Genomic DNA, 54,992 nt, shown 5'->3' on the forward strand with positions numbered 1-54,992 from the left:
GCACCGGAGGTGATCATGCCGGAAAGGGCCAGACCCGTGCCCCACCCCGGTTCCAATGGCTCATCGCCGCCGCCTCTGACCATGCTCCACTAAAATCTTGCCCGGACCAGTTGATGGGGGCTGGTCACCGTAAGGATTTGCTGCGGCCGCCGGGCTGTTCTTGCGGCGCCCGCGGGGTGTTGGACGCGAGAATGGGGTTATGGGGTCTCCCACACCTCAGCCCCCGCCCGACTGGCGGGCGGCGGTGGCGAGCTGGTCGGCCCGCTCGTTCATCGGGTCGCCGGCATGGCCGCGCACCCAGAGCCATTCCACCTTGTGCGGCTTCGCGGCGGCCAGCAGGCGCTGCCACAGCTCGTAATTCGCCACCGGGTCCTTCGCCGCGTTGCGCCAGTTGTTGCGCACCCAGCCATGGATCCAGCGGCTGATGCCGTTGCGCACATACTCGCTGTCGGTGTGCAGCTTCACGGTGCAGGGGCGCTTCAGCGCCTCCAGCGCCATGCAGGCGGCGGTCAGCTCCATGCGGTTGTTGGTGGTGGCGGCGTCGTAGCCGGAAAGCTCCTTCTCCACGCTCCCGAAGCGCAGGATGGCCGCCCAGCCGCCCGGGCCGGGGTTCGGCTTGCAGCCGCCATCGGTCCAGATCTCCACCACGCGCTCCGCCGCCTCGGCCGGGGCGTCCTGGAAGGGGTCAGAGGCCATAGGCGCCAACATCGCGCGCGGCGGCGTGGAAGCGCAGGCGGCGGAGATATTCCAGCGGGTCCTTGCGCGTCACCAGCGCGCCGGGGGGGGTGTGCGTCCAGTCGTACAGGCGCGTCAGCAGGAAGCGGATGGCGGCGCCGCGGCAGAGCACGGGCAGCGCCTCCAGCTCGGCGGCGCTCAGCGGCCGCATCGCCTGGTAGGCGCCGAGCAGGGCGCGGGCCTTGGTGACGTTGAAGGCGAGGTCCGGCTCGAAGCACCAGGCGTTCAGGCACACCGCCAGGTCATAGGCCAGGTAGTCGGTGCAGGCGAAGTAGAAGTCGATGAGGCCGGAGACGCGGGGGGTGCCGCGCTCCTCCTCCAGGAAGAACACGTTGTCGGGGAACAGGTCGGCATGGATGTGCCCGCGCGGCAGGCCGCGCGGCCAGTCGCGCAGGATGCCCTCCAGATGCCCCTCCAGCTCGGCCACCAGGCCGGGCTGCACCGCGTCGCCGCCGGCACGGCAGCGCTCCAGCAGCGGTGCCCAGGCGCGTGGGCCGAGGCCATTCGGCCGCTCGGCGCGGAAGCCCTCGCCGGCGCCGTGCAGCGCGGCCAGCGCGGCGCCGAGCGGCGCGCAATGCTCCTGCCGCACCCGGCGCGGCCAGACGCCGGGCAGGAAGGTGCAGATGGCCGCCGGCCGCCCGGCCAGCTCGCGCAGCGCGATGCCGTCCCGCCCCGCCACGGGCAGCGGGCAGGAGACGCCCTGCGCCGCCAGGTGGCGCATCAGCCCGAGGAACCAGGGCAGCTCGGCCGGGTCCACGCGCTTCTCGTAGAGGGTGAGCACGAAGTCGCCGCCCTCGCTGGTCTTCAGCGCGTAGTTGCTGTTCTCCACCCCCTCGGCGATGCCGCGGAAGGCGAGCAGCTCGCCCAAATCGTAATCGGCGAGGAACGCGCGCAGCGCCTCGTCCGAGACCTCGGTATAGACCGCCATCGGCGCCCCGCTCTGATGAAACCCCCGCCGGCACCCCCGCCGCGCGCCACGGGCACGGCCCGCACAGGGCGCAATGCCGCGCCCCGGCCTCCGCGGCAATCCCCCGCCGCCTGTTCCGCCCCGTGTTCTGCTGCCGGGGGCCGCGATCGGGCGGCGCGCTACTTCGCCAGCGCCGCCGGCAGCTTGAACACCACGCTCTCCTCCGCCACCACCACCTCCTCGACGGTGAGGGTGAAGCGCTCGCGCAGCCGCTCCAGCACCTCCTGCACCAGCACGTCCGGCGCGCTGGCGCCGGCGGTGATGCCGAGGGTGGCGACGCCATCGGCCAGGGCCGGGTCCAGCTCCCGCCCGCGCTGCACCATGATGGCGCGCGGGCAGCCGGCGCGCTCCGCCACCTCGCGCAGCCGCACGCTGTTGGAGGAGTTGGGGGCACCCACCACCACCACCATTCCGGACCGCGCCGCGATCGCCTTGACCGCGGCCTGGCGGTTGGTGGTGGCGTAGCAGATATCCTCCTTGGCCGGCCCCACGAGATGCGGGAAGCGCCGCGCCAGCGTGGCCACGATCTCCGCCGTGTCGTCCACCGAGAGGGTGGTCTGGGTGGTGAAGGCGAGCGGCCCCTCGGGCGGCCGCACCGTCTCGGCCTCGGCCACCGTCTCCACCAGCGTGACGGTGCCGGGCTCGAGCTGGCCCATGGTGCCGACCACCTCCGGGTGGCCCGCATGGCCGATCAGCAGGATGTGCCGGCCGGCGGCGGCGTGGCGCTCCGCCTCGCGGTGCACCTTGGAGACGAGCGGGCAGGTGGCGTCGAGATAGACCATGTTGCGCCGCCGCGCCTCGGCGGGCACGGATTTCGGCACGCCATGGGCGCTGAACACCACCGGCGCGTCGGCCGGCACCTCGTCCAGCTCCTCGACGAAGATGGCGCCCTGCGCCTCCAGGCTCTGCACGACGAACTTGTTGTGCACGATCTCGTGCCGGACATAGACCGGCGCGCCGAAGCGGCGCAGGGATTCCTCGACGATCTTGATCGCGCGGTCCACACCGGCGCAGAAGCCGCGCGGGCCGGCGAGCAGGACATGCAGGGCGGGCTTGACGGTCATGCTGGCCTGTCCGATGGGGGCGTTGGCGTTCACGGGCGGTCGCTTCACAGGGTGGTGCCGGGCCAGGGGGCCGTGGCATCCGGACGCGGCACTAAGAGGAAGAGTGGCAGCATGGTCAAGGCGCGGAACCTCCGAAGCGGCAAGATGGCGGCGATGGGCGGCGTGCTCCTGCTGCTGGCCGGGTGCGGCGGCGGCAGCGCCCTGCCGCAGATGACGGCGCCCTGCCCGCGCGTGGCCATCCTGGCCGATGCCGCGGACCTGACGCGCTTCCGCGCCGGGGGCGGGCGGGACCTGACGGCCATGGAGCTGAATGCCTCCGTCGCCGGCTTCCAGGCGCGCTGCGACTACGCGCCCGGAGGGGCTGGGCTGGATGTGACGCTGACGCCGGCCTTCACGGCCGAGCGCGGCCCGGCGGCCACGGGCCGCGCCGCCGAGATCCCCTATATGGTGGCGGTGGCGGAGGGAGAGAACCGCATCCTCGCGCGGCAGGCCTATGCCATGCGGGTGGAGTTCCCGGCCAATGTCTCGCGCATCCAGAGCCGGGGGGAGGAAGTGACCGTCCGCATCCCCGGCAGCCCGCAGGCGGCGGCGCGCAAGCAGGTCTGGCTCGGCTTCGTGCTCAGCCCCGAGGAGCTGGCGCTGAACCGGGCGCGCGGCCCGCGCTGAGGCCGGGGGGAGGATTTCGCCGCGCCCGGCGCTCTCGCCCCTTGCGCCGGGGCGGCCGCTCGGGCAGATGGATCGGCACCCGCAGATCCCACGCGGGAGAGAATGGCAGCTTGCCATCGCCGAAGGCGCAACCGGCCCCCGGAAACGCTCAGGCAGAAGGGCCGCGTGGGGAAGGGACCTCTGGAAAGCCCGCCGCCTGGAGACAGGCTTCGGCACCGACGGAGTAAGGCGCGCCAACGCCCGCGCTGAATCTCTCAGGTCATCGGACAGAGGGGGGCCACGAACCCTGACCCGCCGCCTTCGCGCGGCGCTGGAGGCTGCGTGGCCGAGTCCCTGGTTGAGACCCCCCTGCTGGAGACGCCCCTGGCGTCGCTGCACCGCGAACTGGGCGGCAAGATGGTGCCCTTCGCCGGCTACCTCATGCCGGTGCAGTACCCGGCCGGCATCCTGGCCGAGCACCTGGCCACCCGCGCCGGCGCCGCGCTGTTCGACGTCTCCCACATGGGCCAGGCCGAGCTGGTGGGCGAGGGCGCGGCCGCCGCGCTGGAGCGCCTGACGCCGGCCGACATCCAGATCCTGAAGCCGGGCCGGCAGAAATACGGGCTGCTGACCACCGAATCGGGCGGCATCCTGGACGACTTCATGGTGGCCAATCTGGGCGAGGGCCGCCTCTTCCTGGTGGTGAACGCCAGCCGCAAGCAGGTGGACCTGCCCGCCATCGAGGCGGTGCTGCCCGCGGGCGTGCGCCTCAACCGGCTGGAGGACCGCGCGCTGCTGGCCTTCCAGGGCCCGCAGGCGGTGCCGCTGCTGGCGACGCTGGCGCCCGGCGTGGCGGCGCTGCCCTTCATGGGCGTGGCGCGGCTGGAGATCGCCGGCATCCCCGTGCTGGTCAGCCGCAGCGGCTACACGGGCGAGGACGGCGTCGAGATCAGCGTGCCGGCGGAGCGGGCTGAGGCGCTGGCGAAGGCCCTGCTGGCGCTGCCGGGCGCCGTGCCGGCCGGGCTGGGGGCGCGGGATTCGCTGCGCCTGGAAGCCGGCCTCTGCCTCTACGGCAACGACATCGACGAGACGACCAGCCCGGTCGAGGCCGCGCTGGTCTGGACCATCGGCAAGCGCCGCCGCATGGCCTGGGACTTCCCCGGCGCCGGGCGGGTGCGGGAGGAGCTGGACAACGGCCCCCGCCGCCTGCGTATCGGCCTGCTGCCGGAGGGCCGCCAGCCGGCCCGCGCCCACACCGCCATCGCCCTGGCGGGCGAGACGGTGGGCGAGGTGACCAGCGGCACCTTCGGCCCCTCGCTGAACGGCCCCTGCGCCATGGGCTATGTCGCCCGCCCGCACGCCGCCGATGGCACGGCGCTCGAGCTGATGGTGCGCGGCAAGGCGCTGCCCGCCCGCGTCGCCGCCACCCCCTTCGTCCCCCACCGTTACGCCCGATAAGGACCTGCCCCGATGGCCGAGCTGAAATTCTCCAAGGATCACGAGTGGGTGCGGCTGGAGGGTGGCGTGGCCACCATCGGCATCACCGACCACGCGCAGACGGCGCTGGGCGACGTGGTGTTCGTCGACCTGCCCGAGGTGGGGCGCGAGGTGGCGGCGGGCGATGCCATCGCCGTGGTGGAGAGCGTGAAGGCGGCCTCCGACGTCTATGCCCCGATCGCGGGCAAGATCGTCGAGGTCAACGCCGCCCTGCCGGACGATCCCTCCCTGGTGAACTCCGCCCCCACCGAGGGCGGCTGGTTCTTCAAGATCGAGCCGGCCGATACGGCGGAGATCGACGCGCTGATGGATGCCGGGGCCTACCAGTCCTTCGTGGACAGCCAGGCATGACCGGGGCAGGCATGACCGGGGTTCTGGACGAGCTGGCGGCGCTGGAGGACCATGGCGCCTTCGCCGCCCGCCATATCGGCCCCGGCGAGGCGGAGATCGCCGCCATGCTGGAGGCGGTGGGGGTGGAGAACCTGGAGGCGCTGGCCGAGCGCACCGTCCCCGCCGCCATCCGCGGCCAGGATTTTTCCCATCTGCCTCCTCCGGTGTCGGAGGCGGAGGCCATCGCCGAGCTGCGCGGCCTCTCGGAGCTGAACCAGCCGCGCCGTTCGCTGATCGGCCTGGGCTACCATGGCACCCATGTGCCGCCGGTCATCCTGCGCAACGTGCTGGAGAATCCGGGCTGGTACACGGCCTACACGCCCTACCAGGCCGAGATCGCCCAAGGGCGGCTGGAGGCGCTGGTCAACTTCCAGACCATGGTCTGCGACCTGACCGGCCTGCCGGTGGCCAATGCCAGCCTGCTGGACGAGGCCACCGCCGCCGCCGAGGCGATGGCGGTCGCGCTGGCCGCCACCAAGGGCCGCTCCCACACCCTGCTGGTGGCGGCCGATGTCCACCCGCAGACGCTCGCCGTCATCCAGACCCGCGCCGAGCCGCTGGGGCTGACGGTGGCCGTGGTGCCGGTGGCGGAGGTCGCGGCGGCCTGTGAGGCGCAGAAGCCGTTTGCCCTGGTGCTGCAATATCCGGGCAGCACCGGCGCGGTGCGCGACATCGCGCCCGAGATCGCCGCCGCGCAGAAGGCGGGCGGGCTGGCCATCGTGAGCGCCGACCCGCTCTCGCTGGTGCTGCTGACGCCGCCGGGCGAGATGGGCGCCGACGTGGTCATCGGCTCCAGCCAGCGCTTCGGCGTGCCGATGGGCTATGGCGGCCCGCACGCCGCCTTCATGGCGGTGAAGGATGCCTACAAGCGGCTGATGCCGGGCCGCCTCGTCGGCGTCTCGGTCGATGCCGCCGGGCGCCCGGCCATGCGCCTGGCGCTGCAGACGCGCGAGCAGCATATCCGCCGCGAGAAGGCCACCTCCAACATCTGCACCGCGCAGGTGCTGCTGGCGGTGATGGCCGGCATGTATGCGGTGTGGCACGGGCCGGAGGGGCTGCGCCGCATCGCCCGCCGCGTCTCGCTCCAGGCGCGGCTGCTGGCCGATGCCGCCACGCGCGCCGGCTTCACGCTGCGGCACGACGCCTTCTTCGACACCATCGCCATCGAGGCCGGCGCCCGCGCCGACGCGCTGATGGCCGAGGCCCTCTCCAGCGGCTTCAACCTGCGCCGCATCGACGCCACGGGCGTCGGCATCGCGCTGGACGAGACGGTGAGCCGCGCCGAGCTGGAGACGCTGGTCGCCATCCTGGTGCAGGTGGGCGGCAAGGCGGTGGCGCTGGCCGGGCTTTCGCCACAGGGCGTCATTCCCGCCGCGCTGGCACGCGGCTCGGACTTCCTGACCGCGAACGTGTTCAACAGCCACCACGCGGAGCACGCCATGCTCCGCTACCTGAAGGCGCTGGAGGACAAGGACGTCGCGCTGAACCGCAGCATGATCCCGCTCGGTTCCTGCACGATGAAGCTGAACGCCACGGCGGAGATGATCCCGGTCACCTTCCCCGGCTTCGGCAATTTGCATCCCTTCGCGCCGGTCGATCAGGCGGCGGGCTACATCGCGCTGATCCGGCGGCTGGAGGGGTGGCTCGCCACCATCACCGGCTTCGCGGCGGTGTCGTTGCAGCCCAATGCCGGCAGCCAGGGCGAGTATGCCGGGCTGCTCGCCATCCGCGCCTACCACAAGGCACGCGGCGAGGGGCAGCGGGACATCTGCCTCATCCCCTCCTCGGCGCATGGCACCAACCCCGCCTCGGCGGTGATGGCGGGGATGCGCGTGGTGGTGGTTGGCTGCGACCGCGACGGCAACGTCGATCTCGCGGACCTCGAAGCCAAGATCGCGCAGCACGCGGAGAAGCTGTCCGCGCTGATGGTCACCTATCCCTCGACGCATGGCGTGTTCGAGGAGGAAATCATCCGCATCTGCGAGGCGGTGCACGCGGCTGGCGGGCAGGTCTACATGGACGGCGCCAACATGAACGCGCAGGTGGGCCTGACCGCCCCCGGCCGGATCGGCGCCGATGTCTGCCACCTGAACCTGCACAAGACCTTCTGCATCCCGCATGGCGGCGGGGGCCCGGGCGTCGGCCCGATCGGCGTGGCGGCGCATCTGGCGCCGCACCTGCCGAACCACCCGCTGCTGGCCGAGGCCGGCCCCGCCACGGGCTATGGCCCCGTCTCGGCCGCGCCCTTCGGCAGCGCCTCCATCCTGCCCATCAGCTACGCCTATATCCGCATGATGGGGCCGGAGGCGCTGACGCGGGCGACGCAGGTCGCCATCCTCAACGCCAACTACATCGCGCGGCGGCTGGAGGGGCACTTCCCCGTGCTCTACAAGGGCGCGCGCGGCATGGTGGCGCATGAGTGCATCCTGGACTGCCGCGGCTTCCAGCAGGGCGGCGGCGTGCTGGTCGAGGACATCGCCAAGCGCCTGCAGGACTATGGCTTCCACGCGCCGACCATGTCCTGGCCGGTGGCCGGCACGCTGATGGTGGAGCCCACCGAGAGCGAGACCAAGGCCGAGCTGGACCGGTTCTGCGACGCGATGATCGCCATCCGTGGCGAGATCCGCGCGGTGGAGCAGGGCCGCATGGACCGCGCCGACAACCCGCTGAAGAATGCGCCCCACACCGCCGGCGAGATCGCCGCCACGGAGTGGACGCACCCCTACAGCCGGCAGGAGGCGGCCTTCCCGCTGCCCTACGTGGCCGCCCACAAGTACTGGCCCCCCGTGAAGCGGGTGGACAACGTCTATGGCGACCGCAACCTGGTCTGCACCTGCGCGCCGCTGGAGGACTACGCCCAGGCGGCGGAGTGACGCGTCCGGGGGAAGCGCGGCTTCCCCCGGCCCTCCTTCGGCCGCTGCCGGGGGCCGGGCGGCCCCTGGCGCCCTCCCGGCCGGAAATCCTTGTTGATCCGGAACGGTCGCTGTGCCTTCATTTGGCCTTCTGGGCATGAAGGAGGCGGACATGACCCTCGAACGGATGATCCTGCTGGTCGTCGGTGTCGTGGTGCTGGGGAGCGTGCTCCTGGCAGTCTATCACGACATCCGGTGGCTCTGGCTGACCGGCTTGATGGGCGCCCATCTGGTGCAGGCCTCCTTCACCGGCCTCTGCCCGGTCGTCGCCCTGCTCAAGAGGAGCGGCCTGCCCTCGAAGCCCGGCTTCGCCTGACGGCACGCCGCGGCCGTCCGGCCCTGGTCCCGCCTGTTCCCCGGGGCGTGGAGGGGAGGCGGAAGGGCCGGCGGGCGGGCATCACCCGCCGCCCTCCTCCAGGGCCAGGACGGCGAAGCTGGCCAGCCAGTGCTCGCCCATGTAGTCGCCCGCCACATGCGGCAGGCCGGCCGCCAGATGGGCTTCCGCGGCCCGCTTCTGCCCCAGGCCGCGCCAGCACCAGGCGCGGCTGAGATTCAGACCGTCCAGATGCGCGATCTTGCCGTCGCTGCGGTCGCTGACCGTGGCGGAGGTGAAGAGCGCCGCCGGCTCGCGCTGCGCCAGGCGCGGCAGGAAGGCGCGGCACCAGGGGGCGAACTCCTCCGGCGGCAGCAGGCGGCGCATCGCCTCCGCCTCGATCAGCGTGCCGGAGAGGAAATCGTCCCCCGAAGGCTCGCCCCAGGCGGGGGCGTCGCGGTCGGCGCCGTACCAGCGGCGGGCGGTGTCGCGCAGCAGGGCCAGGAAGCCGGCATCCGCGTAATCGGCGGCGAGGCGCAGGGCGAAGGCGGTGTTGAAATGCGTCCCCACCCGCACCGGATAGGTCGCCTTGGGCAGGAAGTCGCGGAAGCGCTGCTCGATGACAGCGCCCAGCGGCGCCACGGCGGCCTCCCAGGGCGTGCCGCGCAGGGTGGCGCAGAGCTTCAGCGCCCAGGCCCAGCCATAGGGCCGCTCGAAGCCGCGCGAGAGCGGCCGGGCGAGGTAGGCGCATTCGCCGCCGATCTTCTCCGGGGTGAGATTGCGGGCGAAGAGGGCGCGGATGTCCTCCGCCGGCTCCATCGAGGGGAAGCGTGCCAGCAGATGCGCCAGCATCCAGTAGCCATGCACGCAGGAATGCCAGTCGAAGCTGCCAAAGAACACCGGGTAGAGCTGGCGCGGCGTGCCGGCATCCTCCGGCCCCGCCAGGGCGTGGGCGATCTTGTTCGGGTATTCCCGTTCCACATGGCCGAGCGCGATGCGCGCGAAGCGGCTGGCGAGGTCTTCGGTGAGCTGCATGGCCGGAGAGTGCCGCCCCGCCGGCCCGTTGTCACGCCGCCTGCTTCGCCGCCTCGCCCAGGCGCTGGCGCAGGAAGACCAGCACCGCCGCCTCCTCCGGCTTGAGGGCGGAGATGTCCTCGCGCAGCTCGGCATCCACCTCGCGCTTCACCTGCACCAGCAGGCCGCCCTGGAGGTAGCCGTCCAGCACCTCGGGGTGGATGTAGCACTGGCGGCAGATGGTGGGGGTGTTGCCGAGCCGCGCGGCGGCACGCTCCACCGCCGCGCGGATGTTGCGCTTGGCGGCCGCCTGGCTGTCGAAGGCCGCGAACTCGGAGAGCGCCATGGCGGCCAGCACCGTGCCGGCCCAGGTGCGGAAATCCTTGGCGGTGATGTCCTCGCCCGTGGCCTCGCGGAGATATTCGTTCACGTCGGCCGAATCGATGCCCTGCAGCTCGCCCGCTTCGTCGCGGTACTGGAAGAGGTCCTGGCCGGGCAGGTCCTGGCAGGCGCGCACCACGCGCGCCACGCGCCGGTCGCGCAGCGAGAGCTTCCATTCCTTGCCGCTCTTGCCGCGGAAGGCGAAGCGCATCGCATCCCCGCGCACATCCACATGCTGGTCGCGCAGGGTGGTCAGGCCGTAGCTGCCATTGGCCTGCGCGTAATCCTCGTTGCCGACGCGGATGAGGGTGGTGTCCAGCAGGTGGACCACGGTGGCCAGCACCTTCTCCCGCCCCAGGCCGCGTGCCGCCATGTCCTGCTCCACCCGCGCCCGCAGGGCCGGCAGGATGCGGGCGAAATGCAGGATGTGGCGGTACTTCGTCGCGTCCCGCGCGGCGCGCCACTCGGGGTGGTAGCGGTACTGCTTGCGGCCCTTGGCGTCCCGCCCCGTGGCCTGGATGTGGCCATTGGCGTGCGGGCAGAGCCACACCTCCGTCCAGGCCGGCGGCACGGCCAGGGCGCGCAGCCGGGCGATCACCGCCTTGTCCTTCACCGGGGCGCCCCGGGCGTCGCGGAAGCTCCAGCCCTTGCCGCTGCGGCGGCGCGTCAGGCCCGGCGTCTCGTCCGAGACGTAGCGCAGGCCGGCGATGCGCGGCATGTCGGGCGAGGGGGAGGGGACCTTCGGGCGGGGGCCGCCGGAGCGGGGTGTCTCGACCTCGGCCTGGGTCTGCGTCAGCATGGTTAAGCTTCGCCTTCTGCACGGGCGGAGCCAGAACAACGCGCGGCACCGGCCTCCGGTTCCGCCAGGAGCTTGCCGCCATGACCGAGACCGCCTTGCGCATCCTGCCGCCCGGGACCGACCGCCGCGCCGACTGGGACCGTCTCTACCAGGGCTACGCCGCCTTCTACCGCGTGGCGCAGACGCCGGAGATGCGCGACCGCGTCTGGTCCTGGCTGCAGGACCCGGCGCATGAGGTGAAGGGCTTCCTGGCCCTGGACGCCGACGGGAAGGCGGTGGGCCTGACGCATTACCGCCCCTTCGCCCGCCCGCTTTCGGCCAGCACGGGCGGCTTCCTGGACGATTTGTTCGTCGATCCCTCGGCGCGCGGCCAGCGCGTGGCCGATGCGCTGATCGGCGCGGTGGCCGATGTCGGCCGCGCCCGGGGCTGGAGCGTGATCCGCTGGATCACGGCCGAGGACAACTACCGTGGCCGCGCCGTCTATGACCGGGTGGCGCAGCTCACGCCGTGGAAGACCTACGACATCAAGCTCTGAGCCTTGCGGGCGCGTGCCCGCGCGCCCTATGCCGGGCGGCGGGCATGGGATGGGAGCCTCGGCGGAATGCCGGACTACGCGCTGGAGCGGGCGGCGGGCGGCCGCGTGGCAGGGGTGGACGAGGCCGGGCGCGGCCCGCTGGCGGGACCCGTCGTGGCCGCCGCCGTGCTGTTCCACGGCGAGCCGCCCGAAACGCTGGCCATGCTGCTGGACGACAGCAAGAAGCTCGACCCGGCGCGGCGCGAGGCCGCCTGCACCGTGCTGCGCGCCGCCGCCCGGGCGGGGGTGCTGGAATTCGGCATCGGCGCGGCGAGCGCCGCCGAGATCGGCCGCATCAACATCCTCCGCGCCACGCACCTGGCCATGCTGCGGGCCGTGACGCGGCTGGCCACCGTGCCGGATGTGGCGCTGGTCGACGGCAACCAGCCGCCGCGCCTGCCCTGCGAGGTGCGCTGCGTGGTGAAGGGGGACAGCCTCAGCCTCTCCATCGCCGCCGCCTCGATCCTGGCCAAGGTGACGCGGGACCGCGCCATGGCGCGGCTGGACGGGCGCTGGCCGGGCTATGGCTTCGCCCGCCATGCCGGCTACCCCACGGCGGCGCACCGCGCCGCGCTGCTGAAGCTCGGGCCCTGCCCGCATCACCGCCGGGGCTTCGCGCCGGTGGATCAGCTCGCCCTTCTCTAGGCTGCTGAAAGAAACCGCGACTCGGCCCGCTTGACGGCGCGACTCCGGCCCGCGCATTGTCGGCCCTCGAGTCGCTGAGGGGTTTCGCGGGCGTGGGGACGGGGCTGGATCTGCCGGTGGACTGCATCCTGGAAGGGGATTGCATCGAGATGCTGCGCGCGCTGCCGCCGGCCTCGGTGCATGCCATCTTCGCGGATCCGCCCTACAACCTGCAACTCAAGGGCCAGCTGCGGCGGCCGGATGAGAGCGTGGTCGATGGCGTGGACGATTCCTGGGACCGCTTCTCCGATCTCGCCGCCTACGACGCCTTCACCCGCGCCTGGCTGACAGAGGCGCGCCGCGTGCTGCGCAAGGACGGCACCATCTGGGTGATGGGCAGCTACCACAACGTCTTCCGCCTCGGCGTCGCGCTGCAGGATCTCGACTTCTGGATCCTGAACGACGTCATCTGGCGCAAGGCCAACCCGATGCCGAACTTCCGCGGCCGGCGCTTCACCAACGCGCACGAGACGCTGATCTGGGCGAGCCGCGGCCAGGAGAGCCGCTACAAGTTCAACTACACCGCCATGAAGTCGCTGAACGACGACGTGCAGATGCGCTCGGACTGGTTCATCCCGCTCTGCACCGGACATGAGCGGCTGCGCGACGCCAAGGGCGACAAGCTGCACCCGACGCAGAAGCCCGAGGCGCTGCTGCACCGGGTCATCCTCTCCTGCACCGCGCCGGGCGACGTGGTGCTCGACCCCTTCCTCGGCACCGGCACCACCGCCGCCGTCGCCCGCCGCCTCGGCCGCCGCTACATCGGCATCGAGCGCGACCCGGGCTATGCCGCCGCGGCGCGCGCCCGCATCCAGGCGATCCAGCCGCTGTCGGAAAGCGCCATGCTGGTGATGCCGACCAAGCGCGAGCAGCCGCGCATCCCCTTCGGCACGCTGGTGGAGCGCGGCCTGGTGCCGCCCGGCGCCCGCCTGACCGACCGGCACCGCCGCTTCGAGGCGGAGGTGAACGCCGACGGCTCCATCCGCTGCGGCAAGGCCCATGGCTCGATCCACCAGGTCGGCTCCGCCGTGCAGGAGGCACCCTCCTGCAATGGCTGGCTGTTCTGGCACCTGGAGCGGCGGGACGGCACGCTGCGGCTGCTCGACGAGCTGCGGAGCGAAGTGGCGGCGAGCCTCGGGACCTGAGGAAGGCCGGGGGAGAAGGAATTCTCCCCCGGACCCCCGCACCTTTTTTCTGTCAGTTTTCGGGGGACGCTGGCGGCGCCGGCACGGTCAGTGGTCGCGGCCGCGACCGGTCTTGGCCTGCAGCTCGTCGATGCGCTTCGAGGCCTCGGCCTTGCTCAGCGTCTCGTCGAAATCGATGCCCGCTTCCTCGCTCAGCGTCTTGAGGTAGCTGGCCTGGGCACCGGTCATGCTCTCGTCGCCCGTCGTCCAGTCGGACGGGTCCTTCACCGTGTTGCCGGGCGTGCTCTCGGTCGCCTGCTTCGGATCGTTCTCGGGAGTCTTGGCCATCGGTCTTCTCCTCAGGCGCATATGTTCATGGCCTGTTCCCGATGGAAACGCCGGGGAGGCGGCGCGGGTTGCGCCGCCTCCGGATGCGGTCAGGCGCGGCGGAGGGTGCCCTGGGTGGCGCGCAGCGTGGCCAGCGCCAGCGCCGTCTTCACCACCGTGCCGGGGATGAACAGCACGAAGCCCGCCATCAGCGCGCGCTCCAGCCCGACGAAACCCGAGAGCCACAGCACGCCGGGGACGAACATCGCCAGATGCGCCGCCAGCAGCACGCCGCCCTGGCGCAGCAGCCCGGCGCGCGGCGTGAAGCCCGCCAGCCAGGCGGAGAGCACGAAGCCGGCCAGGAAGCCGGCGGTGGGGCCCATCAGCGCGGCCGGGCCGGCGGCGCCGCCGGCGAAGACCGGCAGGCCCATCGCGCCTTCCGCCAGATAGGCCAGCAGCGCGGCGGCGCCGAGGCGCGGCCCGGCCAGCGCGCCGATCAGCAGCACCGCAAGCGACTGCAGCGTGGCGGGCACCGGCCACATCGGCAGGGTGATCTGCGCCGAGGCGGCCATCACGGCCGAGCCGAGCAGCGCATAGGCAAGGAAGGTGAACCCGGCGCGGGCGCGGGTGGCGGTCATCTGCATCATGCGGGGCGTCCCGGAAGTCTTTTTGCTGGCCGCCCGGTGCGGGCGGTCATGCGGTATCGCTTGCCACGGCGCCGGCGGCCTCGGCAAGCGCCAGCAGCCGCTGCATCGCCCCCGGCAGGGCCTGCGCGGCGGCGGCCGGGGTCAGCCACTCGCCCTCCACGGCCGCGCCGGGCGGCAGGGTGGCGGCCAGCAGCGCCATGCGGAGCTCGAAATGGGTGAAGCCGTGCTTCGCCTCGCCGGGCAGGGCGCGCCAGTTGGCGGAGGCCAGCGGCGCGTGGGCCATGGCCTCCTCCGTGCTCCAGCCTTCCTCCCGCCAGGGCGTGCCGGGAATCCCCAGCATGCCGCCGAGCAGCCCGCTTGGCGGCCGGCGCCGCAGCAGCAGGCGTCCCGCCGAATCGCTGAGCAGGAAGTGCACGCCGCGCTTGAGCGGCCGCGCCGGCTTCGGCGCCTTGCGCGGCAGCAGGGGGGCGATGCCGGAGATCCGCCCCGCGCACCCCGCCTGCCAGGGGCAGAGCACGCAGGCCGGGCTGCGCGGCACGCAGATCGTGGCGCCGAGGTCGAACAGCGCCTGCACGAAATCCGCCGGCCGCTCCCGCGCCGGCGCCTGCGCCATCCAGCCCTGCGCCAGCGCGGCGAGGCGCGGGCGGGCGCCCGGCAGCGCCTCCTCCACCGCCGCGACGCGGGCGGTGACGCGCTCCACATTGCCATCCAGCGGCACCACGGGCCGGCCGAAGGCGATGGCGGCCACGGCGGCGGCGGTGTAGGCGCCGATGCCGGGCAGGGCGCGCAGCCCCTCCACCGTGTCGGGGAAGCCGCCGCGCGCCACCACCGCCTGGGCGCAGGCATGCAGGTTGCGGGCGCGGGCGTAGTAGCCGAGCCCGGCCCATTCCTCGGCCACCGCCTCCCACGGCGCCGCGGCCAGCGCCGCCACCGTCGGGAATCGTGCCAGGAAGCGCCGCCAGCGCGGCGCCACGGCGGCCACGGTGGTCTGCTGCAACATGACTTCGGAGAGCCATATACGGTAGGGATCGCGCGCGGCTTCCCGCCAGGGCAGGGCGCGGCGGTGGCGGTCGTACCAGGCGAGCAGGTCGCCGGCAGAGGGCAGGGGGTCAGGGGGCAGCACGGATGCAGCAAGACGACGAAGCGCCACGCGGATCAAGCCCCCCCGCCCGGAACGACACGGCGCGCAACGACACGGCGCGGCGGGACGAGCCGCCCGGCTGGCGGGCGGACCGCGGCCCGCGCCCGCTCTCCACCCTGCTGCCGAAGCTGACCCGGCCGGTGTTCCGCCGCCGCAGCCCGGCCGCCACGCACCTGATGACGGACTGGCCGGAGATCGTCGGCCCCGTGCTGGCGGCGCAGAGCATGCCGCAGAAGCTGGTCGGCGGCACGCTGACCCTGGGCTGCGCCGGGCCGATGGCGATGGAGCTGCAATACCTGGCGCCGCAGCTGATCGAGCGGGTGAACGTCGCGCTCGGCCAGCGGGTGGTGGAGCGGCTGCGGCTGGTGCAGCTGCGCATGCCGCCCCCCGCCCGCAAGGCGCCGAAGCCCGCCCCGGTGGCGCTGCCGCAGCCGGTGAGCACGGCGCTGGACGGCATCGAGGACCCCGAGCTGCGCGCCGCCCTGGCCCGGCTGGGGCAGGGCGTCTATCGCCGCCAGGGCGGCGGGCCGAAGCGCTAGCCCCACACCGTCTCCTCGCGCCAGCCCAGCGCGGCGAACTCCGCCGCCCGCAGCGGCGCCTCCCCGGCGGCGAAGAACTCGTCGAGCTGCGGCGGCGGCACGCCGGTGCCGCTCAGCATGGCATGCGCCTGGCCGCGATGATGCACCTGGTGCAGGAAGAGGTGCAGCAGCAGCCGGTCGGTCCGCTCCTCCTGCACATGGCCCTGCCGGTGCACCCGCGTCACCGCCGCCAGCCCGTCCGGCGCGAGGGCTTCGCAGAAGGCGATCAGCCGCCGGTCCACCGCCGCCTGCGCGGGCCGCAGATCCGCCAGGGTGGGGCAGGGCAGCGGGTCCGCCCAGGCGGCGGGGCCGAGCGTGCCGCCCTCGAGCGCGTCCACATAGAAGCGGTCGATGACCAGGATGTGGTTCAGGGTGGCGCGGATCGAGGGGAAGAAGCCGGTCCGCGGCGCCTCGAAGGCGTCCTGGCCCAGCCCGGCGCAGGCCGCGAGCAGGCGGTGATTGGCCCAGGCATTGTTGTAGGCCAGGGCGCGGAACGTCAGGCACTGGGAAGGCGGCATGGAAGGCACCTCCGTCTGAAGGAAGGCCGACCATGCCCCGCGCCGCGCCCCCGGCGCACCCGACAAGCGGTTGAGGCGGGGAAGGGGGCGGCGGCCCCGCCTCAGTGCCGCGCGCGGTCCTCCGCCGCCGCGCCGCGCCGCAGCCCGAGCAGCTGGTAGAGGCCGATCGCCGCCAGCGTCGCCGTGCCGATGCCGCCCACCGCGAAGCCGCCGAAGCGGAGGGTGAGGTCGCCCGCGCCGGCGATCAGGGTGACGCCCACGGTGAGCAGGTTGCGCGGGTCGGAGAAATCCACCTTGTTGTCCACCCAGATGCGCGCCATGGCGGCGGCGATCAGGCCGAACACGGCGACGGCGAGGCCGCCCAGCACCGGCTTCGGCACGGTCTGCAGCAGGGCGCCGAACTTGGGCGAGAAGCCGAGCGCGATGGCGAACAGCGCGGCGACGACGAAGATCAGCGTCGAATAGACCCGCGTCATCGCCATCACGCCGATATTCTCGACATAGGTGGTGACGCCCGTGCCGCCGCCGCTGCCGGCCAGCATGGTGGCCACGCCGTCGCCCAGGAAGGCGCGGCCCATGTGGCGGTCCATGTTCACCCCCGTCATGGCGCCCACCGCCTTGATGTGCCCGAGATTCTCCGCGATCAGGATGATGGCGACGGGGGCGATCAGCAGCATCGCCCCGGCCTCGAACACCGGCGCCTGGAAGCGCGGCAGGCCGAACCAGGGCGCCGCGGCGAGCCCCCCGAAATCGACCGGCGTGCCGAGGCCGAGGCCGTTGGCCAGCAGCAGGTGCAGCAGGTAGCCCGCCACCGTGCCGCCCAGGATGGAGACGCGGCGCAGCCCCTGCGGCGCATAGACGGCGAGCAGGCTGACGGCGAGCAGCGTGCCGATGCCCACCACCACCTCCGGCGCCGATCCCTCCACCCCGCGCGCCGCCACGGGCGCCAGGTTCAGCCCGATCGCCGCCCCCACCGCGCCGGTGACGACGGGCGGCATCAGCCGCTCGATCCAGCCCGTGCCGGCGCGCATCACCACCAGCCCCACCAGCGCGTAGAGCGCCCCGGCGGCGACGATGCCGCCCAGCGCCGGGCCGATGTTCGGGTTCGGCCCCGTGCCGGCATAGCCGGTGACCGCCACCACCACGGCGATGAAGGCGAAGCTGGAGCCGAGATAGCTCGGCACCCGCCCGCCGGTGATGAGGAAGAACAGCAGCGTGCCGATGCCGGAGAACAGGATGGCGAGGTTCGGGTCGAACCCCATCAGCAGCGGGCCGAGGATGGTGGCGCCGGACATGGCGACGACATGCTGCAGCCCGAGCGCCAGCATGGCGCCGCCGGGCAGGCGCTCCTCCGGCCCCACGACGGGGCCGCGCGCGGGGGTCCAGGAGGGAAACAGGCGGGCCATCGGGCCTCTCCTCAATGTCTTTTGTTCGTGCGTGTGACGCCCGCCCCATCGGGCAAAGCCGCTCCGCGCGCAAGCGCCGGGCGCGCGCGGCGTGGCGAAGTGCAACAGCCGATGGACAGGCCCGCGCCGCCGCGTCATCTGCTGGGTCATCCGCGGCCGGCCCGCCGCGCGGGATCGCCTTGCCCGGGACCGCCTTGCCCGGAATCGCCTTGCGGGCGTGTTCTGCTGTAGAGACGGCGGAACCGCGCCGCCGCACCCGGGGCACCCGCCGCGCGCCGTTCGCCCCATGACGCCACAGGAGGCTCCATGTCGCTCACCCGCCGCACGCTGATGCTGGCTCCGGCCGCCCTGCTTCCGCTGGCGCCGCTGGCCGCCGCCGCGCAGGGAGGGGGCGCCGCCGCGCCCATCAGCCTCGGCGAGCGGGCCACCGGCCCGGAGACGGCGCCCGTGACGGTGATCGAGTATTTCTCGCTCACCTGCTCGCACTGCGCCGCCTTCCACCGCGACACCTGGCCGCAGGTGAAGAAGGAGCTCGTCGGCACCGGCAAGATGCGCATGGTGTGGCGCGACTTCCCGCTCGACCAGCTGGCGCTCGCCGCCGCCCAGGTGGCCCGCGCCCTGCCGGCCGAGCGCTATGAGGGCTTCATCGGCGCGCTGCTGGCCAGCCAGGACCGCTGGGCCTTCGCCCGCGGCGCCGACAACGTGGCCGAGATCGCCAAGATCGCCGCGCTCGCCGGCCTCTCCCGCGCTCAGGTGGACGCCGCCATCGCCGACCAGGGGCTGCGCCGCGCCATCCTGGAAGGCCGGCTGAAGGCCGAGCAGGAGCACAATGTCAGCTCCACCCCGAGCTTCGTCTTCGGCAGCAAGGTGGTGCCCGGCGCGCTGCCCTATGACCGCTTCGCCCAGCTCGTCGGCGAAGCCTCCGGCGCTTGACCGAGCGGCTGGACATGGCGGGGGGCCGCCCCCCCGCCGACGAGACCCCGGACGGCGTGACGCTGCCCGGGCGGGAGATGGGACCGGAGATGGGCCCGGCCAGTGAAGCCGCCCCCGCCACCCCGCGCGACCCCGGGCAGGAGGCCGCCGCGCGCGCCGCCGCGCTGCGCGCCACGCTGACGCGGCTGCGCATCGCCGGCTTCAAATCCTTCGCCGAGCCCACCACCCTCGAGGTGCTGCCGGGGCTCACCGGCATCGTCGGCCCCAATGGCTGCGGCAAGTCCAACGTCGTCGAGGCGCTGCGCTGGGCGATGGGCGAGACCAATGCCCGCGCCATGCGCGGCGGCGAGATGGACGACGTCATCTTCGCCGGCACCGCCACGCGGGCGGGGCGCAACCAGGCCGAGGTGACGCTGCTGCTGGAGGATGCCTCCGGCCTGGCGCCGCCGCCCAACCAGTCCGCCGCCGAGCTGGAGATCACCCGCCGCATCGTGCGCGGGGAGGGCACCGGCTTCCGCCTCAACGGCCGCGAGGTGCGCGGGCGCGACGTGCAGACGCTGTTCGCCGATATCGGCTCCGGCGCGCGCTCCTCCGCCATGGTCAGCCAGGGCAAGGTGGCGGCGCTGATCGCCGCCCGGCCCGAGGAGCGGCGGCAGGTGCTGGAGGAGGCCGCCGGCATCGCCGGGCTGCGCGCCCGCAAGCACGAGGCCGAGCTGAAGCTGCGCCAGGCCGAGACCAACCTGACCCGCGCCGACGACCTGAAGGGCCAGCTCGAGGTGCAGCGCCAGTCGCTGCAGCGGCAGGCCCGGCAGGCGGCGCGCTACCGCAACCTCTCCGGCATGACGCGCGAGGCCGAGGCAGAGTATTTCGCCCTGCTGGTGGCGCGCGCCGCCCAGGCGCTGGAGGGCGGCCGGGCCGCCCACAAGGCCGCCCTGGCCGCGACCCGCGGCGCCGAGCAGGAAGCCGCCGCCGCCGCCACCCGCGCCTTCGCCGCCGAGCGCGCCCTGCCGGAGCCGCGCGAGGCCGAGGCCGTCTCGCGCACCGCGCTGGAGCGCCGCCGCGTCGAGCAGGAGGGGCTGGAGGCGGAGGAGCGCCGCGCCCGCGCCGCGCTGGAGGAGGCCGAGGGCCGCCTGGCGCAGCTGCGCGACGATCTCGGCCATGCCGGCCGGCTGGCCGGGGATGCCGCCGCCGCCGGGGCGCGGCTCGCCGCCGAGGCCGGCACGCTGGAGACCCTGCGCGACAGCCTGCCGCGCCGCGCCGCCGAGGCCGAGGCCGCCCGGCAGGAGGCCGCCGCCGCCGCCGAGGCCGCCGAGGCCGCCGCCGACCAGGCCGCGCAGGCCGCCGCCGAGGCCGCCGCCGAGGCCGGACGGCGCGAGGCGGAGCTGGGCGCGGCGCGGCAGCGCGCGGCGCGGCTGGCGCAGCAGCAGGATTCGCTCGCCGCGCAGCAGGCGGAGGCCGAGGCGGCCCGCGTGGCGCCGGAGGCCACCGCCGCCGCCGCCGCCGCGCATGACGCCGCCGCCCAGGCCCTGGCCGCCGCCCGCGCCCGGCTGGAGCAGGCCGAGGCCGCCCGCGCCGCCGCGCAGGAGGCGCACGCCACCGCCCGCCGCGCCAGCGCCGAGGCCGACGCCGCCCGCGCCCGCGCCACCGGGGAGCGCGATGCCGCCGCCGCCCGCGCGCGCCAGGTGGCGGAGCAGGTGGCGCGGCTCGCCCGCGAGCGCGACGCCGCCGCCGCCGAGCGCCCCGCGCCGGAGGCGCTGACCGCCGCCGCCACGGCCGCCACCGAGGCCGAGGCCGCGCTCGCCGCCGCCCGTGCCGCCCTGGCCGGCGCCGAGGCCGCGCGCGCCACGGCCGCCGCCGACCATTCCGCCGCCCGCGCCGCCGCCAGCACCGCCGAGGCCGCCCGCGCCCGCGCCGCCGCCGAGCGGCAGGGCCTGGCCGACCTGCTGCGCGCCCGCGCGCCGCGCGCCGCCGCGCCGGTGCTGGACGCCATCACCGTGCCGCCGGGGCTGGAGGCCGCGCTTGGCGCCGCGCTGGGCGAGGCGCTGGACAGCCCGGCCGACGCCGCCGCGCCGCGCCACTGGCGCGACCTGCCGCCGCTCGATGCCGCGCCGGCCCTGCCGGAGGGGGCCGAGCCGCTCGCCGCGCGGGTGGAGGCGCCGCCCGTCCTGGCGCGCGCCCTCTCCCAGGTGGGGCTGGTGCCGGACGAGGCCACGGGCGAGGCGCTGCTGCCACGCCTGCGCCCCGGCCAGAGCCTGGTCTCCGCCGAGGGCGCGCTGTGGCGCTGGGACGGGCATTGCGCCCGTGCCGGCGCGCCGAGCGCGGGCGCGGTGCGGCTGACGCAGCGCAACCGCCTGCGCGCCGCCGAGGCCGCGCTGGAGCAGGCCGCCGCCGCCGCCGGCACCGCCGCCGCCGCCGCCGAGGCCGCGCGCGACGAGGAGGCGCGCGCCGCCCAGGCCGAGGGTGCCGCCCGCGCCGCCCGCGCCACCGCCGAGACCGCCCTGGCGCGGGCACGGGAGGCGGAATCCCGCCTCGCCGCCGCCGCCGCCCGGGCCGAGGGCCGGCTCGCCATGCTGGGGCCGCAGATCGAGCGGCTGGAGACGGAGCTGCGCGCCGCCGAGGCCGCGCGCGAGGCCGCCGCCGCCACACTGGCCACGCTGCCCGACCCGGCCGCCGCCCGCGCCGCGCGGGACGAGGCGGCGCGCGCCGAGGCCGCCGCCCAGGCGGAGGAAACCGCCGCCCGCGACGCCCGCCGCAAGGCCGAGGCCGCCCTGGAGGCGGCGCGCGCCGAGGAGAGCCGGCTGGCCAGCCGCGCCGCCCAGGCGGAAAGCCGGCTGGCCGCGCTGGCGCCGCAGCTCGCCCACGCCGCCGAGGAACGCGCCGAGGCGGAACGCCTGCTCGAAGCGGCCGGGGCGGCGCTGGCCGGCGCGCCCGACCTCGCCGCCCTGCGCCGGGCGGTGGAGGCGGCCCGCCAGGGCCAGGCCGAGGCCCGTGCCCGCGCCGCCGCCGCGCGCGACGCCGCCGCCGCCCTGGCGGCCGAGGGCGAGCGCGCCGCCGCGCGGCTGTCGGCGATCGGCGCCGAGCGCGAATCCTGGGCCGGGCGCGAGGCCGAGGCGTCCGCGCGGCTGGAGGCGCTGCGCCAGCGCGCCGCCGAGGCCGAGGCGGTGCGCGAGGCCGCCGCCGCCGCGCCGGAGGAGGCGGCCGCCCGCCGCGCCGCCGCCGCCCGGCTGCTGGCCGAGGCGGAGGCCGAGCACGCCGCCGCCGCCACCCGCCTGCGCGCCGCCGAGACGGAGGACCGCGAGGCCGCCGAGGCCCGCCGCCGCGCCGACACCGCCTTTGCCGCCGCACGCGAGGCGCAGCTGCGCGCCGAGGCCGCGGCGCAGCAGGCGGAGGCCGCCGCCGCCGCCGTGGCGCAGCGCCTGGCCGAGCGGCTGGGCGACGCGCCCGCCCTGCCGCCGCCGCCCGGGGACCTCTCCGAGGCCGCCGAGGAGCGTGCCCGCCGCAAGGCCGAGCGGCTGGCCAAGGAGCGGGAGGATATGGGCCCGGTCAACCTGCGCGCCGACCAGGAGATGGCGGAGGTGGATCAGCGCATCGGCGCCATCGATGGCGACCGTGAGGAGATCGGTGCCGCCATCGCCAAGCTGCGCGGCTCGATCGGCCACCTGAACCGCGAGGGGCGGGAGCGGCTGCGCGCCGTGTTCGACCGGGTGGATGCCGAGTTCCGGGCGCTGTTCGGCAAGCTGTTCGGCGGCGGGCGGGCGCATCTGGCGCTGGTCGGCTCGGACGACCCGCTGGAGGCGGGGCTGGAGATCTATGCCGAGCCGCCCGGCAAGAAGCTCGCCACCCTCTCGCTGCTCTCGGGCGGCGAGCAGGCGCTGACGGCGCTCTCCCTGGTCTTCGCGGTATTCCGCTGCCAGCCGGCGCCGGTCTGCGTGCTGGACGAGGTGGACGCGCCGCTGGACGACGCCAATGTGGAGCGGCTCTGCGGCCTGCTGGAGGCGATGGCCGCCGAATCCGGTACCCGCTTCCTGGTGGTGACGCACCACCCGCTGACCATGGCCCGCATGCACCGCCTCTATGGCGTGACCATGCAGGAGCGTGGCGTCAGCCGGCTGCTCTCCGTGGATCTCGAGGCGGCGGTGGACATGGTGGAAGGCACAAGTTAACGCGTTCTTGAATGAAGGCGGGTAGCTTGCCATCCGGGGGCCTGGAGTGGGCGCCACACCGAAAGGCGAGATCATGCTGCGTCGCGAAGCCCTGTTCCTGGCTCCCGGTCTGCTCGTTCCAGGGCTCCGGCTGGCCGGTAGCGGGTGCGCGCAGGCGCAGGCCGCGGCTCCGGACGGCGCGGTGGAGAGCCGGGTGATCCTCAGCGTCTCCGGGCGGGTGGCCCCGGCCGAAGGCGGAGCGCACCCATTCTCCCTCTCCCGGCTGGAAGCGCTCGGCCTTGTCGCCCTGCGGACCGAGACGCCCTGGACGCAGGGGCCGCAGAACTTCTCCGGCGTGCCGCTGGAACGGCTGCTGGCGGCGGTGCAGGCCGGAGGCGAGACCCTGCGCTGCACCGCCATCAACCGCTACCAGATCGTGGTGCCACGCGAGGACGGCGCGCGGCACGGCGCCGTCCTGGCCACCCGGCTGGATGGCGAGCCGATGCGGGTGCGCGACCGCGGGCCGGTCTGGCTGGTCTATCCGTGGTCGGAGCGGCCGGCGCTGCAGAGGCCGCTCTTCTATGAGCGGTCCATCTGGCAGCTGCGCAGCATCGAGGCGGTGTAGCGGTGCCGCCGCACGCCGGCGGGCCTGCGGCGAAAGGCGGGGCCGGGCAGGGACACACCGGCGGGAGGGGCCTGCTGCGCTGGCTGTGGCAGGGGCGGCGCCTCGTGCGTCTCGGCCTCGGCCTGACGGCGCTGCTGTTCGTCATCTCCCTCGGCGCTTCGCTGGCGCATCTTCCCGGGAAGTACCGCCATGAAGCCAAGGTCCGGCGCAGCGCCCTCTGGCTGAGCAGCAACGCCGCCCTGGAGGCGGCGCAGTTCGAGAGCAACCTGCACCAATACCTGGGCGGCCGGCTGGACGCCGAGCGGCTGGAGGAGCAGTTCGAGGTGCTCTACAGCCGCATCATCCTGCTGCAGAGCGGCGATGGTCCCGAGGAATACGCCAACATGGAACGGCTGCACGCACTGGCGCCGGCCATGCTGCGCGACCTCGACGCCATGGAGGTGGCGTTGCGGGCCCTGATGGCGGGCGATCCTGCGGCGGTGGGGCGGATCGAGCCGACCCTGGCCCGACTCCGGGACCAGCTGCACGACACCAACCGCCACCTGCACCTGGAGCAGCGCCAGGCCGTGGACCATCTGCTCGGCGACCTGCGCGGCCTGAAATGGCTGTTCCTGTTCTGCGCGGTCGGGCTGCTGGTGTCGGTGGCGCTGCTGATCCTGATGCTGGCGCTGGAATCGCGCCGGGCGCACCGGTCCCTGACCAGCGCCCGCGCCGCCATGGCCCGGCAGGCGGAGGCGGAGCGCACGCTGCTCGCGCTGATGAACAGCCTGCCCGCCATGATCAGCGTCTTCGACCCGCAGGGCCGGCACCTCTTCGTCAACGAGGCCTATGCGCGCTTCCACGGCGTCAGCGAGGCGTCGGTGATCGGGCGGCGGCCGGAGGCGCTGGGCCTGCCGCCGGGGGATCTGGAGCGGCTGCCACAGGCGCTGGCCTGCGAAGGCCCGCTGCCCTTCCTGGAGCGGGCGATGACGGACCAGGGCGGGCAGCAGCGCGCCCTGCTCGGCACCGCCGTGGCGGTGGATGACGGCAACGGGGCGCCCGGGCGGGTGGTCTTCGTCTCCCTCGACATCTCCGACCGGAAGATGGCCGAGGAGCGGGTGCGGCACATGGCCGAGCACGACGTGCTGACCGGCCTGCCCAACCGGCTGCTGTTCGGCGAGCGGCTGAACAGGACGCTGGCCCAGGCGCTGGCCGGGGGAGATGGCGGCTTCGCCCTGCACGGCATCGACATCGACAACTTCAAGGCGGTGAATGACAGCCTGGGCCACCCGGCCGGCGACCAGCTGCTACAGGCCGCGGCCATGCGCATGCTGGGCTGCCTGCGGCCGGGGGACATGCTGGCCCGCATCAGCGGCGACGAGTTCGCGGTGATCCAGCCCGGCGTCCCCGACGCGTCCGAGGCGCGGGAGCTGGCGGCGCGGCTGGTGCGGGCGATGGCCGAGCCCTTCCACCTCGAGGGGCGCCCCCTGCATTCGGGGATCAGCGTCGGCACCGTGCTCGGCCCGGAGCATGGCAGGAGCGCCGCGGTGCTGCAGCAGCGCAGCGACATCGCCCTCTACCGCGCCAAGGCGGAGGGAAGGGGCCGCGCCGTGCTGTTCGACCCGGCCATGGAGGAGGCGCTGCAGGAGCGCCGGCAGCTTGCGCTGGAACTGGCCGAAGCCCTGCGGGCGGAGGCGCTGGCGCTGGTCTACCAGCCGAAATTCTCCATCGCCTCGCTGGGGCCGGTGGGCTGCGAGGCGCTGCTGCGCTGGAACCACCCGGTGCGCGGCCCCATCTCCCCCGCCCGCTTCGTGCCGCTGGCCGAGGAATCCGGCATGGCCGAGGCGTTGGGCCGCTACGTGCTGCGGCAGGCCTGCCGGCAGATCCGGCGCTGGCAGGAGGAGGGGCTGGAGGTGCCGGTGGCGGTCAACCTCTCCGCCAATCTCTTCGCCGGCGAACAGGCGGTGCGGATGGTGGCGGCGGCGCTGGAGGAGGGCGGGGTGCAGCCGCGCCTGCTGGAGATCGAGCTGACGGAAGGCGTCTTCATCCATAGCGCGGAGGCGGCGCAGCTGGCGCTGGAGGCGCTGCACCGGCTGGGCGTGCGCGTGGCGCTGGACGATTTCGGCACCGGCTACTCCTCGCTCGGCTATCTCCAGCACCTGCCCTTCGACGTGCTGAAGGTGGACCGCACCTTCGTGCGCGAGCTGCACCCCGAGAACTGCAACAGCCGCTGGATCGTCGACACCATCCTGCGGCTGGCGCGCGGCCTCGGCGTGCGGGTGGTGGCGGAGGGGGTGGAGACGGCGGAGCAACTCGCCGTGCTGCGCCAGCTGGGCTGCGACGTGGCGCAGGGATTCCTGCTGGGCCGCCCCATGCCGGCGGCCGAGATCGCGGCGCTCTACCGCCGCGGGGCGGTGCCGCGGCCGGTCGAGCTGGCCGGCCGCAATGCGTCATGCCCTTGACACCCCATGAACGCCCCCTTACGAGCCGTCCAGCCTTCCGGCGGGGGGACCGCAGGAGCAAGGGTGAACGAACGCGACGATTTCAACGAGCGCCTGAAGCAGGCCCGGCAACGCCAGGGTCTGGAGAAGGGTGCTGACAAGGCTGGCGGCGAGGGCTCCAACGCCCTTCCCGGCGGCGCGTTGCAGATCGGCATGCGGGCTGGCGTCGAGGTGGTTTCCGCCCTGATCGCCGGCGCCGGGCTCGGTTGGTTGCTTGACCGCTGGCTTGGCAGTTTTCCCTGGCTCTTCATGGTCTTCTTCGTGGTGGGTGGTGTCGCCGGGGTGATGAACGTCTATCGGCTGTTCAACCCCCGGACAGGCGCGCGCAAGTAGCACCGGATACGGGAGAGCCACAGTGGCCGCCGAAGGCAAGACGATCGACGCGCTGAGCCAGTTCGAGCTGACGCACGCCTTCGGGCCCATTGGCGCGGCGGTGAACTTCACCCAGTCCAACGCCCACATGCTGGTGGCGTCTGTGGTGATCGTGCTGGTCATGATCATGGGCATGGCGCCGCGCGCCGTGGTCCCGGGCCGTTTCCAGGCGCTGGCAGAGACCTTCTACGAATTCGTCGAGAACCTCGTGATCGGGCAGGTGGGGCATGAGGGGAAGCGCTACTTCCCCTTCGTCTTCGCCCTGTTCATGTTCGTGCTGTTCGGCAACGTGCTGGGGCTGTTCCCCTACGCCTTCACCTACACCAGCCACATCGCCGTCACCTTCGGCCTGGCTTTCCTGGTGTTCCTGGTGACGACGATCGTCGCGCTGGCGCTGCACGGCAAGAAGTTCTTCGGCTACTTCTTCCCCGAGGGCGCGCCGCTCTGGCTCGCCCCCATCATCGTGCCGGTCGAGGTGGTGTCCTACCTCTCGCGGCCGATCAGCCTTTCCGTCCGTCTGTTCGCCAACATGGTCGCCGGCCACGTGCTGCTGAAGGTGTTCGCCACCTTCGTCGTGCTGCTGGGCGGCCTGGGCATCGTCGGCCCGCTCCTCGCGGTGCTGCCGCTTTCGGTCAACGTCCTCCTGGTCGGGTTTGAACTCCTGGTGGCCTTCCTGCAGGCCTACGTGTTCGCCATCCTCACCAGCATCTATCTGCACGACGCGGTGCACCTGCACTGACGGGGTCAGTCCCCACAAGGGGGCCACGTCTCTACGGGACCCGCGTTTCGCGGACCAACATCAGATCAGCGAAGGGATCACTCTGATGGAAATCGTGCTTGCTGCGAAGGCGATCGGTGCCGGCATCGCCGTCCTCGCCCTGTTCGGCGTCGGCCTGGCGCTGGGCAACATCTTCTCGACGCTGATCGCGTCCGTGGCCCGCAATCCGGCCTCGCGCGACACCGTGTTCCCGATCGGCATCCTGGGCTTCGCCCTGACGGAAGCCGTGGCGCTGTTCGCGCTGCTGATCGCCTTCCTGATCCTGTTCACCTGATCCGGCCGGGGCGCGGCAGCCGCCGCGCCCCACCGAATCCGGGGCGCCAATTGCAGGGAAGCAGATGATGAAGCGGATGACCCTCGCCGGCGTGACGGCCGCGCTCTACAGCCTCGGTGCCCAGGCGATGGCGGCAACCGTGGCGCCCGGCGGCCTTGAGGCACAGTCGGTCGCGGCGGCGGAAGCCTCTGGCGGCGGCATGCCGCAGCTGGATTTCGGCAATCCGCTGATGCTCGCCCAGGTGGTCTGGCTGCTGATCATCTTCGGTGTCCTGTACTACGCGCTGGCCAATATCGCGCTGCCCCGCGTCGCCTCCGTGCTGGATGAGCGCCGCAACCGCATCGAGGGCGACCTCGAGGCCGCCCGCGCCGCCAAGGCCGAGGCCGACGCCGCCATGGAGGCCCACCGGGCCGCTACCGCCCGCGCCCGCGCCGAGAGCCAGACTGCCATCGCCGAGGCCACCCAGTCCGCCCAGGCCGACGCCGCCGCGCGCAGCGCCGCGCTGAACGAGCGCCTGAGCCAGCAGATCGAGGCCGCCGAGGCCCGCATCAACGCCGCCCGCGACACCGCCATGGGCGCGCTGCGCGAGGTGGCCACCGACACGGCGAATGCCCTGGTGCAGCGCCTGTCCGGAATCAAGAACGAGACCGCCGTCTCCGCCGCCGTGCAGCGCGAGCTGGCCACCCAGGGCAAGGCGTAAGGAGCGGGCACGATGCACCACTACGAGCATTTCTGGCTGAACCCGAAGTTCTGGGTCGCCGTCTCCTTCGTCATCTTCGTGGTCCTGCTGGGCCGCATGATCTGGGCGAAGGCGACCGAGGCGCTGGACGCCCGCGCCGCCAAGATCCGCACCGCCCTCGATGAGGCCGCGCGCCTGCGCGCCGAGGCCGAGGCGATGCGCCGCCAGGCGGAGGCCGACCGCGCCGCCGCCCTGGCCGAGGCCGAGACCCTGCTGGCCCGTGCCAAGGCTGAGGCCGAGCGCCTCGCCGCCGCGACCGCCGCCGAGGCCGAGGCCTCCGCCAAGCGCCGCGAGCAGATGGCGATGGACCGCATCCAGGCCGCCGAGGCAGGTGCCCTGGCCGAGGTGCGGCAGGCCGCTGCCACCGTGGCCGCCGCCGCGGCGCGCGAGGTGATCGCCGCCGAGCTGACCGCCGAGGCCGATGCCAAGCTGATCGACAGCGCGGTGGCCGACCTGCCGCGGGCGCTCCGCGCCGCCTGAGCGGCGCCCGGCAGCCACTGTCATGGAGAGGGGGCCGCGAGGCCCCCTTTTTTCATGGCCTCTCCAGGGCCGGGGGGTTTGCCTCGGCTCCCTGGCGGGAGTAACGATCCCGCCCCACCTCGCGGCCCAGGATCTTCCCGCCTTGTCCGATACGCCGTCACCGGTTCGCTTCGTCGCCAAGAACATGCGCCTCGATCTGCGGCTGATCGCGGAGATGATCCCGGCCGGGGCGAAGGTGCTCGACATCGGCTGCGGCGACGGTGCGCTGCTCGAGCACCTGGAGCGCGAGAAGAACGCCGATGCGCGCGGCATCGAGATCGACATGGCGCAGGCCACCGCCGCCGTGGCCCAGGGGCTCGCCGTGATCCATGGCGACGCCGACAACGACTTGGCCTTCTACCCGGACGACGCCTTTGATTATGTCGTGCTCTCCCGCACCATCCACGCGGTGGAGAAGCCGCGCGAGGTGCTGCGGCAGATGTTGCGAATCGGCCGGCACGCCCTCGTCTCCTTCCCGAATTTCGGCCATTGGGAGGTGCGGATGAAGCTGCTGCTCACCGGCCGCATGCCGATGACCGAGACCTGGGGCCGCCCCTGGCACGAGACGCCCAACATCCACCCCTGCACCATCCTCGACTTCATCGATCTGTGCGAGCGGGATGGCTACGCGGTGGAGGAGTGGCTGGCGGTGGACGAGAAGGGCCTGCGGGCGCCGTGGAAGCGCTCGGTGAAGCTGGCCAATTTGTTCGGGGAGCAGGCGCTGTTCCTGCTCAAGAAGAAAGAAGGCTAAGGGTTCTTTTTTGGAAAAAAGAACCAAAAAACTTTTGTCAGTTTAGCGCCAAGCCAAACTGACAAAGTCTTTTTGCTTCTTTTTCTTCAGAAAAAGAAGAATGCCTAGCTCATCGCTCCCCGCGCGGCGATCGGCCAGAGGCACTCCACCCGGCCGTTCCGCACGCCCACGAACCAGTCGTAGCGGTCGATCGTCGGGTCGCAATGCGCCGGCACCAGGCGCAGCTTCTCGCCGAGCTTCGGGCGGGTGCCGCCCTCCACCACCAGGTTGCCGTGCTCGTCCGAGGCGCCGGCGTAGCGCAGGCCGGGGCGCTGCCAGACCTTCGGGAAGCCCGAGTCGGTGGGCGCCGCCTTGTGGCCGGCATCCAGCACCGCCAGCTCCGGCTTCGGCGTGCTCATCACCTGCGAGAGCAGGAACAGCGCGTGGCGGAAGGGCGGCGCCTCCTCGTTGGCGGCGTAGTCCGCGTCCATGAAGGCGTAGGAGCCGGCCTGGATCTCGGTGAAGACGCCGCTCATCGCCTCGTGCCGGAAGGTGCCGGTGCCGGCGCCGCCGACGATGGCGCAATCCAGCCCCTGCTGGCGCAGCTGCTCCACGGTGCGCCTGGTGTGCTCCACGGCGCTGCCGATGGCCTCGGCGCGGCCTTCCGGGCTGCGGATGTGCTGGGCGCGGCCGTGATAGGCCTGCAGCCCGCCGAAGATCAGGTGTGGGCTGGCGGCGATGCGCTGCGCCAGGGCCACCGCCTCCGGCCCCGGGGCCACGCCGCAGCGGCCGGCGCCGACATCGATCTCCACCAGCACCGTCATGCGCAGCCCGGCGGCCTCGGCCGCCTGCTCGATCAGCGCGACGCCCGCCGCGTCGTCGGCGCAGAGCGCCACGCGGCTGATGGAGGAGAGGGCGGCCAGACGCGCCAGCTTGCGCGGCGCCACCACCTCGTTGCTCACCAGAATGTCCGGCACGCCGCCCCAGGCCAGGATCTCGGCCTCGGCCACCTTCTGCACGCATTGGCCGACGGCGCCGCGGCGCATCTGCTGCAAGGCCACCACGGGGGATTTGTGCGTCTTGGCGTGCGCCCGTAGCTTTGTGCCGGTCGGCGCCAGAAAGGCCGCCATGGCGTCCAGATTCGCCTCGAACGCGTCGAGGTCGAGGATCAGGGCGGGGGTGTCCACCTCCTCCTCGGGCATGCCAGGCTCGGCGGGGGGGCGTTGCAGCATGGGGCTTCCTCCAAGGCGCGGTGGGCGCGCTTCGATTTGTAACCTTTCGAGCCCTGGCGGGCTTTGGCCTGCTGGGTCACACCGCACCGCAGCACGATCTTTCCGGGCATCTCATGGACCGTTCCACGCCGCAAGGCATCCTGCTCGCCTTCCTGGCCTTTGCCGCATACGCCATCAGTGATGCCTCGGTGAAGCTGCTGCATGGCAGTCTTGGCGCCTATCAGGCCGTGTTCTTCGGCGCGCTCTCCGGCGTGGTGGCGCTGCCGCTGCTGCGGGCGCCCGGCGAGCGGCTGACCGACATCTTCCGCGCCCGCAGCCGGCCGATGTGGCTGCTGCGCGCCGGGGCCGCCTTCACCGGGGCGCTGGGCAGCGTCACCGCCTTCACCCATCTCTCGATGGCCGAGGCCTTCTGCCTGCTGTTCCTGATGCCGACCTTCGTCACCCTGCTCTCGGTGAGCTTCCTGGGTGAGGAGGTGGGCTGGCGGCGCTGGTGTGCCGTCCTCCTGGGCTTCGCCGGCGTGCTGGTGGTGTTGCGGCCCGGCTTCCGCGAGCTGAACATCGGCCATCTCGGCGCCATAGTGGGCGGGCTTTCCGGCGCCGTGACGGTGGTGATGATGCGTGCCCACGGGAAGAGCGAGTCGCGCCTCTCGCTCTATGGCGCCGGGCTGATCGGGCCGGTGGTGGGGTGCGGGCTGCTGATGCTGCCGGCCTTCGTCTGGCCCACGCCGGTGCAATGGGCCTTGCTGATGGGCTACGGGCTGCTGATGGCGACGGGGAACATCCTGGTGATGCTGGCCTCGCAGCGCATCCCGGCCAGCCTGGTGGCGCCGGCGCAGTACAGCCAGATGCTCTGGGCCATCGCCTTCGGCTACCTCATTTTCGGCGACCACCTGGAGCCGGTGATGGCACTCGGCGTCGCCATCATCATCCTCTCGGGGTTGATGACCTTCCTGCGCGAGCGGGTGCGCCGGCCGAAGGGCTGGGCTCGCGTACCGCCCGTCCATCCGCAGTAGGGCTCTTCAGGCCGCGCGCCAGCGGGGAACCGCCCAGGCGCGCGCCCAGCGGATGCCGCGCCGGGTCTCCACCCGCAGCGGCACCAGCCGGTAGGGCGGCCCCTCATAGGCGTGCAGTCGCGCCAGGGCCTTCGCTTTGGGCCGGATCAGCAGGCCCTGGACGTGGCCGCCAGGGTCTGGAAGCAAGGTGGGGAAGGGGGTGCCGCGCAGTCTGCCGCGCCGGTAGCCGTGGAGCATGGCGGGAATGGCCCGGCGGTGGAGGGTGCCGTCGCCCGACTGCCTCGCCAGTGTCCTGGCCTCCAGCAGCGTCCCATAGAGGAAGAGGCTCCCCCTGATGCCGGTCTCCGGGGAGCGGAGCCCCCCGGAGCAGATCCGTCTGTCCAGGGGGCGGAGCCCCCTGGACAGGCTCTCAGTGTCCGGCGTTCTCACCCGAGAAATCCGGCACGGCGAGGCCGGAGGCCGTCACCTGCTCGGCCAGCAGGGCCTTCAGGCGCTCCAGCCCTTCCTCGGTCTTGGCCTCGGCACGGGCGACGAGCACCGCCTGGGTGTTGGAGGCGCGCAGCAGCCACCAGCCATCCTCGGTCAGCACCCGCACGCCGTCCACGTCCTGCACATTGGCGCCGGAAGCGGCGAGACGGCCCTTCACCTCCTGGATGACGCCGAACTTGCGCTCATCCGGGCAGTCGAAGCGGAGTTCCGGGGTGTTGATCACCTTGGGCAGCGCGTCGCGCATCTGCGCCAGGCTCTCGCTGGCGCGCGCCACGATGCCGAGCAGGCGGATGGCGGAGTAGGGCGCGTCGTCGAAGCCGTACCACTTGTCGTTGAAGAAGATGTGGCCGGACATCTCGCCTGCCAGCGGCGACTTGGTCTCGGCCATCTTGGCCTTGATCAGCGAGTGGCCGGTCTTCCACATCAGCGGCGTGCCGCCCGCCTTGGCGACCTCGTCGAACAGCACCTGGCTCGCCTTGACGTCGGCGATGATGGTGCCGCCCGGATGGTTCTTCAGCACGTCGCGCGCCAGCACCACCAGGAGCTGGTCGCCGAACAGCATGTTGCCCTCGCCATCCACGGCGCCGATGCGGTCGGCATCGCCATCGAAGGCGATGCCGAGATCGGCGCCCTTGGCCTTCACCTCGGCGATGATCTGCTGGAGGTTCTTCAGCACGGTCGGGTCGGGGTGGTGGTTCGGGAAGTTGCCGTCGATCTCGCCGTTGATGACGGTGTGCTCGCCGGGCAGCTTCGCCACCAGCCGCTTGGTGATCTCGGCGCCGGAGCCGTTGCCCGGGTCCCACACCACCTTCAGCGCGCGGTCGCCGCCGTCATAGTCCTTGAGCAGCCGGGCGACGTAGTCCTCGGACACATCGACGCTGGTGGAGGAGCCGGAGGCCTCGGGCACCACTTCGCCGGCCGCGGCCATGCGGCCGATCTCCTGGATCTGGCTGCCGAAGAAGGGCTTCTTGCCCAGCATCATCTTGAAGCCGTTGTAGTCCGGCGGATTGTGACTGCCGGTGACCATGACGGCGCCGTCGGCGGAGAGGGAATAGGCGGCGTAGTAGAGCATCGGCGTCGGGCCGCAGCCGATGCGCGCCACTTCCAGGCCGCAGGCGACGAGGCCGGCGACGAGCTGCGCCTCCAGCTCGGGCGAGGAGAGGCGGCCGTCATAGCCCACCGCCACCTTCTTGCCGCCGCCGCGCGCGACGATGCTGCCGAAGCAGCGGCCGATGGCGAAGGCATCCGCGCCGGAGAGGGTTTTGCCGACGATCCCGCGGATGTCGTACTCGCGGAGCGAGGTGGGGTGGAACTCGTGGCGGAAGGCGGTCATCCGGGGATCCTTCTTCAGGGTCGGCCGATGGAGGAATAGTGGAACCCTGCCTCGCGCATGGCGGCGGGGTCCCAGACGTTGCGCAGGTCGCAGATGACGCGGCCGCGCATGGCGGATTTCAGCTTCTTGGGAGCGAGGGCGCGGAACTCGTTCCACTCGGTGATCAGCACCAGGGCGTCGGCGGCCTTGACGGCCTCCATCGCGCTGCCGGCGAAGTGCAGCGTATCGGGCAGCACCTGCCGGGCGTGGCCGGCCTGCGGGTCGTAGGCACGCACCGTGGCGCCGGCCGCGATCAGCGCCGGGACGATGACGAGCGAGGGCGCGTCGCGCATGTCGTCCGTCTCGGGCTTGAAGGTCAGGCCCAGCACGGCGATGGTCTTGCCCTCCACCGAGCCGCCGCAGGCGGCGATGACGCGCTCGGCCATCTGCGCCTTGCGCGCCTCGTTGGCGGCGATGGTCTGCTCGACGATGGTGGCGGGCGCGCCGAGCTCCTGCGCGGTGCGGGCCAGCGCCAGCGTGTCCTTCGGGAAGCAGGAGCCGCCATAGCCCGGCCCGGCATGCAGGAACTTGCGGCCGATGCGGCCGTCGAGCCCCATGCCGCGCGCCACGTCGTGCACGTCGGCCCCGGCCTTCTCGCAGAGATCGGCCATCTGGTTGATGAAGGTGATCTTCACCGCCAGGAAGGCGTTGGCGGCGTACTTGATCAGCTCCGCCGTCTCGATCGAGGTCGCCACCACCGGCGTCTCGATCAGGTAGAGCGGGCGGTAGAGCCGCCTCAGCACGGCCAGGGCGCGCTCGGATTCGGTGCCGATCACCACGCGGTCAGGCCGCATGAAATCGCCGATGGCGTTGCCCTCGCGCAGGAACTCGGGGTTGGAGGCGACCTCGATCTCGAGATCCGGGCGGGCAGCGCGGACGATCTCCTTGACCTTGCGGCCGGTGCCCACCGGCACGGTGGACTTCGTCACCACCACCAGGGGCCCCTCGGCCGCCCGGGCCACCTGCTCGGCGGCGGCGAAGACATAGGTGAGGTCGGCATGCCCGTCGCCGCGGCGGGTGGGGGTGCCCACCGCCAGGAACACCGCGTCGGCGCCGCGCACCGCCTGCTTCAGGTCGGTGGTGAAGGTCAGCCGGCCATCGCGCGCATTCTCCTCCACCAGCCGGTCCAGGCCCGGCTCGTAGATCGGGATGCGCCCCGCATGCAGGGCCTCGATCTTCCCCGCATCGGTGTCGACGATGCAGACATCGACACCGAACTCCGCGAAGCAGGCGCCCGAGACGAGGCCGACATAGCCGGCCCCGATCATGGCGATGCGCATCAGCCGGCCTCAGACATACTTCGGCAGGAAGTCGTGCACCGCCTTGGCGATGTCCGGCCGCTGCAAGGCGAAGGCGATCTGCGCCTCGAGGAAGCCCACCTTGTCGCCGCAATCGAAGCGGCGGCCCTCGTAGCGCAGGCCGTGGAAGGGCTGGGTGCCGATGAGCTTGGCCATCGCATCCGTCAGCTGCACCTCGCCACCGGCGCCCTTCTCCATCTTGGCGAGATGCTCCAGCACCTCCGGCATCAGCACGTAGCGGCCGATGACGGTGAGGTTGGAGGGCGCGTCCTCCACCTTCGGCTTCTCGACGAGGCCCTTGACCGAGACCAGGCGGCCCTTGTCCTCGGCGATATCCAGCACGCCGTACTTGTTGACGCGCTCCATCGGGACTTCCTCGACGGCCACGACATTGCCGCCGGTCTCCAGATAGGCGTCGGCCAGCTGCTTGGTGCAGGAGGTCTTGCAGAGCATCAGGTCGTCGGGCAGCAGGATCGCGAAGGGATCGTTGCCGATGAAGGCACGGGCACACCAGATGGCGTGGCCGAGGCCCATCGGCACCTGCTGGCGCACGGTGGTGATGCTGCCGGGCATCTGCGCCTGGGCGCGCAGCTCCTCCAGCACATCCAGCTTGCCGCGGCTTTCCAGGGTCTTCTCAAGCTCATAGGCCACGTCGAAATGCTCGACGATGGCAGTCTTGCCGCGGCCGGTGACGAAGCAGAACTGCTCGATGCCGGCGGCACGCGCCTCCTCGACCGCGTACTGGATCAGCGGCTTGTCGACGACGGGCAGCATCTCCTTGGCCAGGGCCTTGGTGGCCGGCAGGAAACGCGTACCCAGGCCGGCCACGGGCAGCACGGCCTTCTTCAACGGTTTCGTCACTCGGCTGGTCCTCCAGTCTGTGGTCGGTGCATTCGGCCACGGGGCGGTGGCGAAATTCAGGCTGTCCTGGCGCAGCATTGCCACGCCGCAACAGCCGCGGCAATTCATCGGTCAGACGTGATTCCGTGAATTCAACCTAGCAGAAGATCGCGGGCCCTGTTGAGTTGCGCGGCCAGCGCCGCAGAACCGCCACGATCCGGGTGCGCGGCCCGCATCAGCCGCCGGTGCGCGGCGCGGATGGCGGCCGCGTCCGCCCCTTCCTCCAGCCCGAGCAGGGCGAGGGCGGCGGCGCGGTCCATCTCCCCGGGGCCGGCCGCCTGGCCATGCCCGTGCTCCTGGTGGTACGCCGCGCGCCAGTCGGGCCAGGCGCGGTCCAGCCAGTTCTCCAGCAGCGGCACGCTTTCCGGGTCGCGCGCCTCGCATTCGCCCAGCAGGGCCAGCAGCTCGTCCTGCGCCAGCTCGCCCAGCTCCCGCCCCGCGAAGCGGCCCTCCCGCACCCGGCCGGAGAGCGTGCCGCTGGCAAGGTCCAGCCGCATGGCCAGCATGGCGGTGTTGAGGCTGGAAGCCTGCTCGCCCGGCGCCCCGAAGCGCCGCGCCTGCCGCCAGCCGCGCCAGAGCCGCAGCAGCAGCGGCGCCATGGCCAGCAGGGCCGGCATGGCCTGCGCCACCCGCCCGCTGTAGAGCAGCAGCCCGAAGGCGCCGAGGCCCACCACCGCCAGCAGGATGACGGCGGTGCGCTTCACCTGCGCCACGCTGGCGGTGGCGAAGCCCTGCGCCAGCGCCGCCAGCAGCACCAGCAGCGCCAGCGCGCCCAGCAGCCAGGTCATGGCCGCGCCATCACCGGGGCGGGGCCGGAAGCTGTGCCGCCAGGGTGCGGGCGGCGCTGCCCTGCAGCCGCGCCAGCGCCGCCCGGCCGCCGGCGGCGAACACCGCCACGGCGTTCAGCCACTCCCGCAGCGCGGCGGCGCTGCCGCCATCCAGCCGCCGGTGTGCGCCGCCCGAGAGCTTCGCCACCTGCCGCAGCACTCCGGTGGCCACCGGGTCCTCCCCCTCCTGGAAGACGAAGGCCGGCGTGCCGCGCAGGCCGAGCCGGCCGGCGGCGTGGCAGAGCGCATCCGCCTCTTCCTCCACCGCGTCCCCCACGAAGACCAGGGCGGCCACCTTCTCGCGCGCCGTCTCCGTCTCGGCATGGGCCAGCACGCGGCCGATCTGGGTATGGCCGCCCAGGCAGGAGACGCCGGACATGCGCCGCGCCAGGTCCCGCCCGTCGGTCAGGAAGGGGGTGGCGGCGAACTCGCCGAAGCCGCGGTAATAGGCCAGCTGCACCGCCAGCCCGCCATGCGCGGCGGCGGCCTGGAACATGTCGGCCTGCACGGCGCAGGCGCGGTCCCAGCTCGGCTGGCGGCTGGCCGTGGCGTCGATGGCGAAGATGAGGCGGCCGGGGCGGTGCGTGCCGGCGCGCACCGCCGGCAGGCTCTCCACCTGCTTCAGGAAGGCGCTCACGGCGGCCGAGGCGGGGCGGGCTGGAAGATTCGCCATGCCCCCAAGATGGGGCCTGCCGCGCCGGAAGCGAAGGCATCCGGCGCGGAGAAATCGGCCGCTCAGGCCTGGGTGGCGGCCAGCGCGGTGAGGTTGGCGATGCCGCGCGCGGTCACGCTCGGCACCAGCACGTGGATCGGCTTGTTCATGCCGAGCAGGATGGGGCCGAGCTGCAGCCCGTCCGCCGCCGCCTTCACCAGGTTGTAGGCGATGTTGGCGGCATCGAGGTTGGGCATCACCAGCAGGTTGGCGGAATCGGAGAGCGGGCTGTCGAGCACCGCCTTCTCGCGGATGGCCGGCACCAGCGCGGCGTCGGCGTGCATCTCGCCATCCACCTCCAGATCCGGCGCCTGCGCCTGGATCAGCTTCAGCGCCTCGCGCATCTTGCGGGCCGAGGGCGCGTTGCTGGCGCCGAAGGAGGAGTGGGAGAGCAGCGCCACCTTCGGCGTCAGGCCGAAGGCGCGCACCTGCTCGGCGGCGAGCAGCGTCATCTCCGCCACCTGCTCGGCGCTGGGTTCCACCAGCAGGTGGGTGTCGGCGAAGAACAGCGTGCCGGCGGGCAGGATGACGCCGGTGAGGGCATAGACGCGGCTGGCGTCGGCGCGCTTGCCGATGACATCGTGCGCCTGGTGCCAGTGGCGCATCCACTCGCCCTGGCCGCCGACGATGGCGGCATCGACCTGCCCCGTCTCCAGCAGCAGGGCGGCGGCGACGGTGGGGCGGGTGCGGACGAAGCGCTCGCAGGCATCGGGCGGCACGCCGCGGCGGCCGACCTTGGCGCGGTAGATATCGACCAGCGGCGCGAAGATGGCCGTGTCCTGCTCCGGGTCGAGCAGGCGGACGCTCTCGGCGAGGTCCATGCGCAGGCCCATGGCGCGCACCTTGGCCTCGATGACGGCGCGGCGGCCGATCAGCACCGGCTCGGCCATGCCGTCATCCAGCACGGACTGCACGGCGCGCAGCACGCGCTCATCCTCGCCCTCGCCATAGGCGACGCGCTTCGGCGCCTTGCGGGCGGCGAAGATGACGGGGCGCATCAGGTCGCCCGAGCGGTAGACGAAGCGCTCCAGCGTGTCCCGGTAGGCGGCGAAATCGGCGATGGGGCGGGTCGCCACGCCCGAATCCATGGCGGCGCGCGCCACGGCGGGGGCGATCTCCAGGATCAGCCGGGGGTCGAAGGGCTTGGGGATGATGTATTCGGCGCCGAACACCGGCGCGGTGCCGCCATAGGCGGCCACCACCACCTCGGAGGCCTCGATGCGGGCGAGGCGGGCGATGGCTTCCACCGCCGCCACCTTCATCGCCTCGTTGATCGTGGTGGCCCCCGCATCCAGCGCGCCGCGGAAGATGAAGGGGAAGCAGAGGACGTTGTTGACCTGGTTGGCGTAGTCCGAGCGGCCGGTGGCGACGATGGCGTCCGGCCGCGCGGCGCGCACCGCCTCAGGCAGGATCTCGGGCTCGGGGTTGGCCAGCGCCAGCACCAGCGGGCGGGGGGCGAGCTTGCCCAGCCACTCCGCCTTCAGCACGCGCGGCGCGGAGAGGCCGAGGAACACGTCCGCCCCTTCCAGCACGTCGGCCAGGATGCGGGCATCGGTCTCGCGCGCGTAGCGGGCCTTGTAGGGGTCCATCAGCTCGGTGCGGCCGGCATGGACCACGCCCTTGATGTCGGTGACCGTGATGTTGTCCCGGCTCGCGCCCATCGCCACCAGCAGGTCGAGGCAGGCGAGCGCCGCGGCGCCGGCGCCGGAGGTGACGATCTTCGCCTCGGCCAGCGTCTTGCCCTGCAGCAGCAGGCCGTTGCGCACGGCGGCGGCGACGATGATGGCGGTGCCGTGCTGGTCGTCGTGGAAGACCGGGATCTTCATCCGCTCCCGCAGGCTCCGCTCGATCTCGAAGCACTCGGGGGCCTTGATGTCCTCCAGGTTGATGGCGCCGAAGGAGGGCTCCAGCACCGCCACGGCATCGACGAATTTCTGCGGGTCCAGCTCATCGACCTCGAGGTCGATGGAATCGATGCCGGCGAATTTCTTGAAGAGGACGGCCTTGCCCTCCATCACCGGCTTCGAGGCCAGGGCGCCGATGGCGCCGAGGCCGAGCACGGCGGTGCCGTTGGTGATGACCGCGACCATGTTGCCGCGGGTGGTCATCTCATAGGCGGCGCGGGGATCGGCGGCGATGGCCTCGCAGGCGGCGGCTACACCGGGGGAATAGGCGAGCGCGAGGTCGCGCTGCGTGGCCATCCGCTTGGTCGCTTCGACACTGAGCTTCCCAGGGCGCGGCAGGCGGTGGTAGTCCAGCGCGGCCTTGCGGAAATCCTCGTCCATTGGCACCTCCGTGCCCCGGACGATGACGGAGCCGGAGCCTGTCCACAAGGACTGAAACCGGGTGGCAAGCGGGGCGAGCGAGTTAGGAAAAATATGCGGTCGAGAAGATTCGAACTTCCACGGGGTTGCCCCCACCAGCACCTCAAGCTGACGCGTCTACCATTCCGCCACGACCGCGTGTTGGACAGCAACAAGCTGGGGCGGGCATATAGCGGATGATCGCGGAGGCAGCAACAACCCCCATGACGTTTGATGTGGATATTTCGCCCGAAGCTGAAGCCGGCCCGGCGGCTGCCGCCGGCCACGCCCCCGAATGGCGCGTGGCCAAGGGGCTGACCGACTACCCCGCCGCCCTGGCGGAGATGCAGGCCCATGCCGCCGCCATCCGCGCCGAGGGCGCGCGCGAGCGGGTGTGGCTGGTGGAGCACCCGCCGCTCTACACCGCCGGCACCTCCTCGACGCCGGAGGGGCTGGTCGATGCCCGCTTCCCCGTCTACGCGGCGGGGCGGGGCGGGCAGTGGACCTATCACGGCCCCGGGCAGCGCACCGCCTATGTGATGCTCGACCTCAACCACCCGCATGGCGGCGTGCCGGCGCGCGACATCCGCGCCTATGTGCACGGGCTGGAGGAGTGGATCATCCGCGCCCTGGACCGCTTCAACGTGAAGGGCGAGCGGCGCGAGGGCCGCGTCGGCATCTGGGTGGCAGAGAAGGCGCCGGGCGGCTTCCTGGTGCGGGAGAACAAGATCGCCGCCATCGGCGTGCGCGTCACCCGCTGGGTGAGCTGGCACGGCATCGCGCTGAACGTGGAGCCCGATCTCTCGCATTTCGGCGGCATCGTGCCCTGCGGCATCCGCCAGCACGGCGTCACCAGCCTCGCCGCGCTCGGCCTGCCAGTCACCATGGCGGAGGCGGACAGCGCGCTGAAGGCCAGTTGGCAGGACGTTTTCGGCGGCGGGGCCGTGGCTTGAGCGGAACTTTACCTCAAATGGGGGATATTGCGCACTAGAATCGAGATTGATATGGGGCCTTACTGGGCTGTTCGGAGTTGGTGGCTGTTATGCTCGGCCGGAATGAAGTTCATGAAATCAAGAGTATATCGCTTGTTCTAGTTCTGGCTTCCGCGGTGCGTCGTCTCCTGGCCCCTTCCGCGACCCGCATCGTTCCCGTCCCTGCTGTCTTCGTTCCGGGCGGATGGCTCGCCGCAGCCTGATGCGCGGCCAGCCGCTTGCCGGGCGGCGCCCGCCGCGCCTCCAGCCAGGACCCTCCATGCCCATCGCTCCCCTGTATCCGCCTGATGTTCCCGCCATCGAGGGTCTGGTCGCCGAGCTGCTGAACCGGATCGGATGCGGCGCCGCCCTGCTGCGGGCCGACGGGGCCGTCCTGCTGACCAACGCGCATCTGAACGCAATGCTTGGAGATGGCCTGCTGCTGCGGGAGGACCGGCTGGTGGCCGCCGCCCCGCGCAGCCAGGGGGCGCTGGACAGCATGCTGGCCATGCCGGACGTGCCCGCCGGCACGGCATGGGAGACGAATTTCCTCGCCCTGCCGCAGCCTTCGGGCCTGCGGCCGCTGCTGTTGCGCGCCTGCCGCCTTCCGCCTGGCACCGTGCTGCCCGGCCAGCGTGGCGAGCAGGGGCGGGTGGCGACCTTGCTGCTCGTCTTCATGCCGGAGCAGGACCTGCCAAGCCCCGAACTGCCCCTGCGCATGATGGGGCTGACGGCGGCCGAGGCACGGCTGGCCGCGCAGGTCGGGCGTGGCGTGACGCCGGAAGAGGCCAGCCGGCAGCTCGGCATCACGGTGGGCACGGCGCGCTATGTGCTGAAGGTCGTCTTCGGCAAGCTCGGCGTCTCGCGGCAGAGCCGGCTCGCTCTCCTCACCGCCAGGCTGGCGGCGATGTCGGGGGGAGAATAGCGCCCGGCCGCCCGGCTCCGCCCCCCCCTTCCAGGCTGCGCCGGGGGGCGCGGCGCGTTGCGGCTTCCCCTTCATCATGCGATCATCGGATGAGTGCGGGAAGAGGAATAACCGGGAATGTCAGCGAAGGCAGGGATGGGGCTGGGCGTGTCCATGGGCCGGGAGGCCGGGCTGTGAGCGCCGCGCTGGAACAGCAGGCCGCGACGCCGCGCTACCCCGCCACGGCCCTGGTCGGGTCCGCCGCCGCCCTCTTCGCCGCCGCCGGCGTGCCGGCGGACAAGGCCAGGGTGATGGCCGAGGTGCTGGTCGAGTCCGACCTGATGGGCCACATCACCCACGGCCTCGGCCTGCTGCCCAAGTACATGGACGACATCGCCGCCGGCGTGATGACGCTGGAGGGCGAGCCGGCGGTGCTTTCCGACCGTGGCGCCTGCCTGACCTGGGATGGCCGTGGCCTGCCGGGCGGCTGGCTGACCATGAAGGCGCTGGACATCGCCATGGAGCGGGTGAAGACCCATGGCACGGTGTCCATCGCCATCGGCAACAGCCACCATATCGGCTGCCTCGCCGTCTATCCGGCGAAGGCGGCGGCGCGCGGGCTGCTCTGCATCCTGCACAGCTCCGCCCCCGGCACGGCGAGCGTGGCGCCCTTCGGCGCCCGCCAGGGCGTGCTGGCGCCGGACCCGATGGCGGCCGGCTTCCCCACCGGCGGCACCCCCGTGGTGCTCGACATCAGCGCCTCCATCACCACCAACAACATGAGCCTGCGGCTGATCCGCGAGGGCAAGCGCTTCCCGCACCAATGGCTGCTGGACGCCGAGGGCAACCCGAGCGACGATCCCAACGTGGTGTTCCAGGGCGGCGCCATCCAGCCGGCCGGCGGGCTGGACCACGGCCAGAAGGGCTATGGCTGGGCCCTGCTGACCGAGGCGCTGACCCAGGGCCTGCCGGGCCATGGCCGCGCCGACGGCGCCCGCAACATGATGGCCGGCGTGTTCCTGCAGGTGATCGACCCCGAGGCCTTCGCCGGCCTGTCCGCCTTCGAGCGGCAGACCGGCCACACCGCCGCCGCCTGCCGCGCCGCGGCGCCGCGCCCCGGCATCGGCCGCGTGCGGCTGCCGGGCGAGAAGGGGCTGGCGCACCGCGACGATGCGCTGGAGCAGGGCGTGCCGCTGGCGCCCGGCATCATGGAGGGGTTGCGCCCGCTGGCCGAGCGGCACGGCGTCGCCCTGCCGGAGCCGCTGCCGGCCTGAGACGCACCCGCCGGCCGATACGAACCAAGAAAAACGTCCAAGGAAGCCTGCCCCATGTCCCTCATCGACCTGAGCGCCAAGCGCCTGAACGGCCCCGTCATCCGCCTGCACCCGAATGACAACGTGGTGGTGGCGCGCATCCCCGTCGAAGCGGGCACCTCCATCCCCGGCGAGAACATCGTGGCGCGGGAGGCGGTGCAGGCGGGCTACAAGATCGCCACCCGGCACCTGCGCAAGGGCGAGCCGATCCTCAAGTACAACGTCACCATCGGCTTCGCGGCCGAGGACATGCCGGCCGGCACCATGCTGCACGGCCACAACATCACCTTCACCGAGTTCGACCGCGACTACGCCTTCTGCCAGGACTACGAGCCGCTGCAGATGGTGCCGGAGGCGGAGCGCGCCACCTTCCAGGGCATCGTCCGCGCCGATGGGCGCGTCGGCACCCGCAACTACATCGGCATCGTCTCCACGGTGAACTGCTCGGCCACCGTGGTGCAGAACATCGCCGACCACTTCACCAGCGAGCGCCTGGCCGAGTTCCCCAATGTCGACGGCGTCGCCGCCTTCACGCACCAGACCGGCTGCGGCATGGAGCTCTCCGGCGAGCCGATGCAGCTGCTGCGCCGCACGCTGGCGGGCTATATCCGCCACCCCAACATCGCCGCCGTGCTGGTCATCGGCCTGGGCTGCGAGCGCAACCAGATCACCGGGCTGATGCAGGAGCACGGCCTCGCCGCCAGCGACAAGCTGCGCCACTTCACCATGCAGGAGACGGGCGGCACCCGGAAGAGCATCGAGGCCGGCATCGCCGCGGTGCGCGAGATGCTGGTGGAGGCCAATCAGGTCACGCGGCAGACCGTGCCGGCCAGCCACATCATGGTGGGGCTGCAATGCGGCGGCTCGGACGGCTTCTCCTCCATCACCGCCAACCCGGCCCTCGGCCACGCCATGGACATCCTGACGCGCCATGGCGGCACCGCCATCCTCTCCGAGACGCCGGAGATCTACGGCGTGGAGCACACGCTGACGCGCCGCGCCGCCAACCGCGCCGTGGGCGAGAAGCTGATCGAGCGCATCCGCTGGTGGAAGGACGAATACGCCGCCGGGCGCGACACCCAGATCAACGGCGTGGTCAGCCCCGGCAACCAGGCCGGCGGGCTCGCCAACATCTTCGAGAAGTCGCTCGGCTCCTCGATGAAGGGCGGCACCGGGCCGCTGATGGAAGTCTACAAATACGCCGAGCCGGTAACGACGCCGGGCTTCGTCTTCATGGACAGCCCGGGCTTCGACCCGGTCTCCGCCACCGGGCAGGTGGCGGGCGGCGCCAATGTCATCTGCTTCACCACCGGCCGCGGCTCGATGTTCGGCTGCAAGCCGGCGCCCTCCATCAAGCTCGCCACCAACACGCCCATGTTCCGTCGGCTGGAGGAGGACATGGACATCAATTGCGGCGAGATCCTCGACGGCACCGCCTCGCTCCAGGAAATGGGGCAGAAGATCTTCGAGCACATCCTGCGCGTCGCCTCGGGCGAGAAGAGCAAGAGCGAAGATCTCGGCCTCGGCAAGCACGAGTTCGTGCCGTGGCAGATCGGCATCATGGGGTGACAGGGGGAGGAAAGGCCGGGGGAAGGAATTCCCCCGGGCCCCCATCTTTCTTCTGTCAGTTCGATGCGGCCTCGACCGTGCGCCAGATCAGGTCGAGGTCCTCGGGGCGGGCGAGGCGGTGGTCGCCATCCTTCACCAGCGTCACCCGCACATCCTCCGACACCAGCCGCGCGGCGATCTCCGGCGCCACCCGCCAGGGCACCTCGTTGTCGCGCATCCCGTGCAGCAGCCGCACCGGGCGCTCCACCGGGATGGGGCCGCCCATCAGCAGGTGCTCGCGGCCATCCTCGATCAGCCGGCGGGTGATCGGCACCGGCGGGCCATAGGGGCTGGGCAGCTCCAGCACGCCCTCGCGCAGGATGGCGGCGCGCTGCTCCTCGCTGAAATGCGGCCACATCAGCGTCTCGGTGAAGTCGGGCGCGGCGGCGATGCCGACCAGCGCGTGCAGCCGCTCCGGCATCCGCCGCGCCATCAGCAGCGCGATCCAGCCGCCCATCGAGGAGCCCACCAGCACCTGCGGCCCCTCGGTGAGCGCAGCGATGACCTCCGCCGCATCCGCCGCCCAGTCGCCAATGCAGCCCGCCGCGAAGTCGCCATCGCTGACGCCATGCCCGGCATAGTCGAAGCGCAGGAAGGCGCGCCCGGTGGCGGCGCAGCGCTCGCGCAGGTGCAGCGCCTTGCCCCCCTCCATGTCCGAGCGGAAGCCGGCCAGGAACACCACGCCGGGGCCGCGCCCGGGCAGCCGCGCCCAGGCCAGCTCCTCGCCCCGCGCGTTGCGCAGGCGCCCGGTTTCTTCCCGCGCGAGGCTCATGCGCGCGGCAGCCCCCGCTGCGCCAGGTTGCGCATCAGCGCGCCGATGCCGAAGCGCCAGGGCGGGCAGGCATCGGTGCGGTCGACGATGTTCACCAGCGCGCCGAGGCGGGGGCTCGCGATGCGCACCACGTCGCCCACATGGTGGGTGAAGCCCATTCCGGCGGCGTCGCGGTCCTTGCTGGGCGAGAAGGGCGTGCCCAGGAACAGCGCCGCGCCATCCGGATACTGGTGGTGCGGGTTCACCAGCTGGTCCACCAGCTCGGTGGGGTCGCGGCTGATGCTGCCCACCGGGCCGGTCTCGGCCAGGTGGAAGCCCTCCGGGCCGGTGATCTCCAGCGCGATCTCGGCGTTGCGGATGTCCTCCAGCGTGAAGCCGGCATCGAACAGGCGGATGGCCGGGCCGAGCGCGCAGGCGGCGTTGTTGTCCTTGGCGCGGCCGAGCAGCAGGGCGGAGCGGCCCTCCACGTCGCGCAGGTTCACGTCGTTGCCGAGGGTGGCGCCCAGGATGGTGCCGCGCGGGCTGATCGCCAGCACTACCTCCGGCTCCGGATTGTTCCAGGCGGAGGCGGGGTGGATGCCGATATGCGCGCCCGAGCCCACCGCCGAGAGCGGCTGCCCCTTGGTGAACACCTCGGCGTCCGGCCCGATGCCCACCTCCAGGTACTGGCTCCACCAGCCGCGGGCCAGCAGGTTCTCCTTGAGGCGCATCGCCTCCGGGCTGCCGGGGCGCAGCGCGGTGAGGTCCTCGCCGATGATGGCGCGGAACTCGGCGCGCACGCCCTCGGCCTGGGTGGCGTCGCCGCGGCAGCGCTCCTCGATCACGCGCTCGATCATGGAGCGCACATAGGTCACGCCGCAGGCCTTCAGCGCCTGCAGGTCGAAGGGCGCCAGCAGCCGGGCCGGGCCGCCGCCGGCCAGCAGGGCGGGCATGTCGATCACCACCGGCTCGCCGCGCGCGGCGATGGCGCCGATCGGGTCCTCGGCCGCCAGCCAGGCGCTGACGGTGCCGAAGGCGGGCGTCATGTCGAAGGCCTGGCCGCCGGCCAGGGCGATGGCCTGCGGGCCGTCGGCGCCCTCGATGCGCAGCGCGAAATGGCCCTCGCGCCAATCCTCGGGCAATGCCGTCGCGGTCTTGTTCATGCCAGTCCTCCCGTTGAGCCGGTGCGGCTTTGGTAAAGCCTTCCGCGCGCCCTGGCCACGGGGGAGAGCATGTCATTTCAGCGCGGGCAGCGCCTCCAGCAGCGCGGCGTGGAAGCGCGCCGGGTCCTGGATCTGCGGCGAGTGGCCGAGATCCTCGAAGCGCAGCAGCCGCGCGCCGGGAATGGCGTCGGCGGTGCGGCGGCCGAGCGTCTGGTAGTCGCCCAGGCGGCGGCGCACCTCCGGCGGCGCGGCGGCCTTGCCGATGGCGGTGTTGTCCCGCTCGCCGATCACCAGCAGCGTCGGCACCCGGATCAGCGGGAAGTGCTGCACCACCGGCTGGGTGAACACCATGTCGCTGGCCTGCGCCTGGTTGCGCAGCACCGCCTCGCGCCCCGGCCCGGCATAGAGCCCCGCCTGCATCTCCACCCAGCGGTCGTAGCGCGCCTCCCACTGGCCGGCGTAGTAGGTGTCGCGCTGGTAGGCGCGGATGCTGTCGGCGGTGGTGCGCTGCTCGGCCGCCAGCCATTCGTCGATGGTCTGGTGCGGCACGCCCATCGCCTCCCAGTCCTCGAGGCCGATCGGGTTGACCATCACCAGCGCCTCGGTCTCCTTCGGGTGCATCAGCGCGTAGCGCGCGGCCAGCATGCCGCCCATGGAATGGCCCATCACCACGGGGCGGCGGATGCCCAGCTCGGTGAGCAGCGCATGGGTGTTGGCGGCGAGCTGGTGCAGGCTGAACTGGTAGCCCTCCGGCTTGGCGGAGCGGCAGAAGCCGATCTGGTCCGGCACCACCACGCGCCAGCCGGCGTCGCGCAGCGCGTCGATCGTCCCTTCCCAGGTGGCGCCGCAGAAGTTCTTGCCGTGCAGCAGCACGATGGCGCGGCCGTTCGGGCGCTCGGGCTGGATGTCCATGTAGGCCATGGGCAGCGCCTGGCCCTGGCTGCGCAGCGTGAATTCCTGCACCGGGTGGGGGTAGTCGAACCCCTCCAGCCGGGCGCCGTAGCGGGGGCCTTCCGCCGTGCCCTGCGCCAGGGCGGCGGGCGGGGCCGACGCGGCGCCGAGGCCGAGCAGCAGGGTGAGCAGGGGAAGGGTCGCGCGCATCCGCATCCTTGGTCTTCTCCTCGGTCTTGCCCGGCAGCCTCGGGGTCGCTCCGGGATGTGGGGTGCGGCGTGACGGGCGGCGCCTCACTTTGCCGCCAGTGCCATGCCGCCGCCCCGCGCTGCTGACAGCCGCCCGCCCAGGCGCTAATGCCGCGCCCATGACCGCCGACCGCGCCCCCGCCGTGCTTCAGGTGCTGCCCGCCCTCAAGGCCGGCGGCGTGGAGCGCGGCACCATCGAGATCGCCGAGGCGCTGGCGCGGGCTGGCTTCCGGCCCCTGGTGGCCTCGGCCGGCGGACGGCTGGTGCCGCAGCTGGAGGCGGTGGGCGCCCGCCACGTCACCCTGCCGCTGGACCGCAAGTCGCCCGCCGCGCTGCTGGCCAATGCCGGCGCGCTGCGGCGGCTGATCGCGGCCGAGGGGGTGCGCATCGTCCATGCGCGCAGCCGCTTCCCGGCCTGGTCGGCGCTGTGGGCGGCGCGGCGAGCCGGTGCCCACTTCGTCACCACCTATCACGGCACCTACAACGAGAACTTCCCCGGCAAGCGGCTCTACAACGGGGTGATGGCGCGCGGCGAGCGGGTCATCGCCATCAGCCACTTCATCGCGGAGCTGGTGCGGGCGCGGCACGGGGTGGGGGAGGACCGGCTGCGGGTCATCCCGCGCGGGGTGGATCTGCGGCGCTTCGACCCGGCGGCGGTGGCGCCGGAGCGCGTGGCCGCGCTGCGCGCCGCCTGGGGCGTGCCAGAAGGCCGGCCCGTGCTGCTGCTGCCCGCGCGCATCAGCCGCTGGAAAGGGCAGGGGGTGCTGCTGGAGGCGCTGGCCCGGATGCCCGCCCCGCGCCCCTTCGCCATCCTGGCCGGCGACCCCGGGCGCGGCGCCTTTGACGCCGAGTTGCGCGGCCGCCTCGCCGCGCTCGGCCTCGCGGGCGACGCGGTGCTGCCCGGCCCCGGCGACGACATGCCCGCCGCCCTGCTGCTGGCCGACATCGTGCTGCACGCCTCGACCGACGCGGAAGCCTTCGGCCGCACCGTCATCGAGGCGCAGGCCATGGCGCGGCCGGTGATCGCGGCCGATCTCGGCGGCCCGCGCGAGACGGTGCAGGAGGGCGAGACCGGCTGGCGCGTGCCGCCCGGCGACCCGGCGGCGCTGGCCGCCGCCATCGCCCGCGTGCTGGCCCTGCCGGCCGGGGCGCGCGCGGCGGTGGGCGAGGCCGCCCGCGCCATGGTGCGCGCCCGCTACACCACCGCGGCGATGCAGGACGCGACGCTCGCCGTCTACCGGGAGCTGCTCTGAATGGCGCCGCGCATCCTCGTCATCAAGCTGGCGGCGCTGGGCGACTTCGTGCAGGCCTTCGGCCCCTTCGCCGCCATCCGCGCGCACCATCCCGGCGCCCGCGTCACGCTGCTGACCACGCCGCCCTTCGCGGGCCTGGCCCGCCGCGCCCCCTGGTTCGACGAGATCTGGGCCGATGGCCGGCCCGCCTGGACCGACCTGCCCGCCGTGGCGCGCCTCGCCTGGCGGCTGCGCCGCGCCGGCTTCACGCGGGTCTACGATCTGCAGACCTCCCGCCGCTCCTCGCGCTACCGCCTGTTCACGGGCGGGCGGCCCGAATGGTCCGGCATCGCGCGCGGCGCCAGCCACCGCCACGCCAATCCGGCGCGCGATTCCCTGCACACGCTGGAGCGCCAGCGCGAGCAGCTCGCCATCGCCGGCATCACGCATTTCCCGCCGCCCGCGCTGGACTGGCTGGAGGACGACCTCTCGGCCTTCGCCCTGCCACCCCGCTTCGTCCTGCTGATCCCTGGCGCCTCGCCGGGGCGGCCGGGCAAGCGCTGGCCGGCGGAGCGATTCGCCGCCCTGGCCGCCGGCCTCGGGCGCCCCGTGGCGGTGCTGGGCGGCCCGGCCGAGGCGCCGCTCGCCGCCGAGATCCTGCGCGCCGCGGCGCCCGGCAGCCTGGACCTCACCGGCCGCACCAGCCTGGCGCAGATCGGCGCCCTGGCGCGGGCGGCGGTGGCGGCGGTGGGCAACGACACCGGCCCCACGCATCTGGTGGCCGCCGCCGGCTGCCCCACCCTGTCGCTGTTCGGCGCCGAGAGCGACCCCGCGCTCTGCGCCCCGCGCGGCCCGGCCACGGCCTTCCTGCGGCACCTGCCGCTGGCGGAACTGCCCGAGGCGGCGGTGCGCGCGGCGCTGGAGCGGCTGGCACCGTCCTGAGCGCCCCGGCCGTCAGGGGGTGGGGGAGATCGCCCGCTTCAGGCAGCGCAGGGTGAAGGCCGAGCGGGTGTGGCGCACGCCGGGCAGGCGGTAGAGCTTCTCGCGCAGCAGCGTCTCGTAGCCCGCCGTGCCGCCCACCGCCGCCTTGATCAGGTAGTCGTAGGCGCCGGTGGTCAGGTGGCATTCCAGCACCTCCGGCATGTCCTGCACCGCGCGCTCGAACTGCGCCAGCGCCGCCTCGTCATGCTTCTCGACCATCACCTCGACGAAGACGATGTCGGGCAGGCCGAGCTTCGCCGGGTCCAGCAGCGCCACGTAGCCCTGGATCACGCCGGCCTGCTCCAGCCGCTTCACCCGGCTCCAGCAGGGGGAGGGGGAGAGGCCCACCTCCTCGGCCAGCTCGGCATTTGTCAACCGGGCGTTGCGCGCCAGGGCGCGGAGAATGCGGCGGTCGGTCTGGTCCACGGGGCCCTCCCAGGATGGCCTGACCTGAATAGCCGCTGCCGCGCCGGCTGCCACAGTTCGATTCCTGCGCGAAAATCCAAATTCCCGCCATATTTGTCCGGAAATTATGTCGCAATTATCGTAAAAGAGACAAATGGTGGGCCTGGGAGCAATCCCGGGTGCCGTCAGCGTCCAGCGGATTGACAAGTCGTGCGGCCGGGCCGCACGATCACGTAAAGGAGAGGACGGCATGCGCCTGCATGGCTACATCCCGTCAAGCGTCACCTGGCGCGTCCGCATCGCGCTCGCGCTGAAGGGGGTCGAGGTCGAGACCCTGCTGCATGACCTGCCGCAGGATGGCCCCCGCAACCTCGGCCATGTCTCCCTCAATCCGCAGGGGCTGATGCCGATCCTGGAGCTGCCGGAGGGCGGGTCGCTGACGCAGTCCCTGGCCATCGTGGAATGGCTGGAGGAGATGTGGCCGAGCCCGCCGCTGCTGCCGCCCGAGCCGGCCCAGCGCGCGCGGATGCGCGCCTTCACCCTGGCCATCGCCTGCGAGACGCAGCCGCTGCACGCCGCGGGCGTGCTGGCGCGGCTGCGCGCCGCCGGCCTGACGGAAGGGCAGGTGCAGGGCTGGGCGCGCCATGCCATCAGCGAGGGGCTGGAGGCCTGCGAGGGGCTGCTGGCCGACAGCCCCGGCCCGTTCTGCTTCGGCGCCCGGGTCAGCCTCGCCGATGTGTTCCTGGTGCCGCAGCTCTACGCCGCGCGGCGCTTCGGCGTGCAGCTGGCCTTCCCCCGCCTGCTTTCCGCCGAGGCCGCCAGCATGACGCTGCCGGCCTTCCGCGACACGATGCCGGAGACACCCGATGCCGCCTGAACCCCGCATCGCCGCCCCCCGCGCGGCGCTGGCGATGGCCGCCCTGCTGCCGGCCCTGCTGGCCGCCGCCACCCCCGCCTCGGCCCAGCTGCGCAGCCTGTCCGTGCCGGCCGAGGCCGGGGTGGTGGTGCCGCCGCGCGGCCAGCCCATGCCCCGGCTGGTGGCGCCGCCCGCCAGGCCGTCCGCCACCCTGGCGCCGCCGGAGGAGGAGTCGCCCGCGCCCGTGCAGCTCCCCGCCGGCGGGCAGGGGCTGGCGGCGCCGCTGATGGGGGCCGCGCTGCCCATGGCCGCCGCCGCGCTGCTCGGCGCCGGCCTCGGCGGGGGCGGCCAGTCCGGGGGCGCGCCGGCCCGCACCCGTTGACGGCGTGGCGCCGCGGCGCCAAAGCCTTGCGCATTGCGGCATGGCCCGGGCCATGCGCCGATGGTGACGGAAGGATGGCAGGGCATGGCAACGCGGGACGGCGCGCTGGAACGCGCGGGGCGCTTCTTCGACCAGGGAGGGTTCCAGGATCTGCTGGCGCGGCTGGTCGCCATCCCCTCCACCTCGCAGGAGGCGGAGCACGCGCCGGCGCTGCGCCGCTACCTGGAGGAGGCCATCGCCCCCTGGCTGGAGCGGATGGGCTTCGCCATCAGCCTGCATGAGAACCCCGAGCCCGGCTTCGGCCCGATCCTGATGGCCACCCGCATCGAGGACCCGGCGCTGCCGACCGCGCTGCTCTACGGCCATGGCGACACGGTAGCGGGGCTGGACGCGCAGTGGTCCCCCGGCCTCACCCCCTGGGCGCTGACCGACAAGGGCGACCGCTGGTACGGCCGCGGCACCGCCGACAACAAGGGCCAGCACGCGCTCAACCTCGCCGCGCTGGAGGCCGTGCTGGCCGAGCGCGGCGGCCGCCTCGGCGCCAATGTGAAGCTGGTGCTGGAGATGGCCGAGGAGCGCGGCAGCAAGGGGCTGCGCGCCTTCGTCGCCGCCCAGGCCGAGGCGCTGAAGGCGGATGCGCTGATCGCCTCGGACGGGCCGCGCGTCGAGCCGGGCCTGCCCACCATCGCCACCGGCACGCGCGGCACCTGGCATTGCGACCTGGTGGTGAAGCTGCGCGAGGGCGGCGTGCATTCCGGCCATTGGGGCGGCCTGACCACCGACCCGGCGGTGGTGCTGGCGCATGCCCTCTCCACCATCATGGACCGCGACGGCAAGATCCTGGTGCGCGGCTGGCTGCCCCAGGGTGGCGCGCAGGGCGGCGTGCCGGTGGCGGTGCGCGCGGTGCTGGAAGGCTGCCCGGTGGGCGGCGGCGACGGCGCCGCGACCATCGACGAGGGTTGGGGCGAGCCCGGCCTGACCCCGGCCGAGAAGATCTATGGCTGGAACAGCTTCATCGTGCTGGCCATGACCAGCGGCGTGCCGGCCAACCCGGTGAACGCCGTGGCGCCCGACGCCCGCGCCCACTGCCAGATCCGCTACACGGTGGACAGCGACCCGGCCACCTTCGAGGCCACGCTGCGCGCCCATCTCGACGCGCACGGGCTGCAGCAGGTGCGCATCGAGAACGCCTTCGTCCGCATGCCGGCCAGCCGCACTGCGCCGGACCACCCCTGGGTGCGCTGGGCGCAGGCCAGCATGGAGCGGAGCCTCGGCGGCCGCGTGCAGATCATCCCCAACAGCAGCGGCGGCCTGCCGGGCGACGTGTTCGTCGACCATCTCGGCGTGCCGCTGGTCTGGGTGCCGCACAGCTACAATGGCTGCAAGCAGCACGGGCCGGACGAGCACCTGCTGAAGGCCCCGGCGCGCGAGGGGCTGCTGGCCTTCGCCGGCATGTGGTGGGACCTGGGCGAGCCGGGCACGCCGCCGCGCGGCTGAGGCCGCTCAGGCGGGGCGGTCCGCCGCCCCGCTACGGGTGCAGCTCGACATTGGCGGTGTCGCCCTCCGTCTGGTCGATCACCAGCAGGCGCACCGCCTCGGTGCCCAGGGTCTCGCCGGAATGCCAGTGGTCGAGCATCTCCACCACGATCTCGCCCGGCCCATATTCCCAGCCGCGCCCCTCCGGCGTGCCGACGCGCAGCCGCCCCGCCAGCACATAGGCGAGGCGCTGCTGCGGGTGGCGGTGCACCGGCAGCCGGGCACCGGGCGGGATCTCGTAGATCGAGGCCACCAGCGTCCCATCCTGCCGCGGAAAGCGCAGCTTCTGGCCGAGTGCGGTGGTGCTGCCGCGATAGATCTCCGTCACCTTCGGCTTCGGCGGGTCGGCTGGCGCCTGTGCGCAGGCCGACAGGGCCAGGGCGGGCAGCAGGGTGGCGGCCACCAGGGAGAGGCCGCGAATCGAAGCAGGGCGCATGCGTTTCCTCCGGGCCGGTGATCCGGCCCTTGCAGCCCAGGCTAGAGCGTTTCTCCGCCCGCGTCCCCCCCCGGTGTCGTCCCTGGCCCCGTCCCTGGGGCGTCAGCCCGCCGCCTGCTCCATCAGCCAGAACTGGAAGGCCCGCAGCGCCGGCCCCGGCGGGCGGGAGCGCAGCCAGGTGAGCCAGTAGGCGCCGAGCGCCACCTCGGCCGCGAAGGGCCGCGCCAGCCGCCCCTCCCGCAGCTCCCGCGCGAAGAGCCGCAGCGGCAGCAGCGCCACCCCCGCGCCCTGCGCCGCCGCCTCGGCCAGCACCAGCGAGCTGTCCGCCACCAGCCCGCGTGCCGGCGGGCAGGGCAGCTCCTGCGCCGCGAACCAGCGGGACCACTCATCGGCGCGGTAGGAGCGCAGCAGCGTCTCGCCCGCCAGATCCTCCGGCCGCCGCAGCCGCGCGGCGATGCCGGGGGCGCAGGCGGGCGAGAAGGGGGCGGCGAAGAGATGCACGGCCTCGGTGCCGTGCCAGGCGCCGTCGCCGAAGCGTATGGCGCAGTCCAGCCCCTCGCCGGCGAGGTCCACCCGGTTGTTGTTGGCCAGCAGCCGCAGGTCGATGAAGGGGTGCGAGGCGCGGAAGGCCGCCAGCCGCGGCAGCAGCCAGCCCACCGCGAAGCTGCCCACCACCCCCACCGTCAGCACCTCCCGCACCTGCCCGGCCTCGAAGCGGTCGAGGCTGCGGGCGATGCGGCGGAAGCCCTCGGCGATCTCGGGCAGTAGGGCGGCGCCCTCATCGGTCAGGGCCAGGCCGCGCGGCAGGCGCCGGAACAGGGCGATGCCCAAGTTTTCCTCAAGGCTCTTCACCTGATGGCTTATGGCCGCCTGGGTGACGTGCAGCTCCAGCCCCGCCTTGGTGAAGCTGAGATGCCGGGCCGAGGCCTCGAAGGCGCGCAGGGCGTTGAGGGGGAGGTGGGTGCGCATGCCGTTTCATGCCCTAGTTTTCCTGGGGTTTCGCCCCAGAACTCCCCGTTTGTCGAGGGGGCATGGCGCCGCCACTGTGCGCCCGCAACGAAAGGAGCCGGGCCAATGACGATCGGGCGGCGGATGATGATGGTGGCGGGGCTGGGCGCGGGCGCGCTGTGGGGCGCCATGCCCTGGCGCGCGGCGGCGGCGGAAGGCCGGCAGGCGGCGCTGGAGGCGCGGCTGCGGGCGATCGAGGCGGAGACCGGCGGGCGGCTCGGCGTGGCGGTGCGCGAGGCGGCCCCCGGCGGGCTGCGCGCCGGGCACCGCGCGGCGGAGCGCTTCCCGCTGACCAGCACTTTCAAGCTGCTGGCCGCTGCCGCCGTGCTGCGCCGCGTCGATGCCGGGCAGGAGCGGCTGGACCGCGTGCTGCGCTTCTCCAGCGCCGACCTCGTCACCTACTCGCCGGTGACCAGGCCGCAGGCCGATGGCCCCGGCATGACGCTGGAGGCGCTCTGCGCGGCGACGGTGACGCTGAGCGACAACACCGCCGGCAACCTGGTGCTCGGCACGCTGGGCGGCCCGGCCGGCCTCACCGCCTTCGCCCGCGACCTCGGCGACCCGGTGACGCGGCTGGACCGCTGGGAGACGGCGCTGAACGAGGCCACCCCCGGCGACCCGCGCGACACCACCAGCCCCGAGGCGATGCTGGGGCTGATCGGGGCGCTGACGCTGGGCGAGGCGCTCTCCGCCGCCTCCCGCGAGCGGCTGATGGGCTGGCTGCTGGGCAACCGAACCGGCGACAGGCGGCTGCGCGCCGGCCTGCCCGCGGGCTGGCGCGCCGCCGAGAAGACCGGCAGCGGCGGGCGCAACACCGCCAACGATGTCGGCCTGCTGCTGCCGCCGGGCGG

General features: G+C 73.1%; 54 protein-coding genes, 1 tRNA gene and 2 riboswitches (1 of these 57 running past the window's edge). Of the genes, 30 read left to right on the forward strand and 25 right to left on the reverse strand.

The features are described from left to right. Positions 1-216: 216 nt before the first annotated feature. The 3 genes from rnhA to ispH all read right to left on the reverse strand — a co-directional run bounded on the left by rnhA (position 217) and on the right by ispH (position 2,766). Positions 217-696, reverse strand: a complete 480-nt coding sequence (gene rnhA / locus CR165_RS17515; RefSeq protein WP_109518242.1) for a ribonuclease HI — start codon at positions 694-696, stop codon at positions 217-219. After that, positions 686-1,663 carry a homoserine kinase gene (locus tag CR165_RS17520; RefSeq protein WP_109518243.1) on the reverse strand — a complete coding sequence of 326 codons (978 nt, stop codon included), beginning with the start codon at positions 1,661-1,663 and terminating at the stop codon, positions 686-688. Before CR165_RS17520 ends, rnhA begins: the two co-directional genes overlap by 11 nt. 158 nt (positions 1,664-1,821) lie before the next feature. Then, a complete protein-coding gene (gene ispH / locus CR165_RS17525; RefSeq protein ID WP_109518319.1) occupies positions 1,822-2,766 on the reverse strand; it encodes a 4-hydroxy-3-methylbut-2-enyl diphosphate reductase in 945 nt (314 codons plus the stop codon). A gap of 111 nt (positions 2,767-2,877) precedes the next feature. Here ispH and CR165_RS17530 point away from each other — a divergent pair, with 111 nt between their 5' ends. From CR165_RS17530 to CR165_RS17550, 5 genes are all read left to right on the forward strand, one after another. Further along, positions 2,878-3,432, forward strand: a complete 555-nt coding sequence (locus CR165_RS17530; protein WP_109518244.1) for a hypothetical protein — start codon at positions 2,878-2,880, stop codon at positions 3,430-3,432. Between the two features lie 83 nt (positions 3,433-3,515). Continuing rightward, a riboswitch (glycine riboswitch) is annotated at positions 3,516-3,606 on the forward strand. 3 nt (positions 3,607-3,609) lie between these two features. Continuing rightward, a riboswitch (glycine riboswitch) is annotated at positions 3,610-3,705 on the forward strand. A gap of 48 nt (positions 3,706-3,753) precedes the next feature. Then, complete coding sequence (gene gcvT / locus CR165_RS17535; RefSeq protein ID WP_245906541.1) at positions 3,754-4,869, forward strand: glycine cleavage system aminomethyltransferase GcvT; 1,116 nt, start codon at positions 3,754-3,756, stop codon at positions 4,867-4,869. A gap of 12 nt (positions 4,870-4,881) precedes the next feature. Continuing rightward, complete coding sequence (gcvH, locus tag CR165_RS17540) at positions 4,882-5,259, forward strand: glycine cleavage system protein GcvH (protein ID WP_109518245.1); 378 nt, start codon at positions 4,882-4,884, stop codon at positions 5,257-5,259. 11 nt (positions 5,260-5,270) lie between these two features. Further along, positions 5,271-8,171, forward strand: a complete 2,901-nt coding sequence (gene gcvP / locus CR165_RS17545) for an aminomethyl-transferring glycine dehydrogenase (protein ID WP_109518321.1) — start codon at positions 5,271-5,273, stop codon at positions 8,169-8,171. 151 nt (positions 8,172-8,322) lie between these two features. Further along, complete coding sequence (locus CR165_RS17550) at positions 8,323-8,526, forward strand: YgaP family membrane protein (protein ID WP_109518323.1); 204 nt, start codon at positions 8,323-8,325, stop codon at positions 8,524-8,526. 81 nt (positions 8,527-8,607) lie between these two features. Here the strand turns inward: CR165_RS17550 and CR165_RS17555 are convergent, their stop codons facing one another. Together CR165_RS17555 and CR165_RS17560 are read right to left on the reverse strand one after the other, a co-directional pair. After that, entirely contained in the window at positions 8,608-9,558 is a 951-nt protein-coding gene (locus CR165_RS17555) for a DUF2891 domain-containing protein (RefSeq protein WP_109518246.1), read from the reverse strand. Between the two features lie 31 nt (positions 9,559-9,589). Beyond that, a complete protein-coding gene (locus tag CR165_RS17560) occupies positions 9,590-10,717 on the reverse strand; it encodes a DNA topoisomerase IB (protein WP_245906543.1) in 1,128 nt (375 codons plus the stop codon). Between the two features lie 80 nt (positions 10,718-10,797). Between CR165_RS17560 and CR165_RS17565 the strand changes: the two genes are divergently transcribed. The 3 genes from CR165_RS17565 to CR165_RS17575 all read left to right on the forward strand — a co-directional run bounded on the left by CR165_RS17565 (position 10,798) and on the right by CR165_RS17575 (position 13,121). Further along, positions 10,798-11,253 carry a GNAT family N-acetyltransferase gene (locus CR165_RS17565; protein WP_109518247.1) on the forward strand — a complete coding sequence of 152 codons (456 nt, stop codon included), beginning with the start codon at positions 10,798-10,800 and terminating at the stop codon, positions 11,251-11,253. A 66-nt stretch (positions 11,254-11,319) separates the two neighbouring features. After that, positions 11,320-11,937, forward strand: coding sequence for a ribonuclease HII (locus CR165_RS17570; protein ID WP_109518248.1), 618 nt, complete (start codon positions 11,320-11,322; stop codon positions 11,935-11,937). A 92-nt stretch (positions 11,938-12,029) separates the two neighbouring features. Continuing rightward, positions 12,030-13,121, forward strand: a complete 1,092-nt coding sequence (locus tag CR165_RS17575) for a site-specific DNA-methyltransferase (protein WP_109518249.1) — start codon at positions 12,030-12,032, stop codon at positions 13,119-13,121. An 87-nt stretch (positions 13,122-13,208) separates the two neighbouring features. Here CR165_RS17575 and CR165_RS17580 read toward each other — a convergent pair whose 3' ends face one another. From CR165_RS17580 to CR165_RS17590, 3 genes are all read right to left on the reverse strand, one after another. Then, positions 13,209-13,448 (reverse strand): DUF3072 domain-containing protein, encoded by a 240-nt coding sequence (locus CR165_RS17580; RefSeq protein WP_109518250.1) that lies wholly within the window; start codon positions 13,446-13,448, stop codon positions 13,209-13,211. 89 nt (positions 13,449-13,537) lie between these two features. Next, positions 13,538-14,074 carry a biotin transporter BioY gene (locus CR165_RS17585; protein WP_109518251.1) on the reverse strand — a complete coding sequence of 179 codons (537 nt, stop codon included), beginning with the start codon at positions 14,072-14,074 and terminating at the stop codon, positions 13,538-13,540. 46 nt (positions 14,075-14,120) lie between these two features. Beyond that, positions 14,121-15,197, reverse strand: coding sequence for an A/G-specific adenine glycosylase (locus CR165_RS17590; protein ID WP_245906545.1), 1,077 nt, complete (start codon positions 15,195-15,197; stop codon positions 14,121-14,123). Positions 15,198-15,199: 2 nt separating this feature from the next. Between CR165_RS17590 and CR165_RS17595 the strand changes: the two genes are divergently transcribed. After that, positions 15,200-15,754, forward strand: a complete 555-nt coding sequence (locus CR165_RS17595) for a DUF721 domain-containing protein (RefSeq protein ID WP_109518324.1) — start codon at positions 15,200-15,202, stop codon at positions 15,752-15,754. Here the strand turns inward: CR165_RS17595 and CR165_RS17600 are convergent. Then, on the reverse strand, positions 15,751-16,311 hold the full coding sequence (locus CR165_RS17600) for a DinB family protein (protein ID WP_109518253.1): 561 nt from the start codon (positions 16,309-16,311) through the stop codon (positions 15,751-15,753). The two genes, CR165_RS17595 and CR165_RS17600, sit on opposite strands and share 4 nt — an antisense overlap. Positions 16,312-16,412: 101 nt before the next feature. Beyond that, a complete protein-coding gene (locus CR165_RS17605; protein ID WP_109518254.1) occupies positions 16,413-17,717 on the reverse strand; it encodes a solute carrier family 23 protein in 1,305 nt (434 codons plus the stop codon). Positions 17,718-18,023: 306 nt separating this feature from the next. On the opposite strand from CR165_RS17605, the gene CR165_RS17610 reads away from it, so the two are divergent. The 10 genes from CR165_RS17610 (at position 18,024) to metW (ending at position 29,330) form a co-directional block, all read left to right on the forward strand. Next, positions 18,024-18,650, forward strand: a complete 627-nt coding sequence (locus CR165_RS17610; protein ID WP_109518255.1) for a DsbA family protein — start codon at positions 18,024-18,026, stop codon at positions 18,648-18,650. Further along, positions 18,647-22,813, forward strand: a complete 4,167-nt coding sequence (locus CR165_RS17615) for a chromosome segregation SMC family protein (protein WP_245906547.1) — start codon at positions 18,647-18,649, stop codon at positions 22,811-22,813. Before CR165_RS17610 ends, CR165_RS17615 begins: the two co-directional genes overlap by 4 nt. A gap of 73 nt (positions 22,814-22,886) precedes the next feature. Further along, a complete protein-coding gene (locus CR165_RS17620; RefSeq protein ID WP_146201936.1) occupies positions 22,887-23,417 on the forward strand; it encodes an oxidoreductase in 531 nt (176 codons plus the stop codon). 104 nt (positions 23,418-23,521) lie between these two features. Beyond that, on the forward strand, positions 23,522-25,858 hold the full coding sequence (locus CR165_RS17625) for a putative bifunctional diguanylate cyclase/phosphodiesterase (protein WP_146201937.1): 2,337 nt from the start codon (positions 23,522-23,524) through the stop codon (positions 25,856-25,858). A gap of 63 nt (positions 25,859-25,921) precedes the next feature. Further along, entirely contained in the window at positions 25,922-26,230 is a 309-nt protein-coding gene (locus tag CR165_RS17630; RefSeq protein ID WP_109518258.1) for an AtpZ/AtpI family protein, read from the forward strand. Positions 26,231-26,252: 22 nt separating this feature from the next. After that, positions 26,253-27,008, forward strand: a complete 756-nt coding sequence (locus CR165_RS17635; RefSeq protein ID WP_109518259.1) for a F0F1 ATP synthase subunit A — start codon at positions 26,253-26,255, stop codon at positions 27,006-27,008. Positions 27,009-27,093: 85 nt separating this feature from the next. Then, a complete protein-coding gene (locus CR165_RS17640) occupies positions 27,094-27,321 on the forward strand; it encodes an ATP synthase subunit C family protein (RefSeq protein ID WP_076959667.1) in 228 nt (75 codons plus the stop codon). 67 nt (positions 27,322-27,388) lie between these two features. Next, complete coding sequence (locus tag CR165_RS17645) at positions 27,389-28,021, forward strand: F0F1 ATP synthase subunit B family protein (RefSeq protein ID WP_245906549.1); 633 nt, start codon at positions 27,389-27,391, stop codon at positions 28,019-28,021. A 12-nt stretch (positions 28,022-28,033) separates the two neighbouring features. Then, the gene (locus CR165_RS17650; protein WP_109518260.1) at positions 28,034-28,540 is read left to right on the forward strand and encodes a F0F1 ATP synthase subunit B family protein; all 507 of its coding nucleotides are present in this window, start codon (positions 28,034-28,036) and stop codon (positions 28,538-28,540) included. A gap of 184 nt (positions 28,541-28,724) precedes the next feature. Next, positions 28,725-29,330, forward strand: a complete 606-nt coding sequence (gene metW, locus CR165_RS17655) for a methionine biosynthesis protein MetW (RefSeq protein ID WP_109518327.1) — start codon at positions 28,725-28,727, stop codon at positions 29,328-29,330. A 104-nt stretch (positions 29,331-29,434) separates the two neighbouring features. Here metW and CR165_RS17660 read toward each other — a convergent pair whose 3' ends face one another. Beyond that, positions 29,435-30,541, reverse strand: a complete 1,107-nt coding sequence (locus CR165_RS17660) for a DSD1 family PLP-dependent enzyme (RefSeq protein WP_109518261.1) — start codon at positions 30,539-30,541, stop codon at positions 29,435-29,437. A 113-nt stretch (positions 30,542-30,654) separates the two neighbouring features. Here CR165_RS17660 and CR165_RS17665 point away from each other — a divergent pair, with 113 nt between their 5' ends. Continuing rightward, positions 30,655-31,554, forward strand: a complete 900-nt coding sequence (locus CR165_RS17665) for a DMT family transporter (protein WP_109518262.1) — start codon at positions 30,655-30,657, stop codon at positions 31,552-31,554. Between the two features lie 6 nt (positions 31,555-31,560). Here CR165_RS17665 and CR165_RS17670 read toward each other — a convergent pair whose 3' ends face one another. From CR165_RS17670 to CR165_RS17705, 8 genes are all read right to left on the reverse strand, one after another. Further along, on the reverse strand, positions 31,561-31,983 hold the full coding sequence (locus tag CR165_RS17670) for a gamma-glutamylcyclotransferase family protein (RefSeq protein ID WP_181378219.1): 423 nt from the start codon (positions 31,981-31,983) through the stop codon (positions 31,561-31,563). Next, a complete protein-coding gene (gene pgmG / locus CR165_RS17675) occupies positions 31,964-33,376 on the reverse strand; it encodes a phosphoglucomutase/phosphomannomutase PgmG (protein WP_109518264.1) in 1,413 nt (470 codons plus the stop codon). Before pgmG ends, CR165_RS17670 begins: the two co-directional genes overlap by 20 nt. 14 nt (positions 33,377-33,390) lie before the next feature. Next, the gene (locus CR165_RS17680) at positions 33,391-34,695 is read right to left on the reverse strand and encodes a UDP-glucose dehydrogenase family protein (RefSeq protein WP_109518265.1); all 1,305 of its coding nucleotides are present in this window, start codon (positions 34,693-34,695) and stop codon (positions 33,391-33,393) included. A gap of 9 nt (positions 34,696-34,704) precedes the next feature. Further along, positions 34,705-35,574 (reverse strand): UTP--glucose-1-phosphate uridylyltransferase GalU, encoded by an 870-nt coding sequence (gene galU / locus CR165_RS17685; protein ID WP_109518266.1) that lies wholly within the window; start codon positions 35,572-35,574, stop codon positions 34,705-34,707. Between the two features lie 131 nt (positions 35,575-35,705). Continuing rightward, complete coding sequence (locus tag CR165_RS17690; RefSeq protein WP_109518267.1) at positions 35,706-36,401, reverse strand: J domain-containing protein; 696 nt, start codon at positions 36,399-36,401, stop codon at positions 35,706-35,708. Between the two features lie 10 nt (positions 36,402-36,411). Then, complete coding sequence (locus CR165_RS17695) at positions 36,412-37,113, reverse strand: hypothetical protein (protein WP_109518268.1); 702 nt, start codon at positions 37,111-37,113, stop codon at positions 36,412-36,414. A gap of 62 nt (positions 37,114-37,175) precedes the next feature. Further along, positions 37,176-39,437, reverse strand: a complete 2,262-nt coding sequence (locus CR165_RS17700; RefSeq protein ID WP_109518269.1) for an NADP-dependent malic enzyme — start codon at positions 39,435-39,437, stop codon at positions 37,176-37,178. Between the two features lie 94 nt (positions 39,438-39,531). Beyond that, positions 39,532-39,614, reverse strand: a tRNA-Leu gene (locus tag CR165_RS17705). Positions 39,615-39,679: 65 nt separating this feature from the next. Between CR165_RS17705 and lipB the strand changes: the two genes are divergently transcribed. The 4 genes from lipB to CR165_RS17725 all read left to right on the forward strand — a co-directional run bounded on the left by lipB (position 39,680) and on the right by CR165_RS17725 (position 44,212). Beyond that, positions 39,680-40,408 (forward strand): lipoyl(octanoyl) transferase LipB, encoded by a 729-nt coding sequence (lipB, locus tag CR165_RS17710; protein ID WP_109518270.1) that lies wholly within the window; start codon positions 39,680-39,682, stop codon positions 40,406-40,408. A 298-nt stretch (positions 40,409-40,706) separates the two neighbouring features. Then, on the forward strand, positions 40,707-41,351 hold the full coding sequence (locus tag CR165_RS17715) for a helix-turn-helix transcriptional regulator (protein WP_109518271.1): 645 nt from the start codon (positions 40,707-40,709) through the stop codon (positions 41,349-41,351). Positions 41,352-41,524: 173 nt separating this feature from the next. Then, on the forward strand, positions 41,525-42,604 hold the full coding sequence (locus tag CR165_RS17720) for an Ldh family oxidoreductase (protein ID WP_245906552.1): 1,080 nt from the start codon (positions 41,525-41,527) through the stop codon (positions 42,602-42,604). 54 nt (positions 42,605-42,658) lie between these two features. Next, complete coding sequence (locus CR165_RS17725) at positions 42,659-44,212, forward strand: UxaA family hydrolase (protein ID WP_109518273.1); 1,554 nt, start codon at positions 42,659-42,661, stop codon at positions 44,210-44,212. Between the two features lie 55 nt (positions 44,213-44,267). Here CR165_RS17725 and CR165_RS17730 read toward each other — a convergent pair whose 3' ends face one another. The 3 genes from CR165_RS17730 to CR165_RS17740 form a co-directional block, all read right to left on the reverse strand. Next, positions 44,268-45,023, reverse strand: a complete 756-nt coding sequence (locus tag CR165_RS17730) for an alpha/beta hydrolase (RefSeq protein ID WP_109518274.1) — start codon at positions 45,021-45,023, stop codon at positions 44,268-44,270. Further along, positions 45,020-46,165 carry a fumarylacetoacetate hydrolase family protein gene (locus CR165_RS17735; RefSeq protein ID WP_109518275.1) on the reverse strand — a complete coding sequence of 382 codons (1,146 nt, stop codon included), beginning with the start codon at positions 46,163-46,165 and terminating at the stop codon, positions 45,020-45,022. Before CR165_RS17735 ends, CR165_RS17730 begins: the two co-directional genes overlap by 4 nt. Positions 46,166-46,237: 72 nt before the next feature. Then, a complete protein-coding gene (locus CR165_RS17740; protein ID WP_245906553.1) occupies positions 46,238-47,272 on the reverse strand; it encodes an alpha/beta fold hydrolase in 1,035 nt (344 codons plus the stop codon). A 152-nt stretch (positions 47,273-47,424) separates the two neighbouring features. Between CR165_RS17740 and CR165_RS17745 the strand changes: the two genes are divergently transcribed. Together CR165_RS17745 and CR165_RS17750 are read left to right on the forward strand one after the other, a co-directional pair. Then, a complete protein-coding gene (locus CR165_RS17745) occupies positions 47,425-48,558 on the forward strand; it encodes a glycosyltransferase family 4 protein (RefSeq protein WP_109518276.1) in 1,134 nt (377 codons plus the stop codon). After that, positions 48,559-49,479, forward strand: coding sequence for a glycosyltransferase family 9 protein (locus CR165_RS17750; RefSeq protein WP_109518277.1), 921 nt, complete (start codon positions 48,559-48,561; stop codon positions 49,477-49,479). Positions 49,480-49,491: 12 nt separating this feature from the next. Here the strand turns inward: CR165_RS17750 and CR165_RS17755 are convergent, their stop codons facing one another. Beyond that, entirely contained in the window at positions 49,492-49,944 is a 453-nt protein-coding gene (locus CR165_RS17755; protein WP_109518278.1) for an Lrp/AsnC family transcriptional regulator, read from the reverse strand. Positions 49,945-50,173: 229 nt separating this feature from the next. Here CR165_RS17755 and maiA point away from each other — a divergent pair, with 229 nt between their 5' ends. The 3 genes from maiA to CR165_RS17770 all read left to right on the forward strand — a co-directional run bounded on the left by maiA (position 50,174) and on the right by CR165_RS17770 (position 52,658). Then, a complete protein-coding gene (maiA, locus tag CR165_RS17760; RefSeq protein ID WP_109518279.1) occupies positions 50,174-50,800 on the forward strand; it encodes a maleylacetoacetate isomerase in 627 nt (208 codons plus the stop codon). Next, positions 50,790-51,161: a hypothetical protein gene (locus tag CR165_RS17765; RefSeq protein WP_109518280.1), complete on the forward strand. Its 372-nt coding sequence runs from the start codon at positions 50,790-50,792 to the stop codon at positions 51,159-51,161. The genes maiA and CR165_RS17765 overlap by 11 nt, the downstream gene beginning before the upstream one ends. Before the next feature lie 84 nt (positions 51,162-51,245). Then, entirely contained in the window at positions 51,246-52,658 is a 1,413-nt protein-coding gene (locus CR165_RS17770; protein WP_109518281.1) for a M20/M25/M40 family metallo-hydrolase, read from the forward strand. Between the two features lie 31 nt (positions 52,659-52,689). On the opposite strand, the gene CR165_RS17775 is transcribed toward CR165_RS17770, so the two are convergent. Both CR165_RS17775 and CR165_RS17780 read right to left on the reverse strand, forming a co-directional pair. Continuing rightward, positions 52,690-53,133 carry a cupin domain-containing protein gene (locus CR165_RS17775; protein ID WP_109518282.1) on the reverse strand — a complete coding sequence of 148 codons (444 nt, stop codon included), beginning with the start codon at positions 53,131-53,133 and terminating at the stop codon, positions 52,690-52,692. Between the two features lie 102 nt (positions 53,134-53,235). After that, positions 53,236-54,102: a LysR family transcriptional regulator gene (locus tag CR165_RS17780; protein WP_109518283.1), complete on the reverse strand. Its 867-nt coding sequence runs from the start codon at positions 54,100-54,102 to the stop codon at positions 53,236-53,238. Between the two features lie 105 nt (positions 54,103-54,207). On the opposite strand from CR165_RS17780, the gene bla reads away from it, so the two are divergent. After that, positions 54,208-54,992, forward strand: the 5' portion of a protein-coding gene (gene bla / locus CR165_RS17785) for a class A beta-lactamase (RefSeq protein WP_109518284.1). 112 nt of this gene lie beyond the right edge of the window; 785 of the gene's 897 nt are visible here — the first part of the coding sequence; its start codon is at positions 54,208-54,210; its stop codon lies beyond the right edge, outside the window.

The organism is Teichococcus aestuarii (assembly GCF_003116135.1).
GTDB classification, from domain to species: domain Bacteria; phylum Pseudomonadota; class Alphaproteobacteria; order Acetobacterales; family Acetobacteraceae; genus Pseudoroseomonas; species Pseudoroseomonas aestuarii.

Bases quoted from the DNA above. Each gene is read 5' to 3' on its own strand.
- rnhA (WP_109518242.1), bottom strand. From the start codon at position 696: ATGGCCTCTGACCCCTTCCAGGACGCCCCGGCCGAGGCGGCGGAGCGC.
- CR165_RS17520 (WP_109518243.1), bottom strand. From the start codon at position 1,663: ATGGCGGTCTATACCGAGGTCTCGGACGAGGCGCTGCGCGCGTTCCTC.
- ispH (WP_109518319.1), bottom strand. From the start codon at position 2,766: ATGACCGTCAAGCCCGCCCTGCATGTCCTGCTCGCCGGCCCGCGCGGC.
- CR165_RS17530 (WP_109518244.1), top strand. From the start codon at position 2,878: ATGGTCAAGGCGCGGAACCTCCGAAGCGGCAAGATGGCGGCGATGGGC.
- gcvH (WP_109518245.1), top strand. From the start codon at position 4,882: ATGGCCGAGCTGAAATTCTCCAAGGATCACGAGTGGGTGCGGCTGGAG.
- gcvP (WP_109518321.1), top strand. From the start codon at position 5,271: ATGACCGGGGTTCTGGACGAGCTGGCGGCGCTGGAGGACCATGGCGCC.
- CR165_RS17550 (WP_109518323.1), top strand. From the start codon at position 8,323: ATGACCCTCGAACGGATGATCCTGCTGGTCGTCGGTGTCGTGGTGCTG.
- CR165_RS17555 (WP_109518246.1), bottom strand. From the start codon at position 9,558: ATGCAGCTCACCGAAGACCTCGCCAGCCGCTTCGCGCGCATCGCGCTC.
- CR165_RS17560 (WP_245906543.1), bottom strand. From the start codon at position 10,717: ATGCTGACGCAGACCCAGGCCGAGGTCGAGACACCCCGCTCCGGCGGC.
- CR165_RS17565 (WP_109518247.1), top strand. From the start codon at position 10,798: ATGACCGAGACCGCCTTGCGCATCCTGCCGCCCGGGACCGACCGCCGC.
- CR165_RS17570 (WP_109518248.1), top strand. From the start codon at position 11,320: ATGCCGGACTACGCGCTGGAGCGGGCGGCGGGCGGCCGCGTGGCAGGG.
- CR165_RS17580 (WP_109518250.1), bottom strand. From the start codon at position 13,448: ATGGCCAAGACTCCCGAGAACGATCCGAAGCAGGCGACCGAGAGCACG.
- CR165_RS17585 (WP_109518251.1), bottom strand. From the start codon at position 14,074: ATGATGCAGATGACCGCCACCCGCGCCCGCGCCGGGTTCACCTTCCTT.
- CR165_RS17595 (WP_109518324.1), top strand. From the start codon at position 15,200: ATGCAGCAAGACGACGAAGCGCCACGCGGATCAAGCCCCCCCGCCCGG.
- CR165_RS17600 (WP_109518253.1), bottom strand. From the start codon at position 16,311: ATGCCGCCTTCCCAGTGCCTGACGTTCCGCGCCCTGGCCTACAACAAT.
- CR165_RS17605 (WP_109518254.1), bottom strand. From the start codon at position 17,717: ATGGCCCGCCTGTTTCCCTCCTGGACCCCCGCGCGCGGCCCCGTCGTG.
- CR165_RS17610 (WP_109518255.1), top strand. From the start codon at position 18,024: ATGTCGCTCACCCGCCGCACGCTGATGCTGGCTCCGGCCGCCCTGCTT.
- CR165_RS17620 (WP_146201936.1), top strand. From the start codon at position 22,887: ATGCTGCGTCGCGAAGCCCTGTTCCTGGCTCCCGGTCTGCTCGTTCCA.
- CR165_RS17640 (WP_076959667.1), top strand. From the start codon at position 27,094: ATGGAAATCGTGCTTGCTGCGAAGGCGATCGGTGCCGGCATCGCCGTC.
- CR165_RS17645 (WP_245906549.1), top strand. From the start codon at position 27,389: ATGAAGCGGATGACCCTCGCCGGCGTGACGGCCGCGCTCTACAGCCTC.
- CR165_RS17650 (WP_109518260.1), top strand. From the start codon at position 28,034: ATGCACCACTACGAGCATTTCTGGCTGAACCCGAAGTTCTGGGTCGCC.
- metW (WP_109518327.1), top strand. From the start codon at position 28,725: ATGCGCCTCGATCTGCGGCTGATCGCGGAGATGATCCCGGCCGGGGCG.
- CR165_RS17660 (WP_109518261.1), bottom strand. From the start codon at position 30,541: ATGCTGCAACGCCCCCCCGCCGAGCCTGGCATGCCCGAGGAGGAGGTG.
- CR165_RS17665 (WP_109518262.1), top strand. From the start codon at position 30,655: ATGGACCGTTCCACGCCGCAAGGCATCCTGCTCGCCTTCCTGGCCTTT.
- pgmG (WP_109518264.1), bottom strand. From the start codon at position 33,376: ATGACCGCCTTCCGCCACGAGTTCCACCCCACCTCGCTCCGCGAGTAC.
- CR165_RS17680 (WP_109518265.1), bottom strand. From the start codon at position 34,695: ATGCGCATCGCCATGATCGGGGCCGGCTATGTCGGCCTCGTCTCGGGC.
- CR165_RS17690 (WP_109518267.1), bottom strand. From the start codon at position 36,401: ATGACCTGGCTGCTGGGCGCGCTGGCGCTGCTGGTGCTGCTGGCGGCG.
- CR165_RS17695 (WP_109518268.1), bottom strand. From the start codon at position 37,113: ATGGCGAATCTTCCAGCCCGCCCCGCCTCGGCCGCCGTGAGCGCCTTC.
- CR165_RS17700 (WP_109518269.1), bottom strand. From the start codon at position 39,437: ATGGACGAGGATTTCCGCAAGGCCGCGCTGGACTACCACCGCCTGCCG.
- lipB (WP_109518270.1), top strand. From the start codon at position 39,680: ATGACGTTTGATGTGGATATTTCGCCCGAAGCTGAAGCCGGCCCGGCG.
- CR165_RS17715 (WP_109518271.1), top strand. From the start codon at position 40,707: ATGCCCATCGCTCCCCTGTATCCGCCTGATGTTCCCGCCATCGAGGGT.
- CR165_RS17725 (WP_109518273.1), top strand. From the start codon at position 42,659: ATGTCCCTCATCGACCTGAGCGCCAAGCGCCTGAACGGCCCCGTCATC.
- CR165_RS17730 (WP_109518274.1), bottom strand. From the start codon at position 45,023: ATGAGCCTCGCGCGGGAAGAAACCGGGCGCCTGCGCAACGCGCGGGGC.
- CR165_RS17735 (WP_109518275.1), bottom strand. From the start codon at position 46,165: ATGAACAAGACCGCGACGGCATTGCCCGAGGATTGGCGCGAGGGCCAT.
- CR165_RS17740 (WP_245906553.1), bottom strand. From the start codon at position 47,272: ATGCGGATGCGCGCGACCCTTCCCCTGCTCACCCTGCTGCTCGGCCTC.
- CR165_RS17745 (WP_109518276.1), top strand. From the start codon at position 47,425: ATGACCGCCGACCGCGCCCCCGCCGTGCTTCAGGTGCTGCCCGCCCTC.
- CR165_RS17750 (WP_109518277.1), top strand. From the start codon at position 48,559: ATGGCGCCGCGCATCCTCGTCATCAAGCTGGCGGCGCTGGGCGACTTC.
- maiA (WP_109518279.1), top strand. From the start codon at position 50,174: ATGCGCCTGCATGGCTACATCCCGTCAAGCGTCACCTGGCGCGTCCGC.
- CR165_RS17765 (WP_109518280.1), top strand. From the start codon at position 50,790: ATGCCGCCTGAACCCCGCATCGCCGCCCCCCGCGCGGCGCTGGCGATG.
- CR165_RS17770 (WP_109518281.1), top strand. From the start codon at position 51,246: ATGGCAACGCGGGACGGCGCGCTGGAACGCGCGGGGCGCTTCTTCGAC.
- CR165_RS17775 (WP_109518282.1), bottom strand. From the start codon at position 53,133: ATGCGCCCTGCTTCGATTCGCGGCCTCTCCCTGGTGGCCGCCACCCTG.
- CR165_RS17780 (WP_109518283.1), bottom strand. From the start codon at position 54,102: ATGCGCACCCACCTCCCCCTCAACGCCCTGCGCGCCTTCGAGGCCTCG.